Below are 43,285 nucleotides of genomic sequence, written 5' to 3'. Positions count from 1 at the left end.
AGGATGCAGGCCGCCGGCGTGCAACTGATCAACTGGTTCAGTGTGGCCAGTGAATTGCACCGCGACTGGCGCAACGATGTCGAAGGGCTGGGCGCATTATTATCCAGTTACATTCCGAACTACCGGAATCTGATGACAAGTTACTTTGCCATCACAAAAAAGTAAAACGGTATGGAACGTGGATGGCAGATATAGTCACCGCGTTGTCCGGTATTTTCCTGCCGCCACATCTAACAGCTAAAGGAGAAAACGATGAACAGCCCTAAAACTCAGTTAATCCTCCGCAATGGCCAATTCACGACGCTTGACCACCAGCAGCCACAAGCCACGGCTGTTGCCATCTCCAACGGCCATTTCATCGCCGTGGGGGATGACAGTGAGGTGATGCGCCTGGCCGATAACGAGACACAGGTGGTGGACCTCAATCATCGCCGTGTCATCCCCGGCCTCATCGATTCGCACCTGCATTTCATCCGCGGCGGACTCAGTTACAACATGGAGCTGCGCTGGGATGGCCTTCCTTCGCTGGCTGATGCCATGCGCCGCTTGAAGGAACAGGTAGCACGCACGCCCGCACCGCAATGGGTACGTATCGTCGGTGGCTTTACCGAAATGCAATTTGCAGAAAAGCGCTTGCCGACACTCGATGAAATCAATGCAGTCGCACCAGATACACCGGTTTTTATTTTGCATCTCTACGATCGCGCATTGCTTAATCGGGCAGCACTGCGCGCTTGCGGCTATGACCGTGATACCCCCAACCCAAAGGGTGGTCTGATCGCCAAGGATAGCAACGGAGAACCTACCGGACTGCTGTTGGCGGAGCCGAACGCAATGATTTTGTATGCAGCGCTCGCCAAAGGCCCTAAATTACCTTACGAGTATCAGCTCAATTCCACCCGTCATTTCATGCGGGAAATGAACCGCCTGGGTATCACCAGCGCAATCGATGCCGGCGGTGGTTTTCAGAACTACCCTGATGACTACAAAGTTATTGAGGAACTGCAGAGGGCTGGAGAATTAACTCTGCGCATCGCCTACAATCTGTTCACGCAGAAAGCTGGCGAAGAAGTTTCCGATTTCACTAAATGGACAAAAATGGGAAAACCTGGGGACGGCGACGACTACTATCGCCATAATGGCGCAGGTGAGATGCTGGTTTTTTCCGCGGCGGATTTTGAGGACTTTCGCATGCCACGACCGGATATGGCGCCGAACATGGAAAATGATCTGGAGGCCGTAGTGCGTATCCTGGCCAGCAATCACTGGCCGTTTCGCTTGCACGCCACTTATAACGAAACAATTTCCCGTGCATTGGATGTATTCGAGAAAGTGAACCGGGACATTCCTTTTAATGGAATACACTGGTTTTTCGATCACGCCGAAACGGTGACCGACGCCAATCTCGAGCGCATCGCCAAACTTGGTGGCGGCATCGCCGTCCAGCACCGCATGGCCTATCAGGGTGAATTTTTCGTGCAGCGCTACGGCCGCAAGGCTGCGGAGCGCACACCACCCTATCAACGCATGCTGCAAATGGGCGTCAATGTCGGCGCAGGCACCGATGCCACTCGTGTAGCCAGCTACGACCCATGGAATGCGCTTTATTGGCTCACCACCGGCAAGACATTGGGCGGTCTGCTGCTATATCCGGCAGCAAATCTCGTCGATCGCGAAACTGCGCTACGTCTTTATACACAGGCAAATACCTGGTTCTCGAACGAGGAAGGTGTCAAAGGTCAGATTAAACCGGGTCAATATGCTGACCTCGCCGTGCTATCGGATGATTATTTCAGCGTTCCGGATGATCAGATCCGAAATCTCGTTTCGGTGCTTACTGTTGTAGGTGGACGCATTGTTTACGGTGACAACGAGTTTAGCGCGCTTTCCCCGCCCATGCCGCCAGCCATGCCTGATTGGTCACCGGTGAATCATTTTGGTGGTTATTTCAAGCCTGCGGCAGGTGCAGCGCTACACTCGCTTGCTCACGCGGCCTGCGATTGCGGCACCAGTTGTTCTGTGCATGACCATGCCCACGGGCGCGCGTATCAGGATGCTGTAGATGCCAATGATCAACGCGGCTTCTGGGGAGCACTCGGCTGTTCGTGCTGGGCAATATGATGCAGATAGCACGTCTCTTACCCGGCAAATCTGTATGCATCTGCAGATGGCAAAAAATCGCAAGGCCAGCCTGGTTGCCGCTGTAATGCTCGCCACGTCATTGCCAGCAGTTGCATCCGAATATCAGCCGCTACGATTCGAAGAAGATTGGAGAGCAGATTGCAGCAAAATCATGCCCAAATGCTGGCGGATCGGCGAGACAGCCGCACTCACCTTGGGTGCCGATGCGCGCGTGCGTGCCCAGGGTTATTGGCCGGTGGATTTCGGTATCGGTAACACAATAGACATCCGAAGGGGTGATGACTATACACTGTTTCGAGGCTTGGTGCATGGTGACGTACGTGTCGGCAAGCATATGCAGATGTTCATGCAATTCGGAGCATACGACGAAGCCGGGCGCCGTGGCGGACCTGAGAGCACCGATCAAAGCAGCCTCGACTTGCAACAAGGTTTTCTGGCATGGAATGGCGATAGGTTTTCCCTTCGCGCTGGCAGGCAGGAAATGACTCTCGGTTCCTCACGCCTGATCGCGGTGCGAGAGGGCCCCAACATTCGCCTCGCTTTCGATGGCGCTCGCGCCGGCTGGAAGCAGGGATCGCACCGCATCGACGCTTTCGCCTTCCGTCCGGTTCTCAATAAGCCGGACGCCTTTGATGACACAACCACTAAATCTCAATCGCTGTACGGCTTATATGCCACACTCGCACCGGAAAGTATTGCCCCTTTAAAAATCGATCTCTACTGGCTGGGTTACGAAAGGGATCAGGCACAGTTTGCAACAGCGCAGGGACGGGAACACAGGCATTCTTTCGGCACACGGCTGTTTGGTTCTGCAAAGAACTGGGACTGGAACCTGGAAGCTCTATTCCAGATCGGCCATGTCGGCAACCAGACCATCCGTGCCTGGACGGTCGCCTCCGATACGGGTTTTACCTTTACAACGCTTCCCTGGTCACCGCGGCTCAGCCTGAAAGCGGATATTGCCAGCGGTGACAAGAATCCAAACAACGGGCAGCTTGGTACCTTTAATGCACTCTATCCCAACCCCACCTACTTCAGTGAGGCGGCCCTATTGGCACCGGGCAATATCATGGACGTGCAACCGGCTTTGACCATCAAGCCGGTTCCTGCGTTAACACTCATTGTAGGCTGGAATTTCCTATGGAAGCATTACAAAGCCGATGCGGTTTACACGCCACCCGCACCCTTAGTAGCGATACCAGAAACCATCGGAACCGGCCGGTATATCGGTGACCAGATTAGAGTGGAAGGCAGTTATCGCCCCCATCCGCAGTGGGAGATCCGCGCTGCTGCAGTCCATTTCAACACTGGCAAAGCCTTGACACAGGCCGGTGGTAAGAGCGTAGATTTTTTCATGACGAGCCTGGCATTTCGCTGGTGATCAAACCTGCCGACAATAGCAAGTATCACTGCAGCTGCTGCCCAGATTTCGGTACTTGGCTGCATCTTAACCCTGCCACCACGATCCGGGTATCACCCGCTGTGGTAACTCGATGACGACCGCTGCATCGCTCAAACTGCTGAAAATATCCTCCTAATAATATTCTGGCCTGGCATAACTTTCAAAACGGGTATATTCACCCAGGAAAGTCAGATCGACTTTGCCAATCGGACCGTTTCTTTGTTTACCGATGATAATTTCTGCAATCCCTTTGTCTGGCGAATCCGGGTTATAAACTTCATCTCTGTAAATAAAAAGAATCACATCGGCATCTTGTTCTATCGCGCCCGATTCACGCAAATCCGACATCACCGGGCGCTTATTAGGACGTTGCTCAAGGCTGCGGTTAAGTTGTGATAACGCGATCACAGGCACTTTCAATTCCTTGGCCAGACCTTTCAGCGCACGCGATATCTCTGAAATTTCAGTAGCACGATTTTCTCCATGACTGCTGGATGACATTAATTGCAAATAGTCCACCACAATCAGGCCTAATTCACCATATTGACGATAGAGCCGTCTTGCCCGTGCTCTTAGCTCCAGAGCATTCAGCGCCGCACTCTCATCGATAAAAATAGGGGCTTCATTCAGTTTGCCCAACGCATGGGTCAGTTTGGGCCAATCCTGATCATCCAGGCGACCGGTGCGAACCCTATGCTGATCCAGTTTTCCGACAGATCCCAGCAAACGCATCGCAAGCTGCGCTCCGCTCATCTCCATGCTGAATACAGCAACTGGCTTTCTTAATTCCAGTGCAACATGCTCTGCAATATTAAGTGAGAAGGCAGTTTTACCCATGGATGGCCGACCCGCCACAATGATTAAATCGCCGGGCTGGAAACCGGATGTTTTTTGATCGAGATCGTAAAAACCTGAAGCAATGCCGGTGACATTACTGGAGTTATCTTGACTATAAAGTACCTCTATCCTTTCAACAACTTGCTTTAAGAGAGGCTGAATATCTATGAAGCCCTCTTTACCTCGGGCACCTTCTTCAGCAATTTCAAAAACTTTTGCTTCCGCTTCATCTAACAAGTTAGCTGCGGAACGTCCAGCCGGGTTATAGGCAGAATCGGTGATTTGTACACCGACCTGTGCCAAATTGCGCATAATGGAGCGTTCACGCACAATTTCAGCATAGCGCCTGATATTAGCAGCCGATGGGGTATTTTGTACGATAGCACCGATATAGGCGAGACCACCTACACTCTGAAGCTCTGCGGACATTTCTAAAGATTCAGCAACCGTAACCACATCAGCAGGTTTATTATGTTCTATTAACTTACAGATATGATAGTAAATCAAACGATGATCATGCCGATAAAAATCACTATCGGTAATGATGTCAGCAATTTTCTCCCAGGCGCTATTATCCAGCATGAGTCCTCCCAAGACAGATTGCTCGCTTTCAATAGAGTGCGGTGGGGCCTTATAGGGATCTACAAGCTGATCCTGATCGATAATAAAAGATGATTGCGCCATGGATATCCATTCAGAAACACAGGGGATGAATGTTTTAATTCTATCACTTGCTAATTCCAAATAAAAAAGGACTATTGCTAATAGTCCTTCTGAAATATTTTTGTTTAAAAAAGCTTTTCTATCAGATTGTTGCTTCGCCTAATACAGACACGGTAATATGCGCTGAAACATCACCATGCAATACCACTGTCAGCGGGTAATCCCCTACTTGTTTTAGTTGGCCATTCGGCATGCGGATCATGGATTTTTCAATTGTAAAGCCTTGTTCAACAAGTGCTTGAGCAATATTTGCATTCGTAACTGAGCCAAACAGTTTTCCATCACTTCCGGCTTTCTGGGTAATCTGTACTAGCAATCCATCCAATTTATCAGCAATCGCCTGAGCGGCCGCTAGAGATGCGGCATGAGCCTTTTCAAGTTCAGCGCGCTTAGACTGAAACTCTGCAATGGCCTGCTCTGTCGCACGCTTTGCTTTTCCCTGAGGAATCAGGTAATTACGTGCAAAACCGCTTCTGACATTAACAATATCACCCAACTGCCCCAAATTAGCGATTTTTTCCATCAAAATAATTTGCATTTTGTTGCTCCTCAGTGCTGATCAGTATAAGGCAATAATGCCAGAAAACGAGCCCGCTCCACCGCTGTACTAAGCTGGCGCTGATAACGAGTACTTGTGCCGGTAATGCGTGCTGGAATTATTTTACCGTTCTCACTAATAAAATCTTTCAAGAGTTCGACGTCTTTATAATCCACGTGCTTTATGCCTTCCGCAGTGAAACGACAAAACTTCTTACGCTTGAATAGAGGGCGATTGGCTTTTTTTTCTTTTTCTTTATCTTTACTGTCTTTACGTCTTATAAAACGCGTCATTTTAATTCCTATTTACTGATTAAATGAGTATGACATCATTAGCATGCAATACCAGTTGTTGACTCAGATGGCTTTTTCTATTGAGAAATCCGATTAATTTTATCTTACTGTTAATTTTTAACTCAGCAACCGTCAAAGCCAATTGTCCTAATGCAACTGTAGAAATTTCGCACATTATTTGTCGCGCTACACCAGCTTCGATTTGCTGAGATACATGATTGACAGTAAATTCAATAACGGCAATACCCGCTGGGGTGTAGCGTAAAGCGCATCGCTTAATAATTTTTCCACAAATAATTGTTTGATTACAATCCAATTGCTATACAGTCGATGCAGAAACGCCAGATTCATCTGCTAAATCGTCTGCCTCTGAATCAACAGTACGGGTATCTGAAATAGGCGAACCTGCAGAACTGGATCTTTCTTCTTGGCGCATCATAGGGGATGGTTCTGTGATAGGACCATCTGTCCGAAGGGTTAAATGTCGAAGAATAGCATCACTAAATTTAAAAGCATGATCTAGATCATTCAAAGTTTCTTGATCACATTCAATATTCATCAATACATAATGCGCTTTATGAACTTTCTGGACCAGATAGGCCAGTTGGCGGCGACCCCAATCTTCCACGCGATGAATTTTGCCATTCTTTGCAGTAACAATACCCCGATAGCGTTCGATCATTGCAGGCACTTGTTCACTTTGATCAGGATGAACAATAAAAACTATTTCGTAATGTCGCATAAATTCCTTATGGGTAAAGCCTCCCACGGTATCTTTTATTAGGTGAGGCAAGGTTTGGAAAGCTTTTTATTGTACTGAATTAATAAGGTAATATCAAATGATGAATAATGTCCAATGTCCCCTGATTGATTTTCGGAAAACTTCGAGTCATAGAAAGCGCCTGCACATATAACTTATTACTCTCCCAATCAGAAAGATGAAGCAACACCCCTCTCGATTGAACTGGTAAAATTCGCTTATTTAATTTTAATTCATCATTGCATGAGTTTTCTTATAAAACTCCCGATAGATGTACTCATACAGAATTAATAAAATGCTGCTAATGATTGATAACTATGACTCTTTTACGTACAACCTCGTGCAATATTTTTCTGAACTGGGCGAGGAAGTAATCGTATACCGAAATGATGAAATAACCTTGAATAAAATTTCACAGCTCAAGCCTGAGCGGATAGTCATTTCTCCAGGACCCTGCACGCCCAATGAAGCGGGAATATCGCTTTCCGTGATTAATCAATTCAGTCAGAATATTCCAGTTTTAGGTGTTTGTCTGGGACATCAAAGCATTGGACAAGCATTTGGTGGTCAGGTTGTTCATGCGAAACAACTGATGCATGGCAAAACATCCAGCATTTTTCATCATAATAAGGGGGTTTTCCGGAATTTACCCAACCCTTTCATTGCTACTCGCTATCACTCGCTTGTGGTTGAACGTTCCACACTGCCTGATTGCCTTGAGATTACGGCATGGACTGAAGATGATGAAATCATGGGCATACGCCACAAGACATTGGCAATCGAAGGTATTCAATTCCATCCTGAGTCTATTTTGAGCGAGCATGGACACCAAATGCTCGAAAATTTTCTCAATCGATAAACAGGTTAGATTGAAGAATAAGGCCACTCAATGACTCCACAAGAAGCACTCCAGCGTATTATTGCTCACCAGGAAATCATGCATGAAGAAATGATGTCCTTGATGCGGCAAATGATGCAAGGAGAAATTTCACCCGTCCTCATCGCTGCGATCATTACGGGTCTTCGGGTAAAAAAAGAGACTATCGGAGAAATAGCCGCAGCTGCCCAGGTGATGCGTGAATTTGCAGCCAAAGTTGATCTTCATGATAGCGCTCACTTAGTAGATACCTGTGGCACCGGTGGAGATTCTGCACATACCTTCAACATTTCAACGGCAGCGGCGTTTGTTGCTGCAGCTGCCGGAGCTCGTGTAGCCAAGCATGGCGGCAGATCAGTCTCAAGCAAATCCGGTAGCGCTGATGTGCTTGAAGCACTGGGTATTAATTTAAATCAAACGCCACAGCAAGTCGCTCAATGCATCAGCGAAATTGGCGTTGGTTTTATGTTTGCCCCCAATTACCACGCTGCCATGAAACACGCCGCGCCAGTTCGGCGTGAATTGGGCGTCAAGACTTTGTTTAATATCCTCGGACCGCTCACGAATCCTGCCAGCGCCAAACGGCAAGTATTGGGCGTATTCAGCAATGATCTGGTTAAAACTCTGGCACATGTTCTGCAACGATTGGGCAGTCAGCACGTATTAATTGTCAATGGAAAAGATGGATTGGATGAAATCACGATAACAGGCGAAACAAATGTCGGTGAATTGAAAAATGGTCAAGTGAAAACTTATACCATCAAACCGGAAGATTTTAATTTAAGAACATCACCCATCAAGACTATTCAGGTGACGGATGCTGAGCATGCAAAAAGGATGTTACTCTCCGTCCTGGAAAACATGGCCGGACCTGCTCGTGATATCGTCTTATTAAACGCTGGCGCAGCGATCTATACTGCCGGTATCGTGAATACTCTAGAACATGGAATAACAACAGCGCATCAAGTCCTTGAAAATGGCGCTGCACTGAAAAAACTTCATCAGCTTGCAGAATTTACCCAGAAAAATTCTGCTCAATAATAAAATGTCCGATATTTTAAAAAAGATTCTTACTGTCAAGAAACAGGAAATTATTGCTGCAAAAGCATTAAAGCCTTATTCATTACTATTGCAGGAAGCCCAATCAGCATCTCCTCCACGTAATTTTACCGCAGCAATCCATAGCAGAATCGATGCAGGGCAACCTGCTGTAATTGCTGAGATCAAACAAGCCAGTCCGAGCAAAGGCATCTTACGTGGACGCTCATCTGAAGCCAATGCGCAATCCTTTGAATTTCTGCCTGCCGAAATAGCGAAAACTTACGCCCAACATGGCGCAGCCTGTCTATCAGTCTTGACTGATAGACAATTTTTTATGGGCAGCTCCGAATACTTACAAGAAGCCCGTGCAGCGTGCCTGCTCCCAGTTTTACGTAAGGATTTTATGCTTGAGGATTATCAGATTGCTGAGGCACGCGCGATGAATGCAGATTGTATTTTGCTGATAGTGAGCGCTTTCTTATTAGAGTATGGTGATGATGGGCCTAACAATGAAGCTTTGGTGCAGATGCTGAAACTTGAGGAATTGGCTCATTCGCTTGGTATGGCTGTTCTGGTGGAAGTGCATGATGCAACTGAATTGGAAATGGCACTCCAGCTGACTACACCATTGATCGGCATCAATAACCGTAACTTACGGACTTTCGAAACCTCTCTAAATACAACTCTGGAATTATTGAGCAGAATCCCACCCGATAGAACTGTTGTGACCGAAAGCGGCATACATCATCCGGCAGATGTTGCTATGATGCGAAACAATCAAGTTCATGCATTTCTTGTTGGTGAAGCTTTCATGCGGGCGGCAGATCCAGGCATAGAATTAGAGCGATTATTTTCCTGACCGATTACTGATGGCTCTGAGTACAACTATCTACATATTGCTGATGAGCAAGGGATGAAAATAGCATGTTTCCTAAAGATCTGTCAGGAAATGTCGTAAAAAATATGACACATCAGATCGGGATTCAGCATGCTACAGCAAAAACAAAGAAAATTATCAGACTGGGTAGATTTTCTTACAACAGCAGAAATTCCTGTTCTAAAGCAAACCGCACGTAACCTTGCACTCTTGCAGAGAGATGAACAGCACCTGAACGCTCGCAGCATTGCTCATGTAGTGAAATATGATCCGTTGATGACAGCAAAGTTACTGCGCCATCTACAGCAGCATAAACATCGCTCTCAAGAACATGATGTCATGGAAGTTGAGCAGATAATCATGATGCTTGGACTCGAAACCACTTTAAATAAAGTATCAGCAAAACCTTTGGTTGAAGAAATTCTAGGGCACGATCATATGAATGCACTGGTTTACGTGCTAAAAACCGCTCATCGCGCGAATATCGCCTCTTCGTACGCTTTTGACTGGGCAATTCGTTTACATGATTTACATTTCGAAGAAATCCGTATTGCTGCATTATTGCATGACATTGCTGAAATACTCATGTGGTGTTTTGCACCTAACGAAATGTTAAAAATTAAAAACTTACAGAAACTGGATAAAACAATCCGCAGCACTACAGCACAAGAAAAAGTTTTTGGTTTTTCATTGCACCAATTACAACTGGAACTTGCTGTCCAGTGGAAATTACCTGAGCTATTAATTATTGTGATGGATAATCATTGCTCAAGCTTGCAGCGGGTTCGTAGCGTTACCCTGGCTGTAAATTTAGCCAGACATTCTGCAAATGGATGGGATGATGCCGCTTTACCTGATGATTATGAAGAAATAGCCAAACTCTTGCATCTGCAGGTATGGGAAATTATGGCTATCGTAGGCGCTAATAAACAGCATAAAAACAAGCAAACTCCTAGCAATATCCTTTAAGCTTCGGCTCGTTTCTCGGTATACTTCCTTACCTTTTTACAAGCTCAGTCATTAGGATCCGGACTCTTTAGATCCACCATATGAGGGTAGCGACGATTCATCCGAAATTTACAAACGTAACACTCTCAATTGCAAGTCTTTTCTTTTATCTGTCATCTGTCCGTACTGCCACAACCAAGAGATAAGCGGATATAACGCATGCATTGAGAATCTCTCAGGTTAAGATCAACCACTCCTGAATCACTAACTTTCTAAAAGGTAAAAATTCTTTAGAGCAGCATTTTAGATATGGATGGAGAGAATGCAATGCTCAGTTTTGGATTGGCTGAGTTTGATAGCAGGCTGAAAATACGATCATTGATAACTTGGCTGCAATGATTGATGACATCATGATGAACGAATTGTACCCGCCAGCAGATGTGGATCTGATTGGGGTCGTTAATGGACCAGCCGGAGAAAACCTGGCGTACACCTGGCATAGAGCTTAATTGTTCCCGGCCATGTTCAATTAACGTATTGATCTGTTGTAAATGACGCTTTTCAACCTGATAGATGACAATTTGTTCCGCTGGTTGCCAAGCACGGCATTGCATGAGTACTTCCGCTGCTCGGCCAGCGGAACCCCATAGGTGCATGAAGAGTTTGATGCGCTCAATGAGTTTATCTTTAATACCCTGTAGCGCCTCGATATAACCTTTTTTAGCGTGCCCCTGCACATTGCAGCGAATAGCTGCTGCAGCTATATCCGAAAGCTCGGTATAGCAATTGATTTTTGCAACGCCATTCAAAATTAATTTGTGGTACTGGTCTTCAGCCAAACCGCTGCCGCCGTGAAGTACGAGTGGAATTCCGATTTCTTGATTAATACGCTTCAGGCGTTTGAGATCGAGCTTGGTGTGGTGGTGCTGGCGGCCATGCCGCGTGCCAATGGAAACGGACAAGAAATCTACACCGCTACGATTAACATATGCTTTTGCTTCTGCAACCGGTGTAAAACAAGCTTCGCCCAAATGGTTTACTGCATTTTCTCCTTCTGCGCCGCCAACAAAACCGAGTGCGCCTTCGATTGCAGCGCCGCATGCGTGTACCGCTTCTGCAACGCGGCTAGTTTGGGCGATATTGACGGCAAACGCTTCTGCGGAAACATCCAGCATGACGCTATTGCATCCCAAGCTAATTGCTTGAGAGATTGATTCAGGTGTTTGGGCGTGATCAAAATGGATTGCGACCGGCACCTTGGCTTGCTGTGCTGCCCGTTCGACAGCTGGCATGATCAATTTAAAATCATGCCGATCGAAGAGTGGTTCAGATAGATTAAGAATGGCAGGAGAACGGCAAGACTCGGCGGCTATGATGATGGCTTCCAGAAAATCCAGGCTTACCAGCCCAAAACCACCAATTGCGTAGTTGTTTTGATAAGCATGTTTTAATAAATCGCGCATATCAACGAACGGCATATTGTCCTCTGGAATCGGTTAGTATTTTATCTTTGTTTAATAAATCACATTTTTTCGAGAGCTTGTTCCAAATCATCCAGCGCGGATCCCATAATAAGCCCCGCACAGCTATGGTATAACCACAATTCACATGCGACCGGTAAGTGCAAATTGTTTCTTCCGCGAATCTTGAATTCCCGCCACGCCATGACCGGCTGATCGTCAGCAGTACTATCGACGCATAACCACATTGCCTTATCCAGAATGACTTCCAAGCCGCGATGCTGAAGTAATGCAACACGCAACGGGCGGCCTACTCGCAGCAAAGCCAAACGGCCCCGGTTATAGCAAACCGCATTGATCTGTTTGGGAAAAATGCGTAATGGAAGCATTAAGGTATCATCCATCTCGTCACGATTCCCTGGTGTGTGAGATTACATGGTATTTAAGCAGGACCGGTTGCAGTATCCGGTTTTCCTTCGAGGAAAACTCGGCTGGCTTTAATGTCTTCTGCTTCAATGGTCATCAGATCAATACTGGTGAGTGCTTTTTTACCTCCTGTAAACAATCGGTTAGCTTGGCGTAGACGAGCCCGATCCAGTGCATTTCTTACCGAGCGGGCATTGGCAAAATATTCCAGGGTCATCCGCAACCGGATATATTCGACAAATGCTTTTTCTCCATCTGGGCTAAAGCGGTAGTTTTGGGCCGCTAGCATCAGCTTGGCTATTGCGACTAATTCATCGACGCCATAGTCAGGAAAATCAATGTGATGCGCGATCCGTGATCGCATACCCGGGTTGCTTTGAAAAAATTTATCCATCCGGTCTTTATAACCCGCCAAAATAACCACTAAGTCATCACGATTGTTTTCCATTGTTTGCAACAGGATTTCGATAGATTCGGCTCCATAATCGCGCTCATTCTCTGGTTTGTAGAGATAGTAGGCTTCATCAATAAATAATACCCCACCCATGGCCCGTTTAATCACTTCTTTGGTTTTCGGAGCGGTATGTCCGATGTACTGACCAACCAGATCGTCTCGTGTTACTGAAACCAAATGCCCTTCCCGCACATAACCCAAGCGATGCAGAATTTCAGACATGCGCGATGCTACAGTCGTTTTGCCGGTACCAGGATTACCAGTAAAGCACATATGCAAGCTTGGAGCGCCCGCTGATAATCCGAGTTGCTTGCGGACGCGATCCACGAGTAACAATGCTGCAATCTCATGAATACGAGTCTTGACTGGTTTTAATCCAATCAATTCGCGGTCCAGTTTATCCAGTACTTCACGTATGTTGGATTCTCGAAATTCTGCATCTAAGTCGACGGACTGTTCAGTCGCTTTTAGAATTTTAGATTGCTTAGCCATGATAAGTCCTTTAGGCAAGATGATTAGATTCTGAGTATTTTCTTAAGTAACAAACGCAAATATAACTTGATTTTTCAATCTTAGGAAATTCAGCATCCAAATCAACCGAAAGATTTTCAGCAGTTCTAAGGTATTTAAATTCTCGTTTCATGCTGCCTCTCCCACGAAAAGTAATCGAACACGCATTCATTTCTCTGTACGATGCGAAAGTACCATTATTCTCTCCCTCCCTTTACATGTTCGCAGTAAAGAGAGGGTTGAATCAATTTTAGTAACGTTCTCCTTCCGGTTTATCCGTTGCATAAGAATGGATGGAATATTGAATATTCCTACCTGCCGTTTCTCGACGAATCAGACCGAAACCAGGTTCTTTTTCAGGTCGATTGACAATGTAAGACATGGTCGGGCTTTCAAAACCACGTGCAGAGTTGAAAGCAGTTACACGGATATAGTGATTGGGAAATGTTTTGCGACAATTGTTGATTTCCATCAGTATCCCCGCAGGATCCTTCAAATCAAACATTGGATTACCGTACATTTCCCAGTAGGTATCGCGCGGGTGAGGGTCATCCGTATACTCAATACCAATTGCCCATCCCTTGTTCAACGCATATTTGATTTGCGCTGAGATTTGTTTATCCGTTAACGGCGGCAGAAAAGAAAATTGCCCTTGGGTGAGGCGATTGCCTGCATTTGTCATCATGATTTTTCTCCTTTAACCCATTAAACATTGGCAGTGACTGAAGGTACAAAATCTGCGGTGTCGGTGGATTCATAGTTGAACGTGATATCCTTCCAAGTATCTAATGCCAGTTTCAATGGCGTACACCATTTCGCTGCTTCGGCGAGAATTTCAGGTCCTTCTTTGACATAATCGCGGCCTTCATTACGCGCCATGATCATGGCTTCGAGTGCTACGCGGTTAGCGGTTGCGCCTGCTTGAATGCCTTGTGGATGTCCGATAGTACCGCCACCGAATTGCAACACCACGTCTTCACCCAAGTAATCGAGCAATTGGTGCATTTGGCCGGCATGAATCCCACCGGATGCCACTGGCATCACTTTTCTCAAGGATGCCCATTCTTGATCAAAGAACAGGCCATGTTCAAGATTTTTCTCGGTTCTGGTTTCACGCAAGGTATCGTAGAAACCTTTGATCATGAGTGGATCTCCTTCCAGTTTTCCGACAACGGTTCCGGCGTGAATATGGTCAACTCCAGCCATGCGCATCCACTTACAAATAACCCGGAAGTTCATGCCATGATTTTTTTGCCGGGAATAAGTTGAATTACCAGCACGATGTAAATGCAAGATCATATCGTTCTTGCGAGCCCATTTCGCCATCGATTGAATGGCCGTGTAACCAACCACCAAGTCGATCATGATAATGGCCGAGCCCAGCGATTTGGCAAATTCAGCACGTTCGTACATGTCTTCCATGGTAGCTGCCGTGACATTCAGATAATGCCCTTTGACTTCACCGGTAGCGGCTGATGCTTTATTAACTGCCTCCATACAGAATAAGAAGCGATCGCGCCAGTGCATGAAAGGTTGCGAATTGATATTTTCATCGTCTTTCATGAAATCGAGGCCGCCTTTGAGTCCCTCGTAGACCACCCGACCATAGTTGCGACCGGATAATCCTAACTTCGGTTTGGTTGTGGCACCGAGTAATGGCCGGCCAAATTTATCTAAGCGTTCACGTTCGACCACAATACCAGTTGCTGGTCCTTGGAATGTTTTGAGATAGGCAACCGGAATACGCATGTCCTCCAGCCGCAATGCTTTCACAGCTTTGAAGCCGAATACGTTACCGATGATGGAAGCGGTTAAGTTGGCAATCGATCCTTCCTCGAACAGATCCAAGTCATAGGCGATGTATGCAAAATATTGCTGATCGGTTTTGGTACCTGGGCCAGTATTAGGAACTGGATCAACCCGATATGCTTTGGCACGATATAACTCGCACGCTGTCAGACGGTCAGTCCAAACCACAGTCCAAGTTGCAGTCGATGATTCGCCAGCGACGGCTGCGGCCGCTTCTTCCGGTTCCACACCCTCTTGTGGTGTGACACGAAACAACGCAATCACATCGGTATCTTTGGGAATATAGTCCGGTTCCCAGTAGCCCATTTTTTTGTAGGGGATTACGCCGGATTTATAACGTTCTTTTCCTTCTTTAATCGTTTCTGAAGTCATAGTTATCTCCAAGTAATTTAAATGAACCCGCGGGTAAGTTGCTAGAGTCAGGAGAATTTTTTACCTGCGGTTCGAAGAAGTGTACAATTACGCAATCATAAATAACAATCAATTATTTCGATACTTTCAATAGACAATAATCTATTGAAATATAGAAAAGAGAATTCCATGCGCCACAGCACCATTCGACAACTGGAGGTTTTTGAAGCTATCGCACGCTTGAATAGCTTCACTCGTGCGGCTGAAGAATTATTTTTGACGCAACCGACTGTATCGATGCAAATCAAAAAGCTGACTGATGATATTGGCTTACCACTGTTTGAGCAGATAGGTAAGAAAATTTATCTGACCGATGCGGGAAAAGAGCTGTATCAGACTTGCCAGAGTATTTTTGAGCATTTTTCCCGGTTCGAGATGATAGTGTCGGATATGAAAGGCCTTAAATCCGGGAAATTGCGGCTTGCGGTTGTAACGACCGCCAAATACTTCACGCCGCGATTATTAGGCATGTTTTGCCAGAAATATCCTGGTATTGACGTAGCGTTAAAAGTAACCAACCGCGAGCGTGTTCTGGAACGATTAACCAACAATCAGGATGATCTTTACATCCTGGGTCAAGTTCCGGAAGGGATTGATGCCGTGGCAGAGGTTTTCTTGGATAACCCGCTGGTCGTGCTAGCGGCTGCGGATCATCCGCTAGTCAATCACAAGAACATCAGTATCGACCGCATTTGTGATGAGCCTTTCATTATGCGCGAGCCTGGTTCGGGAACACGCATGGCGACCGAACGTTTTTTTTCGGAACGCAATAAAAAACTAAAGGTTCGCATGGAATTGGGTAGCAATGAAGCCATCAAGCAAGCGATTGTCGGACATTTGGGAATCGCGGTAATATCCCGCCATACCTTGGCATTGGATGCGCCGATGGGGCAGCTCGCAGTATTGGATGTCGAAGATTTTCCAATTGAACGGCATTGGTATTTTGCATATCCATCTGGCAAGCAGTTATCGATTGTGGCGCAAACTTTCCTGGACTATTTGCGCCAGGCACATCATTCTCTGGAAGACTTATCCTGCCGCCATGCCACCACGGGCCATTGTCCGCTGCTAATAAATGGGACCGGTATAAAATCCGGTGGATAACGTTGTTTTCTTCCAGAAATTACTCATCATACATTTATAAGAGCTTTACAATGACTCAACATATTGCCTGATTCGATCAGTTGAGCATACAGGATGTCGGTTAGTGGGTGGTAAAAACGCCTCGCTGGAAGAGATGATCAGTCACCTGACACAGGCAGGTGTAAATGTGCTGATGGGCTTTTATGGCCTTGTGGTCACTGGCCTGACCGGGTGTGAGCAGCATGATGCAAGGCCCTTGCCGTCGGTCACGAGGTGGATTTTTGTTGTCCACCTTTGTTGCGGCCAATAGCATGAACGCAGTCCCATTTTCAGCCGCCAGAACAACAGTGGTTCTTAATAAAGGTACTGTCGATCATCAGTCGATTCGGCTGACCCTCCGCTCCGGCCGATCTTCTCTCGATATCGCGCTGTGCTCATCTGAAAAACGATTGTATAGCGTCTTCTTCGGCCCGTACTCTCGAGCCGAATTTGCCCATCGCCCGCCACCTCTTAAAACATGAACGATTCCGCCAAAACACGACGATCATCTACACGCTTCAAACCCCACGTATCTTGCGGCAAAATGTGGCTCAATCCGCAACCACTGTGCATCCGTAAACCAGAAACATCTGTCCATGATTCAATCCTCCTTACAAAGCATTGAATCATTCTTGCCTCCCTTTGGGAAATCCTCTCATTATCCGCAATTAAAGGGTCCGGATCCTAGACAGCTATTTTAGAAATCTAAGCCATAAGTTATGGCTGCTATCCAAAGGTTATCTAAAAATTCAACACTTCTCCATTCAGCATTCATTCAGATTCTGCACAATATGATGAGCAACACATAGAAAATACCCATCGATGCTCACAACGATACGAGTACAGTAAAAGTAGAGATTGATATGAAAAAATTCAAATTAACTTACTTGGTGATAGCCATCTGCGGATTACTCTCAGCAAGTCCAGTAACGGCCGAATGGGATGGAAGTGATTTCGATGGAGGTGGCGATTTTGGAGGAGACTTTGGAGAGGGATTTGGTAGCGACTTCGAAAGCTACGATGGGAATAATTTTGACGCCGGCTATTATGATCAAGGAAATAATTTTGAGGATGATTATTATGACCAGAATGATTTTGGCCAGAACGATGCTTTTTACCCAGACGATGAATTTCATCAACAAGAAAGTTATGAATTTAGCGGGGATCCAGGCCAAGAGAGCAACTTTGGTCAAACAGGTGAGTTTAACCCGTCCAGCAACCCTGTAGACAATCATTCTGGCCAAAATGTCGAGTCTGCGCAAAGCAAGGAAATTACGCCAGAGCCTCTGCAGAATAATCCAACTAATGCGATTAACGAATCAACCACAGCCGATTCCTCTGTCCAGAATCCTGAAGCTGTCCAGGAAAGTTCTTCTGCTCAGAACATTCATATTCAGAACAATATACAAACAGATCAGGATGTTGCAACTAATCAAACCTCTGATCATGGCCATAGCAATGGAGATCATCATCATGGACATCATCATCACGGACATCATCACCATCATGATGGATTTGATTTAGGATTCGGCCTTGGTTTAGGAATGGGCTTAGGATTTGGATTTGGGTCACCCTTCAGTCCTTTTTGGGGTCCTTTTTATGGTCCCTTTGCTCCTTTTGGAAGCTTTGGCTATTATAGTTTTGGCTATCCTATCAGTGGCTTTGGTGTCGGCTTCTACAATCATTATGCTTTTGGCCCATACCGTCGCTTTGAAAGCTATTATCCATCAGGCGGTTATCTTGTAACTGCACCAGTATTAACAGCACCGCTGGCTCTTGCTTCCCATAGCAGCTCTACTTATATTCAGCAAAATAGAGTGCCTCCTGCCAGACCAGCTACTGCACAAAAGAATAACTACTGGCATTACTGCCGCAATCCTGAAGGGTATTATCCCTATGTCAAACAATGCTCAGGGGAATGGATAAAAGTTCCTCCTCAACCCTCTTGAAGGATTGATTGAATTTATGGTTTTCAATTTAAATTTTATCTTGTGATCGTATGTCAGATATCGTATATAGATGTCAGTTTAAAACCATTTAAAGGAATTTATTGCGATGACTCAAGATGCAATTTCGTGTGAGCTTCATGATTTTGTTGAAGTAGCCTGCATGTATGGCTATCAGCTTAAACTTATCCTAAAAAACAACCAGATCATAGAAGGCAAAGCCATTGATATTGTAAATTCTCCTGCAAAGCAGGAATGTTTAGTGATTGATAGTGCTTCCAGACAGCACATTGAACTCACACAGCTTGCTAAAATGCAGGTACTTACACCAAATGCTAAATTTAATGAAGTTGTTTTTGAATAAAGTCTTATAAAAGAACTGGCAATATTCGTTCCCAAATATTGCAGGTTTACTCGCACACCGATGTCGTTTATCGCAATTCAGCTCATCCATTGGCACAAGCACTATGGCCGTCATCATCTCCCCTGGCAAGGGAATCGAGATCCTTATGCGATCTGGTTGTCCGAGATCATGCTACAACAGACACAAGTCAATACAGTCATTCCTTATTATGTGCGGTTCATGCGAGAATTCCCGACCATCAGTAGCCTGGCACAGGCGCCTCTCGATAGCGTGCTGGCACTCTGGAGTGGTCTTGGCTATTATTCGCGTGCCCGTAATTTACATCAAACAGCGCGTATTCTTATGCAGGAATATCAGGGGCAATTTCCAGACACTCCGGCATTGATCCAGCGGCTACCGGGAATCGGGCGTTCAACAGCTGCTGCCATAGCAGTTTTTGCTTTTGGCAAACGCGAGGCAATTCTGGACGGTAATGTTAAGCGAATTTTCGCTCGCCATTTTGGAATTACAGGCTATCCGGGCGAAAGTAAGATACAAAATCAGTTATGGGATAAAGCTGAAGAATTGCTGCCTGTTAACTATCGCAACGGTCAAATTGAAACTTATACACAAGCATTGATGGATCTGGGCGCTACTGTCTGCACACGCCATACTCCCCTTTGCCCTACTTGCCCATTACAACATTCTTGTATTGCTTACAACGAAAATCGTGTGGATCAATTACCCACCCCAAAACCGCGTAAGCCCCTACCTCAAAAAGAAACCATCTTCTTGTTACTCATGCGACAGCAAAATTTACTTTTGGAAAAAAGACCTGCTGCAGGTATCTGGGGGGAATTATGGTGTCCACCAGAAATTTCAATCGGGATCGATGCAGCTGCTTATTGCCGCTCTCATTTAGGCATAGAAGTTCAATTATCCATTACGCTACCAGCGCTAGACCATCAATTCACACATTTCAAATTACGTATTTACCCGCAGCTGCTACAAGTCGTTTCAGGCACACCGGTACAGCTGCATAAATTCGTTTGGATCAAACCTGTTGATGCACTCGAACAAGCGATTCCGACACCCGTAAGAAAACTATTACAACAAAATTTTCTAGCGGATGACTGCACTCTGCTGAATATCTGATTTACATTAAAAATTATGGATAACTTACTGGAATGGAAAAAACATCAACGCAAACAGTTAATTACAGCTCGCGAAGCATTACCTGCTGATGTTCATCAACAATGGAGCGAAGCCATTTCGGGTTTGCTCAAGCAAGGTTTGTCCAAACTGCAGAAAATGACGATTGGAATTTACTGGCCATTTCGCGGCGAATATGATCCACGACTCATCGCCGAGTATTTTATCCGACAAGGAGCATCATTGGCATTACCGGAAGTAATCGGCAAGCATCAGCCGTTGTGTTTTCGTGAATGGCTGCCGGATACACCGATGAAAGAGGGCGCTTATGGCATTCCTGTTCCTGCAGAAACCAGAGCTGTTATGCTCGATGCAGTAATCATTCCAATGGTTGGATTTGATCAGCAGGGCTACCGATTAGGCTACGGCAGTGGTTATTTTGATCGTACCTTAGCCACTTATTATCCACAGCCACTGACGATCGGAATAGCTTTTGAAATGCAGCGGCTAGAAAATCTTTATCCCCAGCCACATGATATTGCCATGCACTACATTGTGACAGAAGTGGATATTTTTCGAGCCGAAAACCATGGCCTTGTACCCGCTTCTGTCATTCAGAATTTTGATGAGTAGCTATTTAAAATAGCGATAAAGGAGTATTAGCTTTTTTCTCCCCATCGGGGGATAAGGGTGTGCTTAATGCCCAGATGATCCAGAATACGTGCCACAACAAAATCAACCAAATCCTGTATGGCCTGGGGATGATGATAGAAGCCAGGGTTGGCCGGTAGAATAACTGCTCCACTACGCGCAAGCTTAAGCATATTTTCCAAATGAATCGTAGAAAAAGGCATTTCCCTCGGTACCAGGATAAGCTGCCGGTTTTCTTTTAACATCACGTCTGCTGCCCGCTCAATGAGTTTCTGGTTCATACCCGCCGCAATGGCAGCTAGCGTTCCCATCGTACAAGGACAGATCACCATCGAATCAGCAGGATTAGAACCAGAAGCTACCGGTGCAAACCATTCTTCACGTCCAAACACCCTTAATTGCCCTTCCGGTAGATTATATAAATGATTAAAAAATACTTCTGCTTCTTTGGCACGGGAAGGTAAAGCCAGGTTCATTTCCTGCTGTGCGACAATCTGTGCTACTTGAGAATACAGCAGATAGACCTGCTTGCTCTCGGCCAGCAACATCTCCAGCAAGCGAATACCATAAGGCATACCCGATGCACCAGTGAGTGCCAGTGTAATTATTTGGGGATTCTCCATCGTGATCAGAGTGGATTCAAAAATCGCTCTCAATGAGGAGCTGGAAGAACCTTACGCTAGTTGGGTTTTTTATCTATTGATTCACTATTCATCACTTGCTCATGCCGCTCAATAAAATCCTTAGTACTATCAATACCGCGTAACTGTAGAACATAATTCCGTACTGCCGCCTCCACCAGGACCGCCAGATTTCGTCCGGCTGCTACTGGAATAATCACTTTACGGATATCAACATTCATAATACTTTCATTCAGATTACTGAGAGGCAATCGTTCCAATACACTTGCATCAGTTCCACCGCTGTTTTGCAAGTGAACAATCAACTTCATATTTTTATGACGTCGCACTGCGGTTTCTCCAAAAATTGTACGAATATTCAGCATGCCCAAGCCCCGCACTTCAAGATAATCTCTTAGCATCGGCGGACAGCGGCCTTCCAGTGTTTCAGGCGCAATTCGACGTAATTCCACGACGTCATCAGCCACCAGTCCATGACCTCGGCTTATTAATTCCAGAGCCAGCTCACTCTTACCTACACCACTGTCACCTGTTATCAGAACTCCCATGCCCAAAACATCGAGAAGCACGCCATGCAAAGTACAGGAAGGCGCCAGAACGCTTCCTAAATAGGCTCGTATCACCCAGATGACTTCCAGACTAGGATAAGGTGAGCGTAACAGAGGAATATTGTAGGTACTGGCCATGTTATAAATGGCTACAGGAACTTCAGCATTGTCCGCAGCAATTATACAAGCGAGATTACCTTGCGTAAGCTGATTGAGCTTTTTCTCAAGAGAGACAGCATCTAATTTGTTTAGATAATGAATCTCATCGCTACTCAATACTTGAATCCAGTCTGGATGGATGAAATTCAAGTGCCCAATCATACCCTGAGCAGACTGCGCGATAGCCTCATCACTGAGTTCAGTACCACCACCACTCTGACCTGATATCCAGGTTAACTCAAGCTTCTCCTTTTTATCCTCAAATAGCTGAGCAATGCTAATTCGTGACATTCGGCTCCCACTCAGCAATCAATTTGTGGATATCTGCTGCATCCTTACTACGCAAAATATTTTCACGAAATTGTTTATCGCTAAACATTTGTGCCAATTCACTTAGAATTTGCAAGTGCTTATCATTAGCTTTCTCCGGTACCAATAAAATACAAGCGATATTGACCGGTTGTCCGTCAGGCGCATCAAATGGAATGGGTTCTTTCATCGTTACTAAAGCTGCGACCGCATCACGTAATCCTTTAATACGACCGTGTGGGATAGCAACACCTTGCCCTAAACCTGTTGAACCCAATTTCTCGCGTGCGAACAGACTGTCAAAAACCTGACTGCGCGCGATCTGACTGGTATTTTCAAATAATAATCCCACTTGCTCAAACACACGTTTCTTACTGGCGACATCCAGATTAATAATAACATTAGACGGTGGTAATAATTGTGAAATTAAGTTCATGTAAAAATAAAATTATTATTGATCAGATGCTTATAAAGCATTACGAGAATATCATCAGTTATAAGTTAATTGCTTGAAAAAGAAGCATGTCTAATGATTATTCAAGATCTTGATCTTTTAATGCACCCTGCTTGCGGCGTTCAAGGCTTTTTTCTTTGTGCTTAAGTATTTGCCGATCCAGCTTATCTACAAGACTATCAATAGATGCATACATATCTTCACTATCGGTTTCGACAAAAATATCTTTGCCCCGCACATGAATATTCGCTTCTGCTTTTTGTTTAAGTTTCTCTATTGAGAGAATAACGCTCACATCAATGACATGATCAAAGTGACGTGTAATTTTATTGATTTTTGAAATCACATAATCACGCATCGCATCGGTAATTTCGACGTGATTGCCGGTGAGTTTAAGGTTCATTATTCTTCCTTATTTTAATTAAAGTGATTTGCGAAGATTCGCTGCAGGAATATGTAACGATTCCCGGTACTTCGCAATGGTACGACGAGCGACAACAATACCTTGCTGTTCGAGAATATTTGCAATCTTATTATCACTCAATGGCTTCTTTGAGTTTTCTTCTTGTATCAATTGCTTGATCAATGCACGAATAGCTGTGGCCGAACAAGCCCCCCCCGAATCGGTGGCCACATGACTGGCAAAAAAATATTTAAGTTCAAAAATTCCGCGCGGTGTGTACATGAATTTCTGTGTAGTCACACGTGATATCGTGGATTCATGTAAATTCAAGGTTTCTGCAATCTCGCGTAATACAAGCGGGCGCATAGCTACTTCTCCATGCTCAAAAAATTGCTGCTGCCGCGCAACAATAGCCCTAGCTACCCTTAGTATGGTATTTGAGCGCTGCTGAATGTTTTTAATCAGCCATTTAGCTTCATTTAACTGGCTTGCTAACCCACGTGCTGAACTGTGATGCGCTTGTTTCAGTATATTAGCATACAGATGATTAACCCCTAGTTTCGGAAGTGCATCGATATTAAGATGTGCAATCCAGACACCATTATTTTTTGTAACTGTAATGTCGGACACGATATAGCGTTCGCTTTGAGGATTAAATTCAGCACCAGGCTTGGGATTGAGATGGGTAATCAATTTCTGAATAGCGCGTAAGCTTTGACCATCACAGGCCAGTAATCGCTTAATTTGAGCAAAATCATGTGATGCCAGCATGTCCAGATATTCTCGTACTACTTTGAGTGCCTGATCACGATGCGCAACATCATCGGGTAATGCCTGTAACTGTAACATGAGGCATTCTTGCAGATCACGTGCCCCTACACCTGGAGGATCAAGACGCTGCAAATAATTAAGGGCATGCTGCAGATCATTCAGACTGATACCTAACTCAGCGGGTAATATTTCCATCAACTCATTCAGCGGTTGAGGTAGATAACCATTATCATCCAGGCTATCGATTAAGAAACCTGTAATTTTTTTCTCATGCTCAGAAATCTGGCTTAAACAAGAAACCTGGAAAGTTAAATATTCACGCAAGTTTAATGGCTTGGCAGGAATTTGCGGAGCCTCATGATCATCATCTTCATGAGCACCGTAAGAAAAAAAACTTTCCTGAAACCACTCAGTATCATGAATATAGTCTTCTTCCGACGTGGTAATAGTTTCAGACAGCGCCATTTCTGATGGCGCACTTTTCAAATCTGTATCCAAGTCTGTAGGGTCAGAATATTCTGAAGTCGTGGATAGAAAATCTATTTCAGGCGCATTCCAGTCTTCGCATAATTCCAATAACGGATTTTCCTGCACAATACGTTCAATTTCTTGGTTCAGTTCAAGCGTCGATAACTGCAACAATCGAATAGACTGTTGCAACTGGGGCGTAAGCTTGAGCTGCTGTGTTATTTTGAGCTGGAGTGTCGGTTTCATGGTTTTAGAACAACAAGCAGAAAGAAGTGATTGAATTCATTTTCTAAATTACAATCGGAAGTGTTCTCCCAAATAGACTTCCCTAACCTGTTCATTATGAATGATCTCATCAGGCTTGCCTTTCGCCAGCACGTGGCCTTCACTGATGATATATGCTCGATCACAAATTCCTAGCGTCTCGCGAACATTATGATCAGTAATCAGCACACCAATTTTTCGTTCTCTCAGGAAAGAAACAATTTTCTGTATATCTAAGACAGCAATTGGATCTACGCCAGCAAAAGGTTCATCCAGCAGAATGAAACGTGGTTGCGATGCCAATGCACGAGCTATTTCAACACGACGGCGTTCACCTCCTGATAAACTGATTGCAGAATTATTACGTAAATGGCTGATATGCAAATCGTGTAATAAGCCATCTAAATATCGCTGTTTTGTATTATCTTTCAGGTTCTGCAACTCTAATACTGCAAGAATATTCTCTTCAACGGTTAAACGTCGAAAAATCGATGCTTCTTGAGGCAGATAACTCAATCCTAGCCTTGCTCTTTGATGGATCGGTAATTGACTTAAATCGCGATCATCCAAGTACACTCCGCCACCATCGAGGGGGATCAAACCAACAATCATATAAAAACACGTAGTTTTTCCAGCGCCGTTAGGACCCAGCAAGCCCACTACTTCACCACTGCAAAGTGAAAAAGACACATCCTGTACTACGGTACGTGATTTATAGCGTTTTTTTAAATTACTGGCTTTTAGCTCACTCATTCCTTGCAATTAGATTCACTTCTCAGATAATCTCATAATTAAGACTACTCAGCCTTTTTTTTAGGCTGAATAGTAATCCGAACCCGCTTGTCAGGACCCGTTTCAACGCCACGCTCCTTACTGCCAATCACCTTAAAAAATTCACTACCCATATCATAGGAGATATAATCGCCTTGCACTTCATCGGAACCACGTTTTAGTCGTGCCTGTCGGAACAATTCAATTTTATCCGTTTTGCTATCGTACTCTACCCGCTCGCTCCAGCCTTCCACATATTCATCCAAACCGTCTCGCTTCTGACGGAAAGTCACTAGATCTCCAATCGCTGTTGCGTGCTTAAATCCATTAAGGTCTTCTTTCATAATTACTTTATCGGCAGTAATTCGCATCGTTCCTTGAGTTAAAATCACATTCCCTGTAAATATGCTGACTCGACTGGCTTCCTTACGGTTAACATCTTCAACGGTAGCGCGATCAGCTTCGAGGTAAACAGGCTTATTGCGGTCAGCTTTCTCAGCTATTACAGGCCGGGCAAAAAACAAGCCCAATAAGCATACAACAAGGATCAGTTTTACTGTTTTTTCAGTCATTTCCTATTAACCGCTCTTACTTGTGTCAAGAGCTGTATCATTCCAGTATGATTATTAAATTCCAGGCCGATCGCGCTAATCGCAGTATTAAATCTCGAGATAGTTACCGATTGATCCGTTTTAACTAAATTTTCATCCGGAATAAGATGCAAAAAGTTAGTTGTCAAAGTGATTTTACCTTTCTCATCATCCGCACCTCTTAGCGCAGTTACATTCTCTCTCAAAAAAATATTTTCGCCCTTGCCTCTCACTTCTGCATAGTCTGCCCGCAAGCGAATTAAAGGCTGCTCTGGATCAGTATTTACGAAACTGATTTGTTCCATCTGCGTAACATCTTCATTGAGATAATGAAGTAGCTTCCTTGCAGCAAATTTCCGCTGAATCGCACGTTCATGATCCATTCGAATGCCGGACAGATCTTCAACAATATAATCCGCATTGCGATATAAATCATTACCTCTCGTTTGTTCTGGCGGACGAGTAACCCAATCTAACCAAAATGTTATTAAAGCCAGAAAAATAAGAAAAATCAATGAAAAGCTGAAATGTAGGCGACTGGTCATTTAAAAATTATTGACTGTGGCTGTTATTCCAGAATATGCATGACCTTGATGAAAATACACACTTTATAAATTATTATACCAGACTCAAATCTCCGTTTTATGAAGAGATACTTTTACTATTCTTCTAAGCCTTTAAATTCCAACTTGAACCTATATCTTAGAACCGATATCTTAGTATAGTAATGTTTATTATTCGAAAAACACTTGAGAAATAAAACTAGCAATGTACGCAGAAGCTTTTGAATTTGAAAAATATGACCAATTAGAGGATGAAACCTGCGCCCAACGTATTATTGATGCCAAGAATATGCTGGGAAAACGCGCTGTCATTCTGGCTCACCACTATCAACGTGCAGATGTATACCGGCATGCAGATCTGACAGGTGATTCCTTAAAACTTTCCTTCCTTGCGGCTCAGACTGATGCGGATTATCTGGTCTTCTGTGGCGTCCATTTCATGGCTGAAGTTGCGGATATGCTCTCCAGCCCGGAACAAATTGCTATTCTGCCCGACATGGCAGCCGGCTGTTCAATGGCAGACATGGCCAGCCTCTCCAATGTAGAGCGTGCCTGGCGTGAGCTTGCGGAAATACTGGATCCGGATGAATCGATCACACCTGTCACTTATATTAATTCTGCTGCTGATCTTAAAGCTTTCTGTGGCGAGCACGAAGGTATTGTCTGTACCTCCAGTAATGCTACCAAGGTTCTGCAATGGTCGTTTAAGCAACGGGAAAAAGTTTTGTTTTTTCCTGATCAGCATCTCGGCCGCTGGAGTGGACATCAACTCGGCATTTCACTGGAAGAAATGCCCGTATGGAACTTCGATGAACCCATGGGCGGATTAACTGCCGAGCAAATCAAGAAAGCCAAAATTTTATTATGGAAAGGGCATTGCTCTGTTCATCAGATGTTTCAACCACAGCACATTATTCGTTTTCGTAATCAGTATCCTGATGGCATTGTCATCTCTCACCCGGAATGTAGCTACGAAGTTTGCAAAGCATCAGATTATGTCGGCTCAACTGAATACATCATTAAAACCATTGCGGAAGCGAAAAGTGGTACGCGCTGGCTGGTAGGTACTGAACTTAATCTGGTTAGCCGAATTACGGAAGAATTTAAATCACAAGAGAAAATTGTTCAATTCATGTCACCCATGGTGTGCATGTGTTCCACGATGGCGCGCATTGATCCGCAACATCTGGTCTGGGCACTGGAAAATTTGGTCAACGGTAATGTCGTGAATCAGATCAAAGTTCCTCAGGATGAAGCCAGACTTGCAAAACTTGCGTTGGATAGAATGCTAAAAATCTCATAACAAAGGCTAACAGTATATGATGTGCAATTCTGCATCATCGATGAACTGAATTTATGTAGGCTTATAGTTTCCTAGTGCCTCTAAAAATGAGAAGCCCCTATTTCATTGGCGGTAATCAGATAATCTTATTACATAATGGAGAAGAATATTTTCCAAAACTAGAAGCTGCGATAGAGCAGGCACAGACTGAAATATATATAGAGACTTATATTTTTGAATATGATGCGATCGGTATCAGGATTTCTGAAGCTTTAATACGTGCGGTACAACGCGGAGTATCCGTACATCTGCTACTGGATGGTTATGGCTGCCAAAACCTCTCACGCGATGAAATACAAAACATGCTTACAGCCGGTATTCATGTATTAATATTCAGGCCAGAATTTATCTTTTCGATGCCACATCGCCATCGTTTACGCCGAATGCACCGCAAATTAGTCAGTATCGATGCAAAGATCGCTTTCGTCGGCGGAATTAATATCATTGACGATCAGCATAATCCGGAGAAATTGACGCCGCGTTTTGACTATGCTGTTCTTATTAAAGGCCCGATACTCACTCAAATCTACAGCAGTATGAGACGCTTATGGACACAAGTAGCATGGGTACATTTAAAGGAACATTGGATTAATCCGGTCGTAATAAAACCAACACACAAACCATATGGAAATCAACGCGCTGCATTTTTGATTCGTGATAACTGGCGCCATCGTCATGACATCGAGCGCGCTTATCTGCAAGCCATTCACCAGGCGCATACTGAAATCATCATTGCCAATGCCTATTTTCTGCCGGGAAGAAGATTTATTACTGCGCTGAAAGATGCCGCTCAACGCGGTGTAAATGTCGAACTTTTATTACAGGGCAGAATCGAATATCGTTTGCAATATCATGCGACCCGGGCAATGTATGAGAATTTATTGCAAGCTGGAATAAAAATTTATGAATATAGCCGCAGCTATCTACATGCCAAAGTAGCTGTTATTGATCAGCATTGGGCAACCGTAGGTTCTTCCAATATCGATCCTTTTAGTTTGCTCCTGGCACGCGAGGCCAATATCATCATTGAAGATCAAGATTTTGCAAACGAATTAAAAACAAGCTTGAGAACTGCAATCGTGCAAGAATCCGTATCGGTAACATCAGCGAATAAAGGTTTTCTCTCATGGCACAAAAATACTATCAATTGGCTAAGTTTCTACCTCGTACGCATGATCCAAGGTATTCTGGGTTATGACTGGCCTGATAATCAACCCTAAATTTCATTTAAAACGATTGATGCGCTTAATCGACTTTTCATTTGAGTCGAACATATGTATGTAAAGAAACAAACACAATATTCTCAAAACAGGCCAAATTTGTCATCAGAACAGCATGACCAGATTTCCGCAGCCGCGCGCATATTATGCGAAGGCGGCACGGTGGCTTTTCCTACCGAAACTGTCTATGGTCTTGGTGCTGATGTTACAAATCCATACGCTGTCAACAAGATTTACACAATTAAACAGCGCCCTACTGATCATCCGCTCATCGTACATATCGGTAATATTTCCCATTTGCAATATTGGGCACAAGCCATACCGGAATTCGCCTGGAAACTCGCCAGTCACTTCTGGCCCGGACCATTAACTTTGATTCTGCAGCGCAGCCGTCATATATCTGATCGAGTTACAGGCGGCCAAGATACGGTGGGGCTACGCATACCGGCTCACCCTGTTGCGCTGGCTTTGCTTAACGCACTGGGACCGGACAAAGCACTGGCCGCTCCATCAGCAAATCGTTTTGGAAAAATTAGTCCGACTACGGCAGCACATGTGCGAGAGGAATTGGGCTCAAAAGTCGATATGATCTTAGATGGTGGTGCCTGTGAAATAGGTCTGGAAAGCACCATCATCAGTTTCCATGACCAATTGCCCGCAGTACTCCGGCCGGGCGGCATTGCATTATCTGCGCTTGAATCAGTACTGGATAGTCCGATTATTGTAGCGCACAATGTCAATCAAGCGGTACGTACATCCGGGTCATTACCAGCACATTATGCACCCGCAACTCCACTAAAAATATACTCGACAGCGCAAATCGAGAAGGAGGCAACAACATTAGCAGCACAAAGCTTGCGGGTTCTGATCATTAGGTGGTCCGATATTGATAAATCACAGCTTCTGGATCCGTTGATCCAGCAATTCTTCATGCCTCAAGATCCAATTTCTTACGGTAAGCAACTGTATGCAAGATTACATGAATTCGATCAAGCAGCATTTGATTATATCCTGGTAGAAGCACCGCCTGATCACCCTGCCTGGTTAGCCATTACTGATCGCCTGCAGCGTGCCAGTTACCACCATCTGACAATAACTTAAACTCATTTATAGAATAATAGAATGAATACATATAATAAATTAGAAGCCGTACTGTTTGATGTAGACGGCACACTTGCTGACACAGAGCAAGACGGTCATCGCCTTGCATTCAATGCTGCATTTAAACATTTTAATCTCGACTGGCATTGGGATATCGATCTGTATGGTGAACTGCTGCAAGTTACTGGTGGAAAAGAGCGAATTCGACATTATCTAGAAAGGTATATGCCTGCTGCGCTCAACAAAAGCGATTTGTCGGACTGGATTGCCAGCTTGCACAAAACAAAAACCAAGTACTTTGAGTCACTAATGGAACAAGGTCGTATTCCGTTACGTCCTGGTATTGCTCGATTGATTCATGAGCTGCGTCAGGAAAAAATAAAAATCGCGATTGCAACAACGACCACAATGGAAAATGTCACCGCTTTGCTAAAATCAACTCTAGGTGAAGAATCTATTGGTTGGTTCGATGTGATCGGAGCTGGTGATATTGTGCCCCTGAAGAAACCGGCACCCGATATCTATTACTGGGTACTCAACCAACTCCAGTTAACCGCGCAACAATGTATTGCAATAGAAGACTCTGAAAATGGATTGAAATCCGCACTGACAGCCGACATTCCTACACTCATCACCGTGAGTGGTTACACTCGGTCACAAGATTTCAGCGGCGCAATGGCAGTTTTATCAGATCTAGGGGAGCCATCTCAACCATTCACTCAAATCAGAGGTATCCCATTTGATAAACAATGGATTGATTATAAGTTACTCAATAATTTGATTAACTGATTAATCAACCATTAAGCTTCGATATAAATATCGGTAAGCAAATCAGTCTTTCTTAAAATCTGTTTTTATACAATTAACTTGAATTTGTTCTAGCTTCTAATGTTTTTGTGTTATAAGTAATCTGTGCAAAGTCTCATTGAATTGATAGAGATTAGGCACCAGCCCTAGAAAGGGTATGTTAGGTCCTCTTTAAATTAATACAAGGAGTAACATTATGAAATTCATCAGAATGACTATAATGATCGGTGTATTAGCACTCTTTTTCAATTCACAAGTAATTGCCGGTACCAATCAGCACACTACAGAAGCGATAAAACACGCAGAAGAAGCCAAAACTCACGGTGAAGCCGGTCATGCCAAGGTGTTATTAGAACATGCACAACAAAGTCTCACTCATGCAAAAGCTGCCGAAAAGGAGCTTAAATCAGAGGCACGCCAGCATATGACTGAATCAATCAAGCATCTGGATGAAGCTATCGCGCATGCAAAACAAGATCACGCAGATGTAGCAGCAAAACATGTCGAGGAAGCTTTGAAGCACATGCGCGATTCTGAGAAGTAAGCAATTGAGATTAAATAAAAAAAGCGGATATGTTTATCCGCTTTTTTTATTTTAAGTAGAACTGGCTGATTTTTATCATCATGATGGATTAGGTAAGTATTCCAGCGGATCAACTGGCTTACCATGTTTTCGTATCTCAAAATGTAACTGGATAGTATCTGAGTCAGTATTGCCCATTTCTGCAATTTTCTGACCCTTTACCACGGCCTCTCCTTCTTTTACCAGTATCTTACTATTATGGGCATACGCACTGAGGAAGGTATTATTATGCTTAATAATTATCAAATTTCCATAGCCACGTAAACCGTGACCACTATAAACTACTTCACCTGCAGCCGAAGCCAGAATCGGTTGTCCAGCCTGACCGGAAATCTTTACACCTTTAGAATTCTTTGAAAAAGATGATAGCAACTTGCCAGTCGTCGGCCACATCCATTCAGCATCAGACTGCTGTGATTCTGGCTGAGGAGCAACTTCAATTCTGGTATTTTTTTCTAGCGCTGGGGGAGGCGGTTGTGTCTGTACTACAGAGGATAAATTGGCTGAATCTTTTAACCGTGCCACATTCTGCTCTGAGAAAGGTAACTTAATGGCTTTTGGGCTTGTTTTTAGGTTTCCCTTTACTTCGCTCCCCCTATCGCTTTCCTGGGGAATCGTAGCGAAGGGCTGTTCATTGGGTTCAAGAGTTGTCTCTATGGGTTGCTGAGGCAAAGCAAACAAGACAGGTTGAGAATCGCTTGCTGGCGCAGACAATGGCACAGACAAACTAATTCTCTGGCCCGGTTTGATGTTTTTAGGGTCTGTGATATGATTCCATTCAGCTAACTTCTTGAAATCAATGCCATGATTAAGTGCAATACTGTATAGCGTATCCCCTTTCTGTACGATATAAAACTGATTATAGGAACTGGAACTCGCTGGTTCAATGGATTTATTGATGGGTCCCACTACATCCGCTTTCGAGCGATCGACTACTGGAACAGGTGGCTGTGTGGTACTACATCCAATCATCAATAGGAATAAAATTGTAAATAGACTAAAAAATAATAACTTAAAATAACTCATCAAAGAAAAAGTTGCTTTGATGATGCATCTATCGATACCGCTATCTATTAGCCTCATCGGGTTGTTCGTCATTTTAATATTCCTCGTATCGTTATTTTTTTACGACACCAGATAATAAAGGCACAAAATTTACCTCTTCCAGCACAGTCTCGGTATAGCCTTGGGGATTACGTTCTATAACACACAAATTCTGCTTCTGTACCCCTTTAGGAAAAACCATTTTACCCCCCACTACCAATTGCTCCAATAGCGCAATAGGGACATGAGTCGTTACCGCTGTCATGATGATACCATCAAATGGTGCAGCTTCTGCTAGTCCCCGCAAGCCGTCCGCATGCTTCAAATGGACATTTCTAATTTGTAATTCCTGTAATCGGATTCGAGTACGGGTTAATAAAGGCCCGATCCGCTCGATTGAATAAACTTTTTGTGCAATTTGTGTCAATACAGCCGTCTGATAACCACAACCCGTTCCAATTTCCAGCACCTTATCCAAATCAGAATTAGCACGTAATAATTCGCTCATACGCGCCACGATCCAAGGGCTGGATATAGTTTGTCCATAATTTATGGGTAAGGCAACATCTTCATAAGCGCGGCTTGCTAAGGCCTCCTCAACAAAAACATGACGAGGAATAGCCCCCATTACAGATAAAACCACTTCATCAGCAATACCTTGTGTACGTAAACGCTCAATCATTCGCATTCGTGTACGCTGTGAAGTCATACCAATTCCAGAATGACGCACAATCACCGATTAGCATCCATAAGACTTTAAATTACATTTACATAACAATTTCTAATTATTTAACCATCTCGTTATCAGATCCAACTGATCGTATCGGGTTAAATCAATCTGTAAGGGCGTTACCGAAACCCGGTTGTGCTGTACAGCATAAAAATCTGTACCTTTGCCCGCGTCCTGTGCCGCGCCTGCTGCACCTACCCAATATACTCTCTCTCCACGCGGAGTTTGCGATTTAATGACTGGTTCTGCTTTATGGCGCCTACCTAATCGAGTCACTTCAATTCCTTCAAGTTGTTGATATTCAATATCTGGCACATTAATATTCAATAAAATCGAACTTGGAATTTCATTTTCTCTAAAGCGCCTTACCATATCAGCTGCAACACGGGCAGCGGTTAGATAATTTCCACGAGATGCGCCAACTAAAGAAACAGCTAATGAAGGGATTCCGAGTAAAAAACCTTCTGTGGCGGCAGCCACAGTACCAGAATAAATTGTATCATCGCCCATATTAGCGCCATCATTTACCCCAGACACTATCATATCTGGCATAACATCCAGCATACCGGTTACTGCCAAGTGAACACAGTCAGTAGGTGTTCCATTCACGTAATAAAAGCCATTATGGGATTTATGTAAACTTAATGGACGATCCAATGTTAAGGAATTACTAGATCCGCTACGATCTCTTTCAGGCGCGACGACAATGATTTCTGCAATTTGGGAAAGTAACTCAGCAAGACATGCAAGACCAGGCGCAAAGTATCCATCATCATTACTCAGTAAGATGCGCATTTCTATAAGGCTATGATAGTCATTGAATCAACAAACAATCTTGCAATTAGATTTGAATAGAGCGTTAACTTACAAAATGGTCGGGGCGAGAGGATTTGAACCTCCGACCACTTGCACCCCATGCAAGTACGCTACCAGGCTGCGCTACGCCCCGAACAGGAAATTATAACAAACTACGCATTTTATTTTAGAAACTATTATTAAAATATATTCTTTATGAGAGCAGAAGCGACATCACACTTTTGATTTCACGTCGAATGTAGCTCAGATCTGCTATTGAAGGAGATGTATTTATATCAGTTGACTTTACAAGCGTTGGTTTATCTTCATTATGATCTAGCCGGCTACGCGCTCCGCTAATCGTAAATCCTTGGTCATAAAGCAGCTCCCTAATACGTCGAATTAATAATACTTCTTGATGCTGATAATAACGACGATTACCCCGACGTTTAATAGGTTTTAATTGTGAAAACTCCTGCTCCCAATAGCGTAATACATGGGGCTTAACGCCACAGAGTATACCTACTTCTCCAATCGTAAAGTAACGTTTAGCTGGAATCGGAAGTAATGTATTACTTGTTTTTTGGTTTTCCATGATAATTCTTTTCAACCAAGTTCTTCAGTTTCTGGCTGGCGTGGAATGTAACTACACGACGCGCAGTAATAGGAATTTCTTCGCCTGTTTTCGGGTTTCTACCGGGGCGCTGTGGTTTTTCCCGTAATTGAAAATTGCCAAATCCTGAAAGCTTGACACCTTCATTATTTTGTAAAGCATTCCGTACTTCCTCATAAAACGATTCGACCATATCCTTGGCTTCACGTTTGTTAAGCCCCACATTTTCAAATAGTAAATCTGCTAATTCGGCTTTGGTCAATGCCATACTTCACTCCTTTTAGTTATTAATTTTTATAACCTTATTCACCAATAGTTAGGTCATTAAGCAGTGGCACCTTTGATAAGAAACAGATTAATAATTCATCTCATACACTAGGCTTACGAAGAATAAATCTGATCAATGCCTTCAATCTCAATGATAATCAATTGCATGATTTTTTCAGTGATCATCAATTACGCAATGTTGCAGAGAATTTACTTTCTAATATTTTTATTAAACTTGTCACTGCAAAATCAGCTTCTTCATCTGTTAGCGTTTTCTCAGTATCTTGTAATAAGATACGGAATGCAAGACTTTTTTTGGTGCTTTCCATGCCTTTGCCGCGATAGATATCAAATAACGTAATATCCGATATAATTATTGATTTTTCAGCATTCATACTGGTCAATAATGCATGCACACTGATATCATTATCCACAATGATTGCAATATCACGGCGTATCAGTGGGAATTTAGAAATCTCCCTAGCAACAGGTAAGGATTTAAGCAGCAAATTTTCTAACTCCAATTCAAACAATACTACATTCCTCTGTAAACCATATTTCTTCTGCCAACGTGGATGAAACTCTCCCAACCATCCGATTGATTTATCTCCAATACAAATTTGCGCTGATTTTCCCGGATGCAATGCCGGATGAGAGAATTTCTTGAAATAGATAGCTTGATCCCTACACAGAACTTCTATATCCGCTTTGATATCATAGAAGTCAACATTTCTCGCGGGAATTCCCCACTGTTCAGATGCAATATCTCCATAACTGAGCCCAGCAAGCTTTTCTATTTGTTTATAATTATTTTCATTATCTCTGACAAAACAACACCCTGTCTCAAACAAGCGTACTCTGATTTGCTTACGATTCAAATTAAACTGCAAATTGGAAATTAAACCGCCAATCAGTGTGCTCCGCATTACACTCATCTGGCTTGCAATCGGATTTTTTAATGTGATCGGTCTCTCATTATCCGCAAAATCACGCTCCCAATCTGCATCTACGAAAGCGTAGTTGATCACTTCTTGATAATCGCGCATCATCAGTAGGCGCTTTATTTCTGTATGAGAAAATTCTGCTTCCGATGCTGGCAGCATCGCCATATCAGTGTGTGGAAGATGAGTAGGAATATGATCATATCCAAAAATGCGTGCCAGCTCTTCTATGAAATCTTCTTCTATTGTCAGATCGAAACGATAGGTCGGAGGGGTAACATTAAAAACATCGCCTTTCACTGAAAACTCAAATCCTAAGCGTTTAAAGTAGTCGTTTACTTGGTCTTGAGTGATATTAATGCCTAACACTCGTTTTATTCGTTCAGTACGTACATTGACAGCGTGTCTTTGCGGTAATTGATGCTTCACTTCGGTCACAGGCCCTACCCTCCCACCACAGATGGTTTGTATCAGGTAAGTAGCACGCTCCAAGGCACTCTTGGTCGCAGCAAAATCCACGCCTCGCTCAAAACGGTAAGCAGAATCCGAACTAAATCCCAGACAAAATGACTTGCCGCTTATGACAGCCGGAATAAAAAAAGCGCTTTCCAAAAAAATATCTGTAGTGCCGTGTGTGACACTACTTTCTACTCCGCCCATAATACCGGCTAATGCCAGTGGTTTATGCTCATCTGCAATTAACAGTAGATCTGAATTTAAATCTAGCTCATTACCGTTCAATAACTGTATTTTTTCATGCGAAAAAGCATAACGTACCTGAATAGTTCCGGTAATCTTTGCCAAATCAAAAGCATGCATGGGCTGACCGGTTTCCAGCAATACATAATTGGTGATATCGACCACAGGATTAATGGATCGTATACCACTACGCTCTAAGCGCTGGGTTATCCATAGTGGTGTTAACACATCAAGTTTTATGTCACGTATTATTCGGCCACAATACAAGGGGCAAGCTTCAGAGGCAATCACGTGCACCCTCAAGGTATCTTCAGTTTCAGGAGTAATAGATCTTATCTCGGGTACTCGTAGGTCAGTCGCTGTTATTGCTGCAACTTCACGTGCCACACCCAATATCCCAAGGCAATCGGCGCGATTAGGCGTCAGGCTCAATATAAAAATGTTATCGTCAAGTTGGTAATAACTACGAAAATTTACCCCTACCGGTGCATCTGCAGGAAGTAACAATAAGCCCTCAGCCGCATCACTGATGCCTAGCTCTCTGGCTGAACATAGCATGCCAGCTGAATCCACACCGCGTAACTTCGCTTTTTTAATGACCAAATCCGGCAGATTCGCACCAATCAATGCACAGGGTACTTTTATTCCGGCACTTACATTAGGTGCGCCACAAACAATTTGCAGCAAGTCTTCCTCAGTTTTTCCTGTTTTAACATTGCAGACCTTTAATCGATCTGCTGTAGGATGCTTCTCAACCGAAAGCACTTCAGCCACAACAACCTTATCAAACAACGATGCCACTGGCTGGACACTTTCAACTTCAATCCCCGCCATCGTTAACGCTTGTGCAAGTTCATTACTTGAGCAAGGTGAATTAACAAAAGTACGCAACCAGTTTTCAGAAAACTTCATGAGGATCTACTTTTAATTGCAACGGGTAAGTAAATTAATCAGGGTTAGTTAAATTGTTTAAGAAAACGCAGATCATTTTCAAAAAACAGTCTCAAGTCATTGACGCCATATCTAAGCATTGTCAAACGCTCCACTCCGATACCAAAAGCAAACCCAATATATCGTTCGCTGTCAATCGCAACATGTTTTAAAACATTTGGATGAACCATTCCACAACCCAGTACTTCCAACCAGCCCGTATGACTACATACACGACAACCTTTTCCATCACACATTACACAACCAATATCCATCTCTGCAGAAGGCTCAGTAAATGGAAAAAAAGATGGCCGAAATCTTACTGACAAATCATCACGTTCAAAGAAGTGCGACATAAAATCAGCTAGCACACCTTTTAATGCGGCAAAATTGGCATGCTCATCGATCCACAAACCTTCTACTTGATGAAACATCGGCGTATGTGTTACATCAGAATCGCAGCGATAGACACGCCCAGGCGCAATCACCTTTATCGGTGGTTCATTATCTTGCATATAGTGAATTTGGACGGGCGATGTATGTGTACGTAGCAAATTGCCATTATCAACATAGAACGTATCATGCATTGCCCGCGCCGGGTGATTTTCTGGAATATTTAATGCAGTAAAATTATAAAAATCTGTCTCTATTTCTGGACCGGAAGCGACATTAAAACCTATCGAGTGAAACAGGGTTTCGACACGCAACAAGGTTTGTGTTACCGGATGTAAACCACCCATCTCCAGTCCTCTACCAGGCAAGGTGACATCCAAGGCCTCCTCAGTCAATTTAGCTTCGAGTTCTTTTGCCTGAATTGCGCTGCGTCGAGATTTAAGCGTTGCCTCTAATTGGTCCTTGGCTTGATTTATTTGGCTGCCCATGATGGGACGCTCTTCGGCGGGAAGCTTCCCTAATCCTTTCAATAATTCAGTAAGCAAACCATTCTTACCAAGGTAGCGCGCCTTAACATTTTCCAGCTCGGTAGGATTTTCTATGCTATTCATCAAGCTTACTGCTTCATTGATAATTTCTTCCAAGTTTCTCATATAAATTCAATAAAGAATAAGATTATCCCACCATTACATTCACAAGAAAAAGGGAGGTCAAGCTTTACCCGACCTCCCAATGTCTTTTTTATTACAATTAATTATGTGGCAAGACTGGCTTTTGCCTGCTCGGCTATTTTCTCAAAAGCACTCTTATCGAATACAGCCAAATCAGCCAAGACCTTTCTATCTATCTCAATGCTTGCTTTTTTGAGGCCATTCATAAAAACACTGTATGACAGACCACACTCTCGGGCAGCTGCATTGATCCGTGCAATCCATAAAGCTCGAAATTGTCTTTTACGCTGACGGCGATCTCGGTATGCATATTGACCAGCCTTCATAACAGCTTGCTTGGCGATGCGATAGACATTCTTACGGCGTCCACGGTAGCCTTTAGCCAAATCTAATATTTTCTTGTGTCGTGCATGAGCGGTTACACCACGTTTAACTCTTGGCATGTCGTTCCCCTTTTTATGCGTACGGCATCATAGCACGCACCGAAGTTGCGTTCGTAGCGTGAACGCTCACAACACCTCGCAACTGGCGCTTATTTTTAGTCGTTTTCTTGGTCAATATATGGCGCTTAAAAGCTTGTGAGCGTTTGATAGTTCCACTCGCTCGAAATTTAAATCGTTTTGCTGCACCACTTTTGGTTTTTATTTTAGGCATACATACCTCCTTTTCTAATATGAAGCTAGGTGTTTTCATTATTGAAAATCTTACAAAACCTAGCGATCACTTATTATTCAAATAGGTGACTATGACAGAAATTTATGATGTTACAGTTGAGTTTTCCGCTACTGCTTTAGATTTATCAGCTTTTGCATCTTTCTTTCTAGGTGACAGCACCATAACCATTTGCCGCCCTTCCATTTTAGGGAATTGTTCCACTACTGCAAATGATTCCAAATCGCTTTTTACACGCTCCAGTAAACGCATACCAAATTCCTGATGCGTCATTTCACGCCCTCGGAAACGTAAGGTTACTTTAACCTTATCCCCTTCATTCAGGAAATTTGTTAAGTTCCTTAATTTTATATTGTAATCACCTTCGTCCGTATTTGGTCTAAATTTAATTTCTTTAATCTGAACTTGTTTCTGCTTTAGCTTCGCATCATGTCTTTTCTTGCTTTCCTGATAGCGAAACTTACCATAATCCATCAATCGACAAACAGGCGGTTGTGCAGTTGGAGCGATCTCAACCAGATCAATGCCTGCCTCCTCAGCTAAGACATTTGCTTCAGCAAGGGTAACGATACCAACTTGCTCTCCATTGACTCCAATTAAACGTACCTCTGGCGCATCAATTTCTTGATTAATGCGTGCTGTTTTTTCTTGAGCTATGGCAAATTCTCCAAGTTTAGTTTAATAAAAATTTATGCTTTTGAAGAAAGTTCTTGTTTAAGACGTTCTATTAAGGCTGGTAACATCATTTGACCAAGATCCTCACCCGCACGGCTACGAACAGCAACTTTATTGGTTCGCACTTCTTCATCTCCTACAATAATTTGATAGGGAAGTTTCTGCAAACTATGCTCCCGAATTTTATAGGTTATTTTTTCATTTCTCAAGTCTAAACTGGCTCTAATACCATGATACTTCAGTTGGGTAGCTACCTCTTGCGCATAATCAATCTGTCCTCGAGAAATATTTAACACGACAACCTGTTCGGGTGATAGCCACAGAGGAAATGCTCCCGCATAATTCTCTATCAATATACCGATAAATCTCTCCAGAGATCCTAAAATAGCCCTATGAAGCATAACCGGCACTTGGCGTGAGTTATCTTCTGCTACATATGCTGCACCCAAACGATCAGGCATGGAAAAATCCAATTGCAATGTACCACATTGCCATACACGTCCAATGCAATCCTTTAATGAAAATTCAATTTTTGGCCCATAAAATGCACCTTCACCCGGCTGTAATTCCCATTCAAGCTTAGCTTTATTCAGAGCAGCTTCCAGTGCTGCTTCTGATTTGTGCCACTGCGCTTCGGATCCCACACGCTTTAGTGGACGAGTTGAAAGTTTAACCAAAAGCTCTTTAAAGCCAAAATCAGCATACACAACCTTCAATAGATCGATAAATCGTACAACTTCATCTTGCACTTGATCTTCTGTACAAAAAATATGTGCATCATCTTGTGTAAACGCACGAACTCGCATAATACCGTGTAATGCGCCGGATGCCTCATTTCGGTGGCATGAACCAAATTCAGCTAGCCTTATGGGAAGTTCACGATAGCTCCGCAGACCTTGATTAAATATCTGAATATGACCAGGGCAATTCATCGGTTTTATGGCAAAGTCTCGCTCATCAGAATCCGTGGTGAACATATTTTCACGAAAATTCTCCCAATGTCCTGAACGCACCCATAAATTTTTATCCAAAATTAGCGGTGTGCGTATTTCTTGATAGCCATTCTGATTCAATATATTTCTCATATATTGCTCAATTTGCTGCCACAATGTCCATCCTTTTGGATGCCAGAACACCATCCCCGGTGCTTCATCCTGTACATGAAATAAATCGAGCTGCTTTCCAAGCTTTCGATGATCCCGTTTTTCCGCCTCTTCTAAACGATGAAGATAGCTTTTCTGATCATCCTTATTCGCCCAAGCTGTTCCATAAATTCGCTGCAGCATTTCATTATGTGAATCACCTCGCCAATAAGCTCCTGCTACTTTCATAAGTTTGAAAACTCTTATCTTTGAAGTCGTCGGAACATGTGGGCCTCGGCATAAATCTGTGAAATTACCCTGAGAATAAAGTGACAAATCTTCATCTCCTGGGATAGATTCAATGATTTGTGCTTTATAATGCTCCCCCTGTTGCTTGAAAAAACTAATTGCATCAGCACGTTCCCATATTTTTCGCTTTATCTTTAAATCTCTCTTGCTGATCTCAAGCATACGTTTCTCGATAGCAATTAAGTCCTCAGGAGTGAATGAGCGCTTATAAGAAAAATCATAATAAAACCCGTCCTCAATTACAGGCCCAATAGTAACTTGTGCATCAGGAAATAATTCTTTTACGGCATGAGCTAGCAAATGAGCACAAGAGTGTCGAATAATCTCTAATCCTTCCCCATCTTTCTCTGTAACGATGGCAAGATCACAATCTTTATCAATTAAACTGTCTACATCAACCAGTTTTCCATTTATTTTTCCTGCGATCGCTACGCGGGCTAAACCAGGTCCAATCGCTGAAGCTATATCTATAACGCTTATTGGTTGATCAAAAACACGCTCTGAACCATCTGGTAAACGAACAACAGTCACAAATATTCCTTCCGTCTCAGAATTATTTAACAAAAACCATATTTCTTGATTATTCCCTAATTTCTAAGGAAATTTCTTAATGAGCGATTGTTTTATACCAGTTATTCATTTTTTGCAAACCATTTAAAAACTTTGGAGCAAAACCAATTGCTACTGCGTCAACTAAACAATACCAAGCCGCTACACCACTGGGTGGATTTCCTTGTGTCCAGTCAAAAACAGGTTCAATAGATGCCCACTTCCATGTTCCTGCTGCTGTACCGACAATCTCCAACCAAGTACAAATAAAAAAAGCTCCAAGATAAACCATGGGAGATCGGCCCTTAAAAATACAAATGACAAATATACAAAATAAAAATGCGCCAACTTGATCACCTTGTTCAGGTATGCCACTAATGCCCCACAGTGACCATATACCTCCAGCAGTTATCACAAAGACAGCTATTTTTTTTGCATTCATTAAAAAAAATCTTGAGCGTGCAAGTGCGACAGCTGTCAAATAAACCATTCCATGTCCTGGAGGCACATAATGGGGCACGTTTCCAAATCGATAGGTATATCCTTCCATATAAATCGAAGCAAAATGCTCACCTGCAGTAGCAAATGCCACGGCAATAACAACTTGCATCCTCACTTCTCTATTTTCACCGATTAATAATCCAACCAGGAAAATCCAAGCTATCACACCTAACAAATTTTGAATTTCAACACTTGCCCTACCATCAATTACTAGGCTGACTCCTACACAAAAGAATGTAAAACCAGCAATAAAATAATCTCGATAATTATGTGGATAATTAATATCAGGTTTTGGAAAATGATTGAACATAATACATTTAGCCTTACGGTATAATAAAAAAACCCGCTATTAGCAGGTTAATTCAAAATTCTTAGAGCTGCAAAATTAAAAGCTTCTTGATATCAACAACTCCGCCGATGCATAAAAAGATCGTTAGCACACAAGACCTAATACGATGAGCAAACTTAGGAATAAGAGTAATTCAATCTTAAGTTGGTAAATTCTGGAGATAGCAAATCCCCAGAATTTTATTTTACTCTGTCTAATGTTGTCTTAAGTTGCTTTTTTTATCGCTTCAAAAGCATTCTCCAAGCATCGATGATTACTCTTCATCTTCCTCCTCATCGTCATCTTCACCCTGAGCTTCACTTTCTACGGCTGGACTAGCGCCTTCGCTCTCGTCTTCTTCGTCCTCTTC

48 protein-coding genes, 1 tRNA gene and 1 pseudogene are annotated in these 43,285 nt (G+C 43.5%); 17 read left to right on the top strand and 33 right to left on the bottom strand.

Annotated elements, in window-relative coordinates; genetic code table 11:
* Window positions 1-165: pseudogene (locus BM021_RS16125) on the top strand (hydrolase); the annotation flags it as partial.
* A gap of 108 nt (window positions 166-273) precedes the next feature.
* Here BM021_RS16125 and BM021_RS16120 read toward each other — a convergent pair.
* Window positions 274-429 carry a hypothetical protein gene (locus BM021_RS16120; RefSeq protein WP_256207859.1) on the bottom strand — a complete coding sequence of 52 codons (156 nt, stop codon included), beginning with the start codon at window positions 427-429 and terminating at the stop codon, window positions 274-276.
* Between BM021_RS16120 and BM021_RS09510 the strand changes: the two genes are divergently transcribed.
* Both BM021_RS09510 and BM021_RS09505 read left to right on the top strand, forming a co-directional pair.
* On the top strand, window positions 415-2,121 hold the full coding sequence (locus BM021_RS09510; RefSeq protein ID WP_256207858.1) for an amidohydrolase: 1,707 nt from the start codon (window positions 415-417) through the stop codon (window positions 2,119-2,121). The two genes, BM021_RS16120 and BM021_RS09510, sit on opposite strands and share 15 nt — an antisense overlap.
* Window positions 2,063-3,523, top strand: a complete 1,461-nt coding sequence (locus tag BM021_RS09505) for an alginate export family protein (RefSeq protein ID WP_090720805.1) — start codon at window positions 2,063-2,065, stop codon at window positions 3,521-3,523. The genes BM021_RS09510 and BM021_RS09505 overlap by 59 nt, the downstream gene beginning before the upstream one ends.
* Window positions 3,524-3,676: 153 nt before the next feature.
* Here the strand turns inward: BM021_RS09505 and dnaB are convergent, their stop codons facing one another.
* From dnaB to rpsF, 5 genes are all read right to left on the bottom strand, one after another.
* Window positions 3,677-5,065 carry a replicative DNA helicase gene (gene dnaB / locus BM021_RS09500; protein WP_090720804.1) on the bottom strand — a complete coding sequence of 463 codons (1,389 nt, stop codon included), beginning with the start codon at window positions 5,063-5,065 and terminating at the stop codon, window positions 3,677-3,679.
* Window positions 5,066-5,186: 121 nt separating this feature from the next.
* Window positions 5,187-5,642, bottom strand: coding sequence for a 50S ribosomal protein L9 (rplI, locus tag BM021_RS09495; protein WP_090720803.1), 456 nt, complete (start codon window positions 5,640-5,642; stop codon window positions 5,187-5,189).
* 11 nt (window positions 5,643-5,653) lie between these two features.
* Window positions 5,654-5,935, bottom strand: coding sequence for a 30S ribosomal protein S18 (gene rpsR, locus BM021_RS09490; RefSeq protein ID WP_090720802.1), 282 nt, complete (start codon window positions 5,933-5,935; stop codon window positions 5,654-5,656).
* A gap of 19 nt (window positions 5,936-5,954) precedes the next feature.
* Window positions 5,955-6,251, bottom strand: coding sequence for a primosomal replication protein N (gene priB / locus BM021_RS09485; protein WP_090720801.1), 297 nt, complete (start codon window positions 6,249-6,251; stop codon window positions 5,955-5,957).
* 3 nt (window positions 6,252-6,254) lie between these two features.
* The gene (gene rpsF, locus BM021_RS09480) at window positions 6,255-6,677 is read right to left on the bottom strand and encodes a 30S ribosomal protein S6 (RefSeq protein ID WP_090720800.1); all 423 of its coding nucleotides are present in this window, start codon (window positions 6,675-6,677) and stop codon (window positions 6,255-6,257) included.
* A 313-nt stretch (window positions 6,678-6,990) separates the two neighbouring features.
* On the opposite strand from rpsF, the gene BM021_RS09475 reads away from it, so the two are divergent.
* From BM021_RS09475 to BM021_RS09460, 4 genes are all read left to right on the top strand, one after another.
* Complete coding sequence (locus tag BM021_RS09475; protein WP_090720807.1) at window positions 6,991-7,554, top strand: anthranilate synthase component II; 564 nt, start codon at window positions 6,991-6,993, stop codon at window positions 7,552-7,554.
* A gap of 30 nt (window positions 7,555-7,584) precedes the next feature.
* Window positions 7,585-8,613 carry an anthranilate phosphoribosyltransferase gene (gene trpD / locus BM021_RS09470; protein WP_090720799.1) on the top strand — a complete coding sequence of 343 codons (1,029 nt, stop codon included), beginning with the start codon at window positions 7,585-7,587 and terminating at the stop codon, window positions 8,611-8,613.
* 4 nt (window positions 8,614-8,617) lie between these two features.
* Window positions 8,618-9,472 (top strand): indole-3-glycerol phosphate synthase TrpC, encoded by an 855-nt coding sequence (gene trpC, locus BM021_RS09465; protein ID WP_090720798.1) that lies wholly within the window; start codon window positions 8,618-8,620, stop codon window positions 9,470-9,472.
* A 129-nt stretch (window positions 9,473-9,601) separates the two neighbouring features.
* Window positions 9,602-10,459: an HDOD domain-containing protein gene (locus tag BM021_RS09460; RefSeq protein ID WP_090720797.1), complete on the top strand. Its 858-nt coding sequence runs from the start codon at window positions 9,602-9,604 to the stop codon at window positions 10,457-10,459.
* A gap of 269 nt (window positions 10,460-10,728) precedes the next feature.
* Here the strand turns inward: BM021_RS09460 and BM021_RS09455 are convergent, their stop codons facing one another.
* The 6 genes from BM021_RS09455 to BM021_RS09435 all read right to left on the bottom strand — a co-directional run bounded on the left by BM021_RS09455 (window position 10,729) and on the right by BM021_RS09435 (window position 15,469).
* Complete coding sequence (locus BM021_RS09455) at window positions 10,729-11,916, bottom strand: class II fructose-bisphosphate aldolase (RefSeq protein ID WP_090720796.1); 1,188 nt, start codon at window positions 11,914-11,916, stop codon at window positions 10,729-10,731.
* Between the two features lie 44 nt (window positions 11,917-11,960).
* Complete coding sequence (locus BM021_RS09450) at window positions 11,961-12,302, bottom strand: hypothetical protein (RefSeq protein WP_090720795.1); 342 nt, start codon at window positions 12,300-12,302, stop codon at window positions 11,961-11,963.
* A 38-nt stretch (window positions 12,303-12,340) separates the two neighbouring features.
* Window positions 12,341-13,270 carry a CbbX protein gene (cbbX, locus tag BM021_RS09445; RefSeq protein WP_090720794.1) on the bottom strand — a complete coding sequence of 310 codons (930 nt, stop codon included), beginning with the start codon at window positions 13,268-13,270 and terminating at the stop codon, window positions 12,341-12,343.
* 10 nt (window positions 13,271-13,280) lie between these two features.
* Window positions 13,281-13,421, bottom strand: coding sequence for a hypothetical protein (locus BM021_RS15540; RefSeq protein WP_177186350.1), 141 nt, complete (start codon window positions 13,419-13,421; stop codon window positions 13,281-13,283).
* A 117-nt stretch (window positions 13,422-13,538) separates the two neighbouring features.
* The gene (locus tag BM021_RS09440) at window positions 13,539-13,973 is read right to left on the bottom strand and encodes a ribulose bisphosphate carboxylase small subunit (RefSeq protein ID WP_090720793.1); all 435 of its coding nucleotides are present in this window, start codon (window positions 13,971-13,973) and stop codon (window positions 13,539-13,541) included.
* A 20-nt stretch (window positions 13,974-13,993) separates the two neighbouring features.
* Window positions 13,994-15,469 carry a ribulose-bisphosphate carboxylase large subunit gene (locus tag BM021_RS09435; RefSeq protein ID WP_090720792.1) on the bottom strand — a complete coding sequence of 492 codons (1,476 nt, stop codon included), beginning with the start codon at window positions 15,467-15,469 and terminating at the stop codon, window positions 13,994-13,996.
* Window positions 15,470-15,637: 168 nt separating this feature from the next.
* Here BM021_RS09435 and BM021_RS09430 point away from each other — a divergent pair, with 168 nt between their 5' ends.
* From BM021_RS09430 to BM021_RS09405, 5 genes are all read left to right on the top strand, one after another.
* Window positions 15,638-16,612 carry a LysR family transcriptional regulator gene (locus BM021_RS09430; RefSeq protein ID WP_090720791.1) on the top strand — a complete coding sequence of 325 codons (975 nt, stop codon included), beginning with the start codon at window positions 15,638-15,640 and terminating at the stop codon, window positions 16,610-16,612.
* A gap of 881 nt (window positions 16,613-17,493) precedes the next feature.
* The gene (locus BM021_RS09420) at window positions 17,494-18,579 is read left to right on the top strand and encodes a hypothetical protein (RefSeq protein WP_090720789.1); all 1,086 of its coding nucleotides are present in this window, start codon (window positions 17,494-17,496) and stop codon (window positions 18,577-18,579) included.
* 106 nt (window positions 18,580-18,685) lie between these two features.
* Window positions 18,686-18,940: a Rho-binding antiterminator gene (locus BM021_RS09415; protein ID WP_090720788.1), complete on the top strand. Its 255-nt coding sequence runs from the start codon at window positions 18,686-18,688 to the stop codon at window positions 18,938-18,940.
* A gap of 60 nt (window positions 18,941-19,000) precedes the next feature.
* Window positions 19,001-20,074 carry an A/G-specific adenine glycosylase gene (gene mutY, locus BM021_RS09410; RefSeq protein WP_090720787.1) on the top strand — a complete coding sequence of 358 codons (1,074 nt, stop codon included), beginning with the start codon at window positions 19,001-19,003 and terminating at the stop codon, window positions 20,072-20,074.
* 15 nt (window positions 20,075-20,089) lie between these two features.
* The gene (locus BM021_RS09405; protein ID WP_090720786.1) at window positions 20,090-20,704 is read left to right on the top strand and encodes a 5-formyltetrahydrofolate cyclo-ligase; all 615 of its coding nucleotides are present in this window, start codon (window positions 20,090-20,092) and stop codon (window positions 20,702-20,704) included.
* A gap of 26 nt (window positions 20,705-20,730) precedes the next feature.
* Here the strand turns inward: BM021_RS09405 and BM021_RS09400 are convergent, their stop codons facing one another.
* The 8 genes from BM021_RS09400 to lptC form a co-directional block, all read right to left on the bottom strand.
* The gene (locus tag BM021_RS09400; RefSeq protein WP_090720785.1) at window positions 20,731-21,345 is read right to left on the bottom strand and encodes a flavin prenyltransferase UbiX; all 615 of its coding nucleotides are present in this window, start codon (window positions 21,343-21,345) and stop codon (window positions 20,731-20,733) included.
* A gap of 56 nt (window positions 21,346-21,401) precedes the next feature.
* On the bottom strand, window positions 21,402-22,361 hold the full coding sequence (gene hprK, locus BM021_RS09395) for an HPr(Ser) kinase/phosphatase (protein ID WP_090720784.1): 960 nt from the start codon (window positions 22,359-22,361) through the stop codon (window positions 21,402-21,404).
* The gene (locus BM021_RS09390; protein WP_090720783.1) at window positions 22,348-22,815 is read right to left on the bottom strand and encodes a PTS sugar transporter subunit IIA; all 468 of its coding nucleotides are present in this window, start codon (window positions 22,813-22,815) and stop codon (window positions 22,348-22,350) included. The genes hprK and BM021_RS09390 overlap by 14 nt, the downstream gene beginning before the upstream one ends.
* Before the next feature lie 97 nt (window positions 22,816-22,912).
* Window positions 22,913-23,236 (bottom strand): ribosome hibernation-promoting factor, HPF/YfiA family, encoded by a 324-nt coding sequence (gene hpf, locus BM021_RS09385; RefSeq protein ID WP_090720782.1) that lies wholly within the window; start codon window positions 23,234-23,236, stop codon window positions 22,913-22,915.
* A gap of 18 nt (window positions 23,237-23,254) precedes the next feature.
* A complete protein-coding gene (locus BM021_RS09380; RefSeq protein ID WP_090720781.1) occupies window positions 23,255-24,721 on the bottom strand; it encodes an RNA polymerase factor sigma-54 in 1,467 nt (488 codons plus the stop codon).
* 48 nt (window positions 24,722-24,769) lie between these two features.
* Window positions 24,770-25,492 (bottom strand): LPS export ABC transporter ATP-binding protein, encoded by a 723-nt coding sequence (gene lptB / locus BM021_RS09375; protein WP_090720780.1) that lies wholly within the window; start codon window positions 25,490-25,492, stop codon window positions 24,770-24,772.
* A gap of 44 nt (window positions 25,493-25,536) precedes the next feature.
* Window positions 25,537-26,082 carry a lipopolysaccharide transport periplasmic protein LptA gene (lptA, locus tag BM021_RS09370; RefSeq protein WP_090720779.1) on the bottom strand — a complete coding sequence of 182 codons (546 nt, stop codon included), beginning with the start codon at window positions 26,080-26,082 and terminating at the stop codon, window positions 25,537-25,539.
* The gene (gene lptC / locus BM021_RS09365) at window positions 26,079-26,615 is read right to left on the bottom strand and encodes an LPS export ABC transporter periplasmic protein LptC (RefSeq protein ID WP_256207857.1); all 537 of its coding nucleotides are present in this window, start codon (window positions 26,613-26,615) and stop codon (window positions 26,079-26,081) included. Before lptC ends, lptA begins: the two co-directional genes overlap by 4 nt.
* A gap of 253 nt (window positions 26,616-26,868) precedes the next feature.
* On the opposite strand from lptC, the gene nadA reads away from it, so the two are divergent.
* From nadA to smbP, 5 genes are all read left to right on the top strand, one after another.
* Window positions 26,869-27,966 carry a quinolinate synthase NadA gene (nadA, locus tag BM021_RS09360; protein WP_090720777.1) on the top strand — a complete coding sequence of 366 codons (1,098 nt, stop codon included), beginning with the start codon at window positions 26,869-26,871 and terminating at the stop codon, window positions 27,964-27,966.
* 86 nt (window positions 27,967-28,052) lie between these two features.
* Window positions 28,053-29,225, top strand: a complete 1,173-nt coding sequence (gene clsB / locus BM021_RS09355; RefSeq protein WP_090720776.1) for a cardiolipin synthase ClsB — start codon at window positions 28,053-28,055, stop codon at window positions 29,223-29,225.
* A 54-nt stretch (window positions 29,226-29,279) separates the two neighbouring features.
* Entirely contained in the window at window positions 29,280-30,326 is a 1,047-nt protein-coding gene (locus tag BM021_RS09350) for an L-threonylcarbamoyladenylate synthase (protein ID WP_090720775.1), read from the top strand.
* A gap of 21 nt (window positions 30,327-30,347) precedes the next feature.
* Window positions 30,348-31,115, top strand: coding sequence for an HAD family hydrolase (locus BM021_RS09345; RefSeq protein ID WP_090720774.1), 768 nt, complete (start codon window positions 30,348-30,350; stop codon window positions 31,113-31,115).
* Window positions 31,116-31,329: 214 nt separating this feature from the next.
* Entirely contained in the window at window positions 31,330-31,677 is a 348-nt protein-coding gene (gene smbP / locus BM021_RS09340; protein ID WP_090720773.1) for a small metal-binding protein SmbP, read from the top strand.
* 78 nt (window positions 31,678-31,755) lie between these two features.
* Here the strand turns inward: smbP and BM021_RS09335 are convergent, their stop codons facing one another.
* From BM021_RS09335 to BM021_RS09275, 13 genes are all read right to left on the bottom strand, one after another.
* Window positions 31,756-32,688 carry a peptidoglycan DD-metalloendopeptidase family protein gene (locus BM021_RS09335; protein ID WP_256207856.1) on the bottom strand — a complete coding sequence of 311 codons (933 nt, stop codon included), beginning with the start codon at window positions 32,686-32,688 and terminating at the stop codon, window positions 31,756-31,758.
* Window positions 32,689-32,833: 145 nt separating this feature from the next.
* On the bottom strand, window positions 32,834-33,496 hold the full coding sequence (locus BM021_RS09330; protein WP_090720771.1) for a protein-L-isoaspartate(D-aspartate) O-methyltransferase: 663 nt from the start codon (window positions 33,494-33,496) through the stop codon (window positions 32,834-32,836).
* A gap of 45 nt (window positions 33,497-33,541) precedes the next feature.
* Window positions 33,542-34,285, bottom strand: coding sequence for a 5'/3'-nucleotidase SurE (surE, locus tag BM021_RS09325; protein ID WP_090720770.1), 744 nt, complete (start codon window positions 34,283-34,285; stop codon window positions 33,542-33,544).
* Between the two features lie 77 nt (window positions 34,286-34,362).
* A tRNA-Pro gene (locus BM021_RS09320) sits at window positions 34,363-34,439 on the bottom strand.
* Window positions 34,440-34,499: 60 nt separating this feature from the next.
* Window positions 34,500-34,880: a MerR family transcriptional regulator gene (locus BM021_RS09315; RefSeq protein ID WP_090720769.1), complete on the bottom strand. Its 381-nt coding sequence runs from the start codon at window positions 34,878-34,880 to the stop codon at window positions 34,500-34,502.
* Complete coding sequence (locus BM021_RS09310) at window positions 34,858-35,166, bottom strand: integration host factor subunit alpha (RefSeq protein ID WP_090720768.1); 309 nt, start codon at window positions 35,164-35,166, stop codon at window positions 34,858-34,860. Before BM021_RS09310 ends, BM021_RS09315 begins: the two co-directional genes overlap by 23 nt.
* Before the next feature lie 184 nt (window positions 35,167-35,350).
* Complete coding sequence (gene pheT, locus BM021_RS09305; protein WP_090720767.1) at window positions 35,351-37,717, bottom strand: phenylalanine--tRNA ligase subunit beta; 2,367 nt, start codon at window positions 37,715-37,717, stop codon at window positions 35,351-35,353.
* 44 nt (window positions 37,718-37,761) lie between these two features.
* Window positions 37,762-38,781, bottom strand: a complete 1,020-nt coding sequence (gene pheS / locus BM021_RS09300; protein ID WP_090720766.1) for a phenylalanine--tRNA ligase subunit alpha — start codon at window positions 38,779-38,781, stop codon at window positions 37,762-37,764.
* Window positions 38,782-38,882: 101 nt separating this feature from the next.
* Window positions 38,883-39,242: a 50S ribosomal protein L20 gene (gene rplT, locus BM021_RS09295; protein WP_090720765.1), complete on the bottom strand. Its 360-nt coding sequence runs from the start codon at window positions 39,240-39,242 to the stop codon at window positions 38,883-38,885.
* A 13-nt stretch (window positions 39,243-39,255) separates the two neighbouring features.
* Complete coding sequence (rpmI, locus tag BM021_RS09290) at window positions 39,256-39,453, bottom strand: 50S ribosomal protein L35 (RefSeq protein WP_090720764.1); 198 nt, start codon at window positions 39,451-39,453, stop codon at window positions 39,256-39,258.
* A 102-nt stretch (window positions 39,454-39,555) separates the two neighbouring features.
* Entirely contained in the window at window positions 39,556-40,128 is a 573-nt protein-coding gene (gene infC, locus BM021_RS09285; protein WP_090720763.1) for a translation initiation factor IF-3, read from the bottom strand.
* Window positions 40,129-40,160: 32 nt separating this feature from the next.
* A complete protein-coding gene (thrS, locus tag BM021_RS09280) occupies window positions 40,161-42,068 on the bottom strand; it encodes a threonine--tRNA ligase (RefSeq protein WP_090720762.1) in 1,908 nt (635 codons plus the stop codon).
* Window positions 42,069-42,144: 76 nt separating this feature from the next.
* Window positions 42,145-42,897 carry a hypothetical protein gene (locus BM021_RS09275; protein WP_090720761.1) on the bottom strand — a complete coding sequence of 251 codons (753 nt, stop codon included), beginning with the start codon at window positions 42,895-42,897 and terminating at the stop codon, window positions 42,145-42,147.
* Window positions 42,898-43,285 lie beyond the last annotated feature (388 nt).

It is taken from the genome of Nitrosomonas sp. Nm166 (assembly GCF_900112825.1).
Classification (GTDB): Bacteria; Pseudomonadota; Gammaproteobacteria; order Burkholderiales; family Nitrosomonadaceae; genus Nitrosomonas.
This window is presented reverse-complemented; position numbering and strand designations above follow the sequence as displayed.

Coding starts and splice junctions, on each gene's coding strand:
- BM021_RS09390 (WP_090720783.1), bottom strand. CDS start 22,815: ATGAACTTAATTTCACAATTATTACCACCGTCTAATGTTATTATTAAT.
- mutY (WP_090720787.1), top strand. CDS start 19,001: ATGTCGTTTATCGCAATTCAGCTCATCCATTGGCACAAGCACTATGGC.
- BM021_RS09350 (WP_090720775.1), top strand. CDS start 29,280: ATGTATGTAAAGAAACAAACACAATATTCTCAAAACAGGCCAAATTTG.
- BM021_RS09475 (WP_090720807.1), top strand. CDS start 6,991: ATGCTGCTAATGATTGATAACTATGACTCTTTTACGTACAACCTCGTG.
- BM021_RS09405 (WP_090720786.1), top strand. CDS start 20,090: ATGGATAACTTACTGGAATGGAAAAAACATCAACGCAAACAGTTAATT.
- BM021_RS09415 (WP_090720788.1), top strand. CDS start 18,686: ATGACTCAAGATGCAATTTCGTGTGAGCTTCATGATTTTGTTGAAGTA.
- hpf (WP_090720782.1), bottom strand. CDS start 23,236: ATGAACCTTAAACTCACCGGCAATCACGTCGAAATTACCGATGCGATG.
- BM021_RS09400 (WP_090720785.1), bottom strand. CDS start 21,345: ATGGAGAATCCCCAAATAATTACACTGGCACTCACTGGTGCATCGGGT.
- lptA (WP_090720779.1), bottom strand. CDS start 26,082: ATGACTGAAAAAACAGTAAAACTGATCCTTGTTGTATGCTTATTGGGC.
- BM021_RS09440 (WP_090720793.1), bottom strand. CDS start 13,973: ATGATGACAAATGCAGGCAATCGCCTCACCCAAGGGCAATTTTCTTTT.
- BM021_RS15540 (WP_177186350.1), bottom strand. CDS start 13,421: ATGAAACGAGAATTTAAATACCTTAGAACTGCTGAAAATCTTTCGGTT.
- BM021_RS09460 (WP_090720797.1), top strand. CDS start 9,602: ATGCTACAGCAAAAACAAAGAAAATTATCAGACTGGGTAGATTTTCTT.
- BM021_RS09380 (WP_090720781.1), bottom strand. CDS start 24,721: ATGAAACCGACACTCCAGCTCAAAATAACACAGCAGCTCAAGCTTACG.
- clsB (WP_090720776.1), top strand. CDS start 28,053: ATGAGAAGCCCCTATTTCATTGGCGGTAATCAGATAATCTTATTACAT.
- rplT (WP_090720765.1), bottom strand. CDS start 39,242: ATGCCAAGAGTTAAACGTGGTGTAACCGCTCATGCACGACACAAGAAA.
- rpsR (WP_090720802.1), bottom strand. CDS start 5,935: ATGACGCGTTTTATAAGACGTAAAGACAGTAAAGATAAAGAAAAAGAA.
- BM021_RS09420 (WP_090720789.1), top strand. CDS start 17,494: ATGAAAAAATTCAAATTAACTTACTTGGTGATAGCCATCTGCGGATTA.
- dnaB (WP_090720804.1), bottom strand. CDS start 5,065: ATGGCGCAATCATCTTTTATTATCGATCAGGATCAGCTTGTAGATCCC.
- cbbX (WP_090720794.1), bottom strand. CDS start 13,270: ATGGCTAAGCAATCTAAAATTCTAAAAGCGACTGAACAGTCCGTCGAC.
- surE (WP_090720770.1), bottom strand. CDS start 34,285: ATGCGCATCTTACTGAGTAATGATGATGGATACTTTGCGCCTGGTCTT.
- BM021_RS09455 (WP_090720796.1), bottom strand. CDS start 11,916: ATGCCGTTCGTTGATATGCGCGATTTATTAAAACATGCTTATCAAAAC.
- BM021_RS09435 (WP_090720792.1), bottom strand. CDS start 15,469: ATGACTTCAGAAACGATTAAAGAAGGAAAAGAACGTTATAAATCCGGC.
- BM021_RS09275 (WP_090720761.1), bottom strand. CDS start 42,897: ATGTTCAATCATTTTCCAAAACCTGATATTAATTATCCACATAATTAT.
- BM021_RS09310 (WP_090720768.1), bottom strand. CDS start 35,166: ATGGCATTGACCAAAGCCGAATTAGCAGATTTACTATTTGAAAATGTG.
- pheT (WP_090720767.1), bottom strand. CDS start 37,717: ATGAAGTTTTCTGAAAACTGGTTGCGTACTTTTGTTAATTCACCTTGC.
- BM021_RS09315 (WP_090720769.1), bottom strand. CDS start 34,880: ATGGAAAACCAAAAAACAAGTAATACATTACTTCCGATTCCAGCTAAA.
- BM021_RS16120 (WP_256207859.1), bottom strand. CDS start 429: ATGATTGAGGTCCACCACCTGTGTCTCGTTATCGGCCAGGCGCATCAC.
- BM021_RS09505 (WP_090720805.1), top strand. CDS start 2,063: ATGCCAATGATCAACGCGGCTTCTGGGGAGCACTCGGCTGTTCGTGCT.
- hprK (WP_090720784.1), bottom strand. CDS start 22,361: ATGTCACGAATTAGCATTGCTCAGCTATTTGAGGATAAAAAGGAGAAG.
- lptB (WP_090720780.1), bottom strand. CDS start 25,492: ATGAGTGAGCTAAAAGCCAGTAATTTAAAAAAACGCTATAAATCACGT.
- BM021_RS09430 (WP_090720791.1), top strand. CDS start 15,638: ATGCGCCACAGCACCATTCGACAACTGGAGGTTTTTGAAGCTATCGCA.
- BM021_RS09345 (WP_090720774.1), top strand. CDS start 30,348: ATGAATACATATAATAAATTAGAAGCCGTACTGTTTGATGTAGACGGC.
- rpmI (WP_090720764.1), bottom strand. CDS start 39,453: ATGCCTAAAATAAAAACCAAAAGTGGTGCAGCAAAACGATTTAAATTT.
- trpC (WP_090720798.1), top strand. CDS start 8,618: ATGTCCGATATTTTAAAAAAGATTCTTACTGTCAAGAAACAGGAAATT.
- nadA (WP_090720777.1), top strand. CDS start 26,869: ATGTACGCAGAAGCTTTTGAATTTGAAAAATATGACCAATTAGAGGAT.
- BM021_RS09450 (WP_090720795.1), bottom strand. CDS start 12,302: ATGGATGATACCTTAATGCTTCCATTACGCATTTTTCCCAAACAGATC.
- trpD (WP_090720799.1), top strand. CDS start 7,585: ATGACTCCACAAGAAGCACTCCAGCGTATTATTGCTCACCAGGAAATC.
- smbP (WP_090720773.1), top strand. CDS start 31,330: ATGAAATTCATCAGAATGACTATAATGATCGGTGTATTAGCACTCTTT.
- pheS (WP_090720766.1), bottom strand. CDS start 38,781: ATGAGAAACTTGGAAGAAATTATCAATGAAGCAGTAAGCTTGATGAAT.
- rplI (WP_090720803.1), bottom strand. CDS start 5,642: ATGCAAATTATTTTGATGGAAAAAATCGCTAATTTGGGGCAGTTGGGT.
- BM021_RS09335 (WP_256207856.1), bottom strand. CDS start 32,688: ATGATTGGATGTAGTACCACACAGCCACCTGTTCCAGTAGTCGATCGC.
- rpsF (WP_090720800.1), bottom strand. CDS start 6,677: ATGCGACATTACGAAATAGTTTTTATTGTTCATCCTGATCAAAGTGAA.